This window comes from Clostridium sp. (assembly GCF_016650035.1).
Taxonomy (GTDB): Bacteria; Bacillota; Clostridia; order Clostridiales; family Clostridiaceae; genus Clostridium_AD.
In genome coordinates this window covers 1-57,671 of sequence record NZ_JAENWM010000004.1, presented here as the reverse complement: position 1 = coordinate 57,671, position 57,671 = coordinate 1, and the positions used below count along the sequence as shown (strand labels likewise).

Annotated in this window: 52 protein-coding genes, 6 pseudogenes and 1 riboswitch (1 of these 59 running past the window's edge); of the genes and pseudogenes, 51 read left to right on the top strand and 7 right to left on the bottom strand. The window is 31.0% G+C overall.

Going from position 1 to position 57,671, the window contains the following annotated elements:
* The 39 genes and pseudogenes from JJD95_RS01815 to nth all read left to right on the top strand — a co-directional run.
* On the top strand, positions 1-274 hold the 3' portion of the coding sequence (locus JJD95_RS01815) for a Fur family transcriptional regulator (RefSeq protein ID WP_291639766.1). It extends 179 nt beyond the left edge of the window; only the last 274 of its 453 coding nucleotides appear in the window; its start codon lies off the left edge, out of view; its stop codon occupies positions 272-274.
* A 206-nt stretch (positions 275-480) separates the two neighbouring features.
* A complete protein-coding gene (gene typA, locus JJD95_RS01810; protein ID WP_291639764.1) occupies positions 481-2,304 on the top strand; it encodes a translational GTPase TypA in 1,824 nt (607 codons plus the stop codon).
* Between the two features lie 21 nt (positions 2,305-2,325).
* The gene (mltG, locus tag JJD95_RS01805) at positions 2,326-3,321 is read left to right on the top strand and encodes an endolytic transglycosylase MltG (protein WP_291639762.1); all 996 of its coding nucleotides are present in this window, start codon (positions 2,326-2,328) and stop codon (positions 3,319-3,321) included.
* A gap of 103 nt (positions 3,322-3,424) precedes the next feature.
* Entirely contained in the window at positions 3,425-4,099 is a 675-nt protein-coding gene (locus tag JJD95_RS01800; protein ID WP_291639760.1) for an O-methyltransferase, read from the top strand.
* Positions 4,099-5,322: a U32 family peptidase gene (locus JJD95_RS01795; RefSeq protein ID WP_291639758.1), complete on the top strand. Its 1,224-nt coding sequence runs from the start codon at positions 4,099-4,101 to the stop codon at positions 5,320-5,322. Before JJD95_RS01800 ends, JJD95_RS01795 begins: the two co-directional genes overlap by 1 nt.
* Entirely contained in the window at positions 5,322-5,951 is a 630-nt protein-coding gene (udk, locus tag JJD95_RS01790; protein ID WP_291639757.1) for a uridine kinase, read from the top strand. The genes JJD95_RS01795 and udk overlap by 1 nt, the downstream gene beginning before the upstream one ends.
* An 82-nt stretch (positions 5,952-6,033) precedes the next feature.
* Complete coding sequence (locus JJD95_RS01785; RefSeq protein WP_291639755.1) at positions 6,034-7,707, top strand: penicillin-binding transpeptidase domain-containing protein; 1,674 nt, start codon at positions 6,034-6,036, stop codon at positions 7,705-7,707.
* Positions 7,708-7,797: 90 nt separating this feature from the next.
* Positions 7,798-8,526: an RNA polymerase sporulation sigma factor SigK gene (gene sigK / locus JJD95_RS01780; RefSeq protein ID WP_291639752.1), complete on the top strand. Its 729-nt coding sequence runs from the start codon at positions 7,798-7,800 to the stop codon at positions 8,524-8,526.
* 84 nt (positions 8,527-8,610) lie between these two features.
* Complete coding sequence (locus tag JJD95_RS01775; protein WP_291639750.1) at positions 8,611-9,666, top strand: type IV pilus twitching motility protein PilT; 1,056 nt, start codon at positions 8,611-8,613, stop codon at positions 9,664-9,666.
* Positions 9,667-10,027: 361 nt separating this feature from the next.
* Positions 10,028-11,269 carry a cell division protein FtsA gene (gene ftsA, locus JJD95_RS01770; protein WP_291639749.1) on the top strand — a complete coding sequence of 414 codons (1,242 nt, stop codon included), beginning with the start codon at positions 10,028-10,030 and terminating at the stop codon, positions 11,267-11,269.
* 15 nt (positions 11,270-11,284) lie between these two features.
* The gene (ftsZ, locus tag JJD95_RS01765) at positions 11,285-12,376 is read left to right on the top strand and encodes a cell division protein FtsZ (protein WP_291639746.1); all 1,092 of its coding nucleotides are present in this window, start codon (positions 11,285-11,287) and stop codon (positions 12,374-12,376) included.
* A gap of 308 nt (positions 12,377-12,684) precedes the next feature.
* Positions 12,685-13,488, top strand: a complete 804-nt coding sequence (gene spoIIGA / locus JJD95_RS01760) for a sigma-E processing peptidase SpoIIGA (RefSeq protein ID WP_291639744.1) — start codon at positions 12,685-12,687, stop codon at positions 13,486-13,488.
* A gap of 54 nt (positions 13,489-13,542) precedes the next feature.
* A complete protein-coding gene (gene sigE, locus JJD95_RS01755; protein WP_291639742.1) occupies positions 13,543-14,250 on the top strand; it encodes an RNA polymerase sporulation sigma factor SigE in 708 nt (235 codons plus the stop codon).
* A 75-nt stretch (positions 14,251-14,325) separates the two neighbouring features.
* The gene (locus tag JJD95_RS01750; RefSeq protein WP_291639740.1) at positions 14,326-14,871 is read left to right on the top strand and encodes a sigma factor; all 546 of its coding nucleotides are present in this window, start codon (positions 14,326-14,328) and stop codon (positions 14,869-14,871) included.
* Positions 14,872-15,095: 224 nt separating this feature from the next.
* Entirely contained in the window at positions 15,096-15,356 is a 261-nt protein-coding gene (locus tag JJD95_RS01745) for a YlmC/YmxH family sporulation protein (RefSeq protein ID WP_291639738.1), read from the top strand.
* A 79-nt stretch (positions 15,357-15,435) separates the two neighbouring features.
* Entirely contained in the window at positions 15,436-15,891 is a 456-nt protein-coding gene (nrdR, locus tag JJD95_RS01740; protein WP_291639736.1) for a transcriptional regulator NrdR, read from the top strand.
* Positions 15,892-15,967: 76 nt separating this feature from the next.
* Complete coding sequence (gene pgeF / locus JJD95_RS01735) at positions 15,968-16,684, top strand: peptidoglycan editing factor PgeF (protein WP_291639734.1); 717 nt, start codon at positions 15,968-15,970, stop codon at positions 16,682-16,684.
* A 31-nt stretch (positions 16,685-16,715) separates the two neighbouring features.
* Positions 16,716-17,411, top strand: coding sequence for a response regulator transcription factor (locus JJD95_RS01730; protein ID WP_291639732.1), 696 nt, complete (start codon positions 16,716-16,718; stop codon positions 17,409-17,411).
* 2 nt (positions 17,412-17,413) lie between these two features.
* On the top strand, positions 17,414-19,117 hold the full coding sequence (gene pnpS, locus JJD95_RS01725) for a two-component system histidine kinase PnpS (protein WP_291639730.1): 1,704 nt from the start codon (positions 17,414-17,416) through the stop codon (positions 19,115-19,117).
* Positions 19,118-19,191: 74 nt separating this feature from the next.
* Entirely contained in the window at positions 19,192-19,848 is a 657-nt protein-coding gene (gene phoU, locus JJD95_RS01720) for a phosphate signaling complex protein PhoU (protein ID WP_291639728.1), read from the top strand.
* Between the two features lie 71 nt (positions 19,849-19,919).
* Complete coding sequence (locus tag JJD95_RS01715) at positions 19,920-20,744, top strand: substrate-binding domain-containing protein (protein WP_291639726.1); 825 nt, start codon at positions 19,920-19,922, stop codon at positions 20,742-20,744.
* 292 nt (positions 20,745-21,036) lie between these two features.
* Positions 21,037-22,371 (top strand): DUF512 domain-containing protein, encoded by a 1,335-nt coding sequence (locus JJD95_RS01710; RefSeq protein ID WP_291639699.1) that lies wholly within the window; start codon positions 21,037-21,039, stop codon positions 22,369-22,371.
* Between the two features lie 2 nt (positions 22,372-22,373).
* The gene (gene der / locus JJD95_RS01705; protein ID WP_291639697.1) at positions 22,374-23,690 is read left to right on the top strand and encodes a ribosome biogenesis GTPase Der; all 1,317 of its coding nucleotides are present in this window, start codon (positions 22,374-22,376) and stop codon (positions 23,688-23,690) included.
* A 1-nt stretch (position 23,691) separates the two neighbouring features.
* On the top strand, positions 23,692-24,684 hold the full coding sequence (locus JJD95_RS01700) for an NAD(P)H-dependent glycerol-3-phosphate dehydrogenase (protein ID WP_291639695.1): 993 nt from the start codon (positions 23,692-23,694) through the stop codon (positions 24,682-24,684).
* Positions 24,685-24,840: 156 nt separating this feature from the next.
* Positions 24,841-26,319: a stage IV sporulation protein A gene (gene spoIVA, locus JJD95_RS01695; RefSeq protein WP_291639693.1), complete on the top strand. Its 1,479-nt coding sequence runs from the start codon at positions 24,841-24,843 to the stop codon at positions 26,317-26,319.
* Between the two features lie 693 nt (positions 26,320-27,012).
* Positions 27,013-27,156: a hypothetical protein gene (locus JJD95_RS01690; RefSeq protein ID WP_291639689.1), complete on the top strand. Its 144-nt coding sequence runs from the start codon at positions 27,013-27,015 to the stop codon at positions 27,154-27,156.
* A gap of 298 nt (positions 27,157-27,454) precedes the next feature.
* Complete coding sequence (locus JJD95_RS01685) at positions 27,455-28,360, top strand: EamA family transporter (RefSeq protein ID WP_291639687.1); 906 nt, start codon at positions 27,455-27,457, stop codon at positions 28,358-28,360.
* A 201-nt stretch (positions 28,361-28,561) separates the two neighbouring features.
* Positions 28,562-29,293, top strand: coding sequence for a GntR family transcriptional regulator (locus tag JJD95_RS01680; RefSeq protein WP_291639684.1), 732 nt, complete (start codon positions 28,562-28,564; stop codon positions 29,291-29,293).
* Between the two features lie 556 nt (positions 29,294-29,849).
* A complete protein-coding gene (locus tag JJD95_RS01675) occupies positions 29,850-31,628 on the top strand; it encodes a sigma 54-interacting transcriptional regulator (protein ID WP_291639682.1) in 1,779 nt (592 codons plus the stop codon).
* Positions 31,629-31,749: 121 nt separating this feature from the next.
* Positions 31,750-33,051: a serine dehydratase subunit alpha family protein gene (locus tag JJD95_RS01670; RefSeq protein WP_291639680.1), complete on the top strand. Its 1,302-nt coding sequence runs from the start codon at positions 31,750-31,752 to the stop codon at positions 33,049-33,051.
* 224 nt (positions 33,052-33,275) lie between these two features.
* Positions 33,276-34,301, top strand: coding sequence for an NAD/NADP octopine/nopaline dehydrogenase family protein (locus JJD95_RS01665; RefSeq protein WP_291639677.1), 1,026 nt, complete (start codon positions 33,276-33,278; stop codon positions 34,299-34,301).
* 34 nt (positions 34,302-34,335) lie between these two features.
* Positions 34,336-35,448: a uroporphyrinogen decarboxylase family protein gene (locus JJD95_RS01660; protein WP_291639675.1), complete on the top strand. Its 1,113-nt coding sequence runs from the start codon at positions 34,336-34,338 to the stop codon at positions 35,446-35,448.
* Between the two features lie 56 nt (positions 35,449-35,504).
* Positions 35,505-36,083 carry a hypothetical protein gene (locus tag JJD95_RS01655; protein ID WP_291639673.1) on the top strand — a complete coding sequence of 193 codons (579 nt, stop codon included), beginning with the start codon at positions 35,505-35,507 and terminating at the stop codon, positions 36,081-36,083.
* 87 nt (positions 36,084-36,170) lie between these two features.
* Positions 36,171-36,980: an energy-coupling factor transporter transmembrane protein EcfT gene (locus JJD95_RS01650; protein ID WP_291639671.1), complete on the top strand. Its 810-nt coding sequence runs from the start codon at positions 36,171-36,173 to the stop codon at positions 36,978-36,980.
* Between the two features lie 37 nt (positions 36,981-37,017).
* Positions 37,018-38,799, top strand: a complete 1,782-nt coding sequence (locus JJD95_RS01645; RefSeq protein ID WP_291639669.1) for an ABC transporter ATP-binding protein — start codon at positions 37,018-37,020, stop codon at positions 38,797-38,799.
* A 151-nt stretch (positions 38,800-38,950) separates the two neighbouring features.
* A riboswitch (NiCo riboswitch) is annotated at positions 38,951-39,044 on the top strand.
* Between the two features lie 67 nt (positions 39,045-39,111).
* Entirely contained in the window at positions 39,112-40,029 is a 918-nt protein-coding gene (locus tag JJD95_RS01640; RefSeq protein WP_291639667.1) for a cation diffusion facilitator family transporter, read from the top strand.
* A gap of 365 nt (positions 40,030-40,394) precedes the next feature.
* Complete coding sequence (locus tag JJD95_RS01635; protein ID WP_291639665.1) at positions 40,395-41,588, top strand: glycine C-acetyltransferase; 1,194 nt, start codon at positions 40,395-40,397, stop codon at positions 41,586-41,588.
* 57 nt (positions 41,589-41,645) lie between these two features.
* On the top strand, positions 41,646-42,605 hold the full coding sequence (locus tag JJD95_RS01630; protein WP_291639663.1) for an L-threonine 3-dehydrogenase: 960 nt from the start codon (positions 41,646-41,648) through the stop codon (positions 42,603-42,605).
* Positions 42,602-43,279: pseudogene (gene nth / locus JJD95_RS01625) on the top strand (endonuclease III). The gene JJD95_RS01630 and the pseudogene nth overlap by 4 nt, the downstream one beginning before the upstream one ends.
* Positions 43,280-43,355: 76 nt before the next feature.
* On the opposite strand, the pseudogene JJD95_RS01620 reads toward nth, so the two are convergent.
* A pseudogene (locus JJD95_RS01620) lies at positions 43,356-43,793 on the bottom strand (thioredoxin family protein); the annotation flags it as partial.
* A gap of 94 nt (positions 43,794-43,887) precedes the next feature.
* On the opposite strand from JJD95_RS01620, the gene JJD95_RS01615 reads away from it, so the two are divergent.
* From JJD95_RS01615 to JJD95_RS01605, 3 genes are all read left to right on the top strand, one after another.
* Positions 43,888-44,025 (top strand): hypothetical protein, encoded by a 138-nt coding sequence (locus JJD95_RS01615; RefSeq protein WP_291639660.1) that lies wholly within the window; start codon positions 43,888-43,890, stop codon positions 44,023-44,025.
* A gap of 647 nt (positions 44,026-44,672) precedes the next feature.
* Positions 44,673-45,014, top strand: coding sequence for a nitroreductase family protein (locus JJD95_RS01610; RefSeq protein ID WP_291639658.1), 342 nt, complete (start codon positions 44,673-44,675; stop codon positions 45,012-45,014).
* Positions 45,015-45,019: 5 nt separating this feature from the next.
* On the top strand, positions 45,020-45,268 hold the full coding sequence (locus JJD95_RS01605; protein ID WP_291639656.1) for a hypothetical protein: 249 nt from the start codon (positions 45,020-45,022) through the stop codon (positions 45,266-45,268).
* A gap of 140 nt (positions 45,269-45,408) precedes the next feature.
* Here the strand turns inward: JJD95_RS01605 and JJD95_RS01600 are convergent, their stop codons facing one another.
* The 3 genes and pseudogenes from JJD95_RS01600 to JJD95_RS01590 form a co-directional block, all read right to left on the bottom strand.
* Positions 45,409-46,236, bottom strand: a complete 828-nt coding sequence (locus JJD95_RS01600; protein WP_291639654.1) for an undecaprenyl-diphosphate phosphatase — start codon at positions 46,234-46,236, stop codon at positions 45,409-45,411.
* Between the two features lie 265 nt (positions 46,237-46,501).
* Positions 46,502-46,672, bottom strand: coding sequence for a hypothetical protein (locus JJD95_RS01595; protein WP_291639817.1), 171 nt, complete (start codon positions 46,670-46,672; stop codon positions 46,502-46,504).
* A gap of 139 nt (positions 46,673-46,811) precedes the next feature.
* Positions 46,812-47,210: pseudogene (locus tag JJD95_RS01590) on the bottom strand (response regulator); the annotation flags it as partial.
* 152 nt (positions 47,211-47,362) lie between these two features.
* On the opposite strand from JJD95_RS01590, the pseudogene JJD95_RS20060 reads away from it, so the two are divergent.
* From JJD95_RS20060 to JJD95_RS01570, 3 genes and pseudogenes are all read left to right on the top strand, one after another.
* Positions 47,363-48,622: pseudogene (locus JJD95_RS20060) on the top strand (ABC transporter ATP-binding protein).
* Positions 48,623-48,693: 71 nt separating this feature from the next.
* On the top strand, positions 48,694-48,990 hold the full coding sequence (locus JJD95_RS01575) for an ABC transporter transmembrane domain-containing protein (RefSeq protein ID WP_291639648.1): 297 nt from the start codon (positions 48,694-48,696) through the stop codon (positions 48,988-48,990).
* A gap of 67 nt (positions 48,991-49,057) precedes the next feature.
* Entirely contained in the window at positions 49,058-51,937 is a 2,880-nt protein-coding gene (locus JJD95_RS01570; RefSeq protein WP_291639646.1) for a cell wall-binding repeat-containing protein, read from the top strand.
* 14 nt (positions 51,938-51,951) lie between these two features.
* Here JJD95_RS01570 and JJD95_RS01565 read toward each other — a convergent pair whose 3' ends face one another.
* Positions 51,952-52,407: a DUF4163 domain-containing protein gene (locus JJD95_RS01565; RefSeq protein ID WP_291639644.1), complete on the bottom strand. Its 456-nt coding sequence runs from the start codon at positions 52,405-52,407 to the stop codon at positions 51,952-51,954.
* Between the two features lie 149 nt (positions 52,408-52,556).
* On the opposite strand from JJD95_RS01565, the gene JJD95_RS01560 reads away from it, so the two are divergent.
* The 6 genes and pseudogenes from JJD95_RS01560 to JJD95_RS01535 form a co-directional block, all read left to right on the top strand.
* Positions 52,557-52,679, top strand: a complete 123-nt coding sequence (locus tag JJD95_RS01560; RefSeq protein ID WP_291639643.1) for a hypothetical protein — start codon at positions 52,557-52,559, stop codon at positions 52,677-52,679.
* Positions 52,680-52,891: 212 nt separating this feature from the next.
* A complete protein-coding gene (locus JJD95_RS01555; RefSeq protein ID WP_291639641.1) occupies positions 52,892-53,158 on the top strand; it encodes a diguanylate cyclase in 267 nt (88 codons plus the stop codon).
* On the top strand, positions 53,133-53,552 hold the full coding sequence (locus JJD95_RS01550) for an EAL domain-containing protein (protein ID WP_291639639.1): 420 nt from the start codon (positions 53,133-53,135) through the stop codon (positions 53,550-53,552). The genes JJD95_RS01555 and JJD95_RS01550 overlap by 26 nt, the downstream gene beginning before the upstream one ends.
* Positions 53,553-53,764: 212 nt before the next feature.
* Positions 53,765-53,977, top strand: a complete 213-nt coding sequence (locus tag JJD95_RS01545; protein ID WP_291639637.1) for a hypothetical protein — start codon at positions 53,765-53,767, stop codon at positions 53,975-53,977.
* 50 nt (positions 53,978-54,027) lie between these two features.
* Positions 54,028-54,879, top strand: a complete 852-nt coding sequence (locus JJD95_RS01540) for a DUF5009 domain-containing protein (protein WP_291639635.1) — start codon at positions 54,028-54,030, stop codon at positions 54,877-54,879.
* Positions 54,880-55,005: 126 nt separating this feature from the next.
* A pseudogene (locus tag JJD95_RS01535) lies at positions 55,006-55,128 on the top strand (transposase); the annotation flags it as partial.
* A 624-nt stretch (positions 55,129-55,752) separates the two neighbouring features.
* On the opposite strand, the gene JJD95_RS01530 reads toward JJD95_RS01535, so the two are convergent.
* Complete coding sequence (locus JJD95_RS01530) at positions 55,753-56,508, bottom strand: DUF438 domain-containing protein (RefSeq protein WP_291639633.1); 756 nt, start codon at positions 56,506-56,508, stop codon at positions 55,753-55,755.
* Positions 56,509-56,814: 306 nt separating this feature from the next.
* Positions 56,815-57,524, bottom strand: a pseudogene (locus tag JJD95_RS01525) (Crp/Fnr family transcriptional regulator).
* Between the last annotated feature and the right edge of the window lie 147 nt (positions 57,525-57,671).

Genomic DNA, 57,671 nt, shown 5'->3' with positions numbered 1-57,671 from the left:
TGCTACAATTTATAGAACAGTTCAGCTTTTAGAAGAAATGGGTACAATCAGAAAGCTTGACCTAGACGATGGGTGCAGTAGGTATGAACTTAACCATAAAGAGGAAATTCATCAACATCACCACTTAATTTGCAAACGCTGTGGTAGGGTAATAGAAGTTGAGGGAGACTTACTTGACGAGCTAGAGTCAATTGTTGAAAAACAGTACAATTTTAAAATTGAGGATCATAGTTTGAAATTTTATGGGGTTTGTGATAAATGTTTAGAAAAATAATTTAGTTTAGTTAAATATTAAATAATTCAACTAGAGTAGATTTATCATTTGGTAATAATATAATGAATAATCTGACTAGTTGACTTTTTTGTTACATAATATTAGAATAAGTATAGTAATGCGGAAATTGGATGCTGCAAGACGTATCCAATTTTCGTTTGTGTAAAATTTTAAACACACGAAAAAAAATTGGAGGATTAATTAATATGAATTTATTTACAAGAAATGACGTTAGAAATATAGCAATAATTGCCCACGTAGATCACGGCAAGACAACAATAGTGGATTGCCTACTTAAGCAAAGTCATGTTTTTAGAGAAAATGAAAAAGTACAAGAAAGAGTAATGGACTCAAATGATTTAGAAAAAGAAAGAGGAATAACAATTCTTTCTAAGAATACAGCAGTAATGCATAATGGAATTAAAATAAATATAGTTGATACTCCTGGCCACGCTGACTTTGGCGGAGAGGTTGAACGAGTACTTAAGATGGTTGATTGTGTTCTTCTTGTAGTTGATGCATATGAAGGTCCAATGCCACAAACTAAATTTGTTTTGAAAAAGGCATTAGAATTAAACCTTCAACCAATAGTTGTTATAAACAAAATTGATAGAAAAGATGCTCGTCCAACAGAAGTACTTGATGAAGTCTTTGACCTATTTGTTGAACTTGGAGCAGATGATGAACAATTAGATTTTGCAGTGGTTTATGCTTCTGCTAGAGAAGGGTATGCTAAATTAGAAGTTGATGAAGTAAGTGACAACATGGAACCATTATTTGAATCTATAGTAAAAAATGTAAGAGCGCCAGAAGGTTATTTAGAAATGCCACTTCAACTGCTTATTTCAACTATTGATTATAATGAGTATGTTGGTAAAATTGGAATCGGTAAAATCGAAAGAGGAACAATCAAAAGAAATCAACAAATAGCACTTATAAGAAAAGATGGCACAATAAACAATGTTAAAGTTTCAGCTCTTTTCACTTACAATGGTCTTAAAAGAGAAGAAACTGAAGAAGCAATGCTTGGCGATATCGTAGCAGTTTCTGGTATTCCAGACATAAACATAGGAGAAACAATAGCAGATATTAATGAACCAGAGGCACTTCCATTCATTGAAATTGATGAGCCTACATTAACTATGAATTTCATGGTTAATAATTCTCCTTTTGCAGGTCAAGAAGGGACTTATGTTACATCAAGACACATAAGGGATAGACTTATGAAAGAACTTGAAACTAATGTTAGTTTAAGAGTAAAAGAAATTGATGATGGTTTTGAAGTAAGTGGAAGAGGAGAACTTCATCTTTCAGTTCTAATTGAAACTATGAGACGTGAAGGATATGAATTCCAAGTTTCAAAAGCAAATGTAATATTTAAAGAGGAAAATGGTCATAAAACAGAGCCAATAGAGCTTCTTACAATTGACGTGCCAGAAGAATTTATGGGCGTAGTAATGGAAAAAATGGGACCTAGAAAAGCAGAAATGGTTAATATGACTTCTGCTATAAATGGATACACTAGATTAGAATTTAAAATACCTTCAAGAGGGTTAATTGGGTTTAGAAGTGAACTTATGACTGATACCAAGGGTAATGGAATAATGAATCACGTTCTAGATGGTTATGATAAATATAAAGGTGAGATTCCAGATAGAAGTAGAGGATCACTAATTGTATTTGAAGGTGGCGAGTCAGTAACTTACGGATTATTTAATGCTCAAGATCGTGGTACTCTTTTCATAGTTCCAGGAGTAGCTGTATATGCTGGAATGATTGCAGGGGAATGTGCAAGAGCTGGAGATATGGAGATAAATATTTGTAGAAAGAAACAATTAACAAATACTAGATCTTCAGGAGCAGATGAATCACCAAAACTAGTTCCAGTAAGACAAATGACACTAGAACAGTGCTTAGAATTTATTTCTATAGATGAGTTAGTTGAAATTACTCCTCTAAACATTAGAATGAGAAAAAGGTTATTAGACTCAGGAGAAAGAAAAAGAGCAAGCAGTAAATCAAACAAATAGTTTAAACTATGGGGTGGTTTAATGAAAAAGATTGGTATATTAATTGTAGTTTTAGTAGTTTGCATATTATTTGGTAATTATCAATATAAAAAAATAATACAGCATCCTATTAAAACTGATAAAGATGTCCATGTTACAGTTAAAAGTGGAGATACTCTATATAGTATATTAGATGATTTAAACCAAAATGGGGTTATAAAAAATTCGAGTGTTTTAAAGTTTTATATCAAAACAAATAGTATTGTGTCAAATGTTCACGCTGGAAGGTTTTTTATTCCGAAAGATGCTACAGTTACTGAGCTAACAACTATTTTATCAACTGGAAATGATGAAGATATAGTTAAAGTAACGGTGCCAGAAGGATATGATATAAATAGTATTGCAAAGTTGCTAGAGGAAAAAGGCATAATTAGTAAAGAAAAATTTATAGACAGCTGTAAAACGTATAAGCTACCAACTTATATTGTTGAAAAAGAAAACCGAAGATATAATTTGGAGGGTTTTCTTTTTCCAGCTACCTATGATTTTAAAGTTGGTATGAGTGGAAATGAAATAATAAAATCCATGTTGGATAAATTTGATACTACAATAATTGAATTAAACAAAGAAAAAACTATAGATATGAAGAAATTAGATGATTTAATAATAATGGCATCTATCGTTGAAAATGAAACTAGAGATAAGAATGAACGAGTTAATGTAGCATCTGTTTTTTATAATAGATTAAAAATAGACATGAAGTTACAATCTTGTGCTACAGTTTTATATTCACTAGGTATACACAAGGATAAACTACTAAATAAAGATTTAGAAATAGAATCACCTTATAACACCTACATAGTAAAAGGGTTTCCCGTAGGACCAATTTGTAACCCAGGGAAAGAATCTATTAAAGCAGCCTTGTCTCCTGCTACAACAAACTATTTGTATTTTGTTTCCACTAATGATGGAAAACATTATTTTACAGATGACTATAAAAAATTCATGAAGGAAAAAGGTATAACACAAGGATTTTAATGCTGTGTTTTAGTCTCATGCAAATAAATAACAAGTCAAGAAAATTGTTTTTTGACTTGTTATTTATTTGCATGTGTTTTAATGAATTTTTGGAGGGAATTAAATGAGTGGGATAACATATGATTATATGGAACAATATTTAAGAGAATTAATTCCAAGCAGTAATGGCATTTTAGAAGAGCTTGAAAATTTTGCTATGGAAAACAGAGTTCCTATAGTTCAAAAGGAAACAGCCAAATTTTTAGAACTTATGATAACCATAAATAGACCTAAAAAGATTTTAGAACTTGGTACTGCTATAGGATATTCATCTATTTTAATGAATCTAGCTTCTGGTGGCACATGTGAAATTACGACTATTGAAAGAGACGAAAAAATGATAGAGATTGCAAAAGCTAACATAGAAAAATACAGACTGGGAAATAAAATTACTGTTCTTAAGGGAGATTGCCTTGAAATTTTAGAAAATCACAAAGGTGAATATGATATAATTTTTATAGATGCAGGTAAAGGTCACTATAATCATTTTCTGCCTCACTGTCTTAGGCTATTAAGCAAAGAAGGTGTCCTTATTGCAGATAATGTCCTTTTTAGGGGGATGGTTGCGTCTAAAGCACTTTTTGAGCGTAGAAAAATCACTATAATAAAACGTATGCAAAGTTATTTAGAATTAGTATCTAATAATGATGAACTTATAACTTCTGTAATACCAATGGGAGATGGAATCTCAGTTACTGTGAGAAAAAGTACAGCTAGCAAAGAGGAGGAATTGAGCTAATGGAACCAGAAATACTAGCACCTGCAGGTAATTTAGAAAAATTAAAAGCAGCTATAAATTTTGGCGCAGATGCAGTTTATTTAGGTGGAAGTAAATTGAATTTGAGAGCTTTTGCAGATAATTTTAGTAATGAAGACTTAAAAGAAGGTATAGATTTTGCACATTTAAGAGGAAAAAAGGTGTATGTTACTTTAAATGTATTTGCTCATAATGAGGATTTAGATGGTTTAGAGGATTACTTAAAAGAAGTATATGAATTAGGTGCGGATGCTATCATTGTATCTGATCCGGGTATTATTATGACAGCTAGAGAAGTTGTACCAAATTTAGAAATTCATTTAAGCACACAAGCTAATAATGTAAACTATAAATCTGCTATTTTTTGGCATAAGCAAGGTGTGAAAAGAATTGTCCTTGCAAGAGAATTATCGCTAAAAGAAATTAAAGAAATTAGAGAAAAGTTACCTGATACTTGTGAACTTGAAGCTTTTGTTCATGGGTCTATGTGCATGTCCTATTCCGGAAGGTGTTTGATGTCAAATTATATGACAGGAAGAGATGCAAATCGTGGACAATGTGCTCAGCCATGTAGATATAAATATTTTTTAGTGGAAGAAAAAAGGGATGGGGAATACTTTCCCATAATTGAAGATGATAAAGGTACTTATATAATGAATTCAAAGGACTTATGCATGATAGAACATATACCAGAACTTATGGAATCAGGTATAATGTCCTTTAAGATAGAAGGAAGAATGAAAAGCTCATATTATGTTGCTTCTGTATGTAAATCATATAGGGACGCTGTGGATAATTATATAGCTAATCCTATAAATTATAAATTTAAGCAAAAATGGATGGATAATCTCCTAAAACCTAGCCATAGACAATTTTATACTGGGTTCTACTTTGGAGATCCAAACAAGCAGATATATGAATCTTCTTCGTATATTAGAAACTATGACATTATTGGAATTGTAAGGGGATACAATAAAGAAAGCAATATTGCATTAATAGAGCAAAGAAATAAGGTGTTTCAGGGTGATACTGTGGAGGTATTAAGGCCTGTGGGGGATAATGTTTCAATTTCGCTTAATGATATGAGAAATTCTAAAGGAGAGAGCATAGCTTCTGCTCCAAGTGCTCAGATGTTGTTTACTGTAAATACATGTGAAAATCTTTGCGAGAATGATATACTTATAAAATCTAAGGAGGAAAAATAATGCATCGTCCGATTTTAATAGGCATAGCAGGGGGAACAGGTTCAGGAAAAAGCACTATTGCAAGAGAAATTTATAAACATTTTGATTCAACATGTATTGCTATGATTGAACAGGATTCTTATTATAAGGATCAAAGTAACCTTTCTTTTGAAGAAAGAGTCAAAACCAACTATGACCACCCAGATGCTTTTGATACTACACTTTTGGTTTCTCAGTTAAATCTTCTTTTAGAAGGACAAACTGTCGAAAAACCCATATATGATTTTGAAATTCATAATAGAATACAAGAAACACAAATTGTGCAGTCAAGAGAAATTATTATAGTTGAAGGAATTCTTATACTTCAGGAAAAAATTCTTCGTGATATGCTAGATATTAAAATATATGTAGATACTGATGCAGATGTGAGATTTATAAGAAGACTTGTGAGGGATATTAATGAGAGAGGTAGAACAACAGAATCTGTTATAAATCAATATTTAAAAGTTGTTAAACCAATGCACGAACAATTTACTGAACCTACTAAACGGCACGCTGATATTATAATACCAGAAGGTGGACAGAATAAAGTAGCTATCGATATAATTACCGCAAACATAAGTCAAATACTTCAAAAACATCAAAAATAAAAAATGAATATAAATATATTACCAAATATAAAGTATATAACATCTCATTATAGGCGAGAATTAGTCTAGGTGAGGTGTTTTTATGTATAGTGGAAATGATATCTTTGGGAATTCAAATCATAAGACTGAAATTCGAAAAAGAATTTGGATAACGATGATTATCTTTATACTTTTCTTTTGTTTATTAATCTGGAAAATTTCAAATCACATGTATTTTAAAGCCGAGCCTTTAAAGGCGATGTTTAATGCACAATATACAATAGATGAAAAATATGGCACATCCTATAAATTACTTGACCGTAATGGAAACAATCTTTTAAATTATGAAATGAACTACACTGCAGTTATTGATCCAGTGGATTATTTCAGATTTAATGAATACACTAGCAAATACGATATGGAAGCTTTAACTATTACTTTAAGAAACTATAATAAGAACTATGATTTAGACAATATTGAAGGAAATGGTAGTTTTGAAAAGGTAAGATATAAAATTGATAAAATAACTTATGATAAGATTAAAGATATCGAAGGTGTAAAAGGCTTTTATACTTATGCTGTAAATGAGTTCATTAGTGATGGATATTGGAAAATAGAAAATTTATTGACTAATCCCAAATACAATAAGAAAGACGTTGAATATCCTGTATTCAAAGATGCTGAATCTTTAGAAATGCAAATATATAATAAAACTAAAAACAATCAATTCGAAAAAATTAGGTTTGATAAAGAAGTGGATGGTGAAATATCTGAAGGCAAAATTATTTATCCAGAAAACAATGTTAATGTAAGACTTACTTTAGATAAAGAAATTCAAGACAAAGTTGAAGCTATTCTTCACGAAAAAAAATATAAACAAATTGGCGTTGTTCTAATGGAAAGTCAGACTGGGAAAATAAGAGCAATGGCACAAAAGGATGATACGCTGAATAATGTGAATTTAGGAATAGCCTATCCAGGATCTATATTTAAAACCATTGTGTCAGAAGCTGGGCTAGACCTAGATATAATAGACAAGAATGAAATATTTACAGTGGATGGTAAATCATTTGAGAAACTAGATAAGCATGGAAATGGATATGAATATACACATGGAGAGGCTTATTATGATTCTTCTAACGACATATATGCTCAAATAGGTTCGAAGGTAGGCCTTGAAAATATATATGATTATGCAGAAAAACAAGGACTATTAAGTAAGATATTAAACCTGCATTATGAGAATAGTGTTAAGGTGAATTTATCAGCGGATGATGGAAATATAAGTCAGTCTGTTATTGGCCAAACTGATAGAATAACACCCCTTCAAGCTATTAACATTCCTAATACTATTATAAACAAGGGGATATATGTTCAGCCAAGCATAATAGAAGCATATGTAAATGATACTAATGAAGTTTTAGAGGGAATTGCTTATAAAACTTCACAGGTATTAAAATCTGAAACAGCAGAAACAATGAAATATTTTATGATGGATGTAGTAACCAAGGGCACAGGGAAACAGGCATACATTGAAGGTATGGATATAGGTGGAAAAACTGGAACCACTGAGTATATTGATAATGGTGAAGAATGTTCTGATGGGTGGTTTGTTGGCTTTTTTAATTTGAATGGTAAAAATTATTCTATGGTTGTATTTGTGCCTGATATTGATATAAATATTGAAGGTAAAAATGACGAGGAGGGAGGGACAACAGCTGCCCCAATTTTTAAGGAAATAATTGAGTCGTTTAAAACACTTAAAAATATTAAATAATAAGTTGGAAAATAAAAATAAATTTTAGGTACATGCAATATTGTTAAAATAAATCATATTATATTATAAGCACTATTAGGAGGAACATCCGTGTTTTTCATGAATTGTTTATTAGATATGCTTTCCAATGTTACATTTTTAACAGCTTATATAACGGGTAGTAGTTCATTCCCACAGCCCCTATGTGAAGAAGAAGAGAAATTATATTTGACAAAGCTAAAAGAAGGCGATTTACTAGCTAAAGGAATACTTGTTGAACGAAATTTAAGACTAGTTGCACATATAGTTAAAAAATATTCCTACCCAGGAAAGGATGTAGATGACCTTATATCTATTGGAACTGTGGGGCTTATTAAGGCTATCGATTCCTTTGATACAAATAAGGGAACAAGGCTTGCTACCTATGCTGCAAGGTGTATAGAAAATGAGATACTTATGCTTATTCGTAATAATAAGAAAACTAAAGGTGAAGTTTACCTTCAGGATCCTATTGGAATTGATAAAGAGGGCAACGAAATATCCCTTATGGATGTATTAAGTAGTGATGAGGATTCTATCATTGAGATAGTAGAAAATAAGATACAAATTAAAAAACTCTATAATAAGATAAACGTAGCGTTAATGGATAGGGAAAAAATAATAATTCAAATGCGCTATGGGTTACTCGATGGTAACCCTAGAACTCAAAGAGAAATTGCATTGATTCTAGGAATTTCTAGATCCTATGTGTCTAGAATTGAAAAAAGGGCTTTGAAAAAGCTTTATAGAGAATTGAATAATACCAATAAAACTAGGATAAATAGTACTAATAAATTATAATAAGTAGTAAAAAAAGGATAATCATATAATTTTGTCGAATATATAAATTTAAGAAGTTTCATTAACTGAACAGGGGGAAAAATAATGATATCACTTAGTGAATTACTAGAAAAAACAACGGAAGAAAATGCATCGGATCTGCACCTAACAGTTGGTTCTGTTCCGGTTATTAGAGTTAATGGTCATCTAATACAAGTAGGAAAAGATAAATTAACTCCAGATGATACTGAAAATTACTCGAGAGAAATTTTAGAGGATGCCTATAAGGAATACTGTGAAATAGGAGAAATTGATACTTCTTACTCCATTTTCGGTCTTGGAAGATTTAGAGTTAATGTTTACAAGCAAAGAGGAAGCGATACTATAGCAATTAGAGTAGTTTCGTTAAAAATACCTACTTTGAAACAGCTAGATTTCCCAGAGGTTGTTAGGAACCTTACTACAAAACAAAGAGGATTAGTTTTAGTAACAGGTCCTACGGGAAGTGGTAAAAGTACTACACTAGCGGCTATGGTTAATGAAATAAATACTACTAGGGCCTGTAATATTATAACACTCGAAGATCCTATTGAATATTTGCATAAACACAATAAATCTATTATTAATCAAAGAGAAATTGGAAAAGACAGTAAGAATTACAAAAATGCACTAAAAGCTATACTTAGAGAAGATCCGGATGTTATATTAGTAGGCGAAATGAGAGATCTTGAAACTATTTCCATTGCTATTACTGCTGCTGAAACTGGGCATTTAGTTTTTTCTACGTTACATACCATAGGTGCTGCAAAAACCGTAGATAGAATAGTAGATGTTTTTCCTCCGTATCAGCAGCAACAAATTAAAGTTCAATTAGCTTCAGTAATGCAAGGAATCGTTTCTCAACAATTAATCCCTAAAATTAATGATGGAGGGAGAGCCGCAGCTCTTGAGATTATGATATCTACTCCAGCAATCCAAAACCTTATTCGAGAAGGTAAGACTCATCAACTACAGTCCTGTGTTCAGACTGGAGGAAAATATGGTATGAAAACTATGGACACGTCAGTTGCAGATTTATTTAAAAAAGGAATTATATCTAAAGATGATGCAATGACTTACTCAGTAGATACTGAAATGATGGTAAGAATGTTATCACTTTAGTGCAAAATTTAAATAAAGCTATAAGCATAGATAGACTATAGCTTTTAGCTTTATTTTCAATAATAATCATAAATTATAAAGGTTGCAAAAGTTCAATAAAATTACTGAACAAAAGATTGCATAATTTATATATTGCTACTATAATTACGTATAGGAGCAATTCAACTCTTTAATCATAAATTTAATATAATTTACTAATTACAAATTGAAATTATATATATTACTAAAAAAGCTTATAAATGTGAGAAATATTTAAATTTTTAATAAACATTTTAAATAATTGATTTAAATAAGAGGAGAATTTATTTTTTTGTTGAATATATAAACTTAAGGTTTCTCTTAGGAGAGGAGGATAGACTTAATGAATGAACATATAGTAGGAATTGATTTAGGATCTTCAAAAATATGTGGAGCCGTTGGTAAAATTAGTAGTAATGGACAACTTCAGATTATAGGCATTACATCAGTTGTATGTAGTGGTTTAAATAAATCAGTTGTAATTGATATTGATAATACAGCTGAAGCTATAAAACAATGTGTAACACAACTCGAGCGTATGACAGATACGCAAATCAGTGAAGGATATATATCATTACCTGGAGGTATTTGTGAACTAATAAGAAATACAGGAATGATTGCAATATCTTCTGAAGACAAGGAAATTAAACAGAGTGATATTGACAGAGTAATTGAAGCAGCTAAACTTATTTCAATTCCATCCGATAAAGAAGTAGTAGGTGTTGAGCCTGAACAATATATTGTTGATGGATATGACAATATTAAAGACCCTAGAGGAATGAGTGGATTAAGACTTGAAGTTGAAGCACAAGTTGTAATGGCAAAATCTACGGTAGTTAGAAATTTATTAAAAAGTGTCCAAAGGGCTGGGATTAAAATTAACGGTATAGTACTGGGGCCTTCAGCTATATCAGAGGCTGTGTTAAAAAAAGAAGAGAAAGACATGGGTTTAGCACTAGTAGATGTTGGATCAGCAACTGTTGATATATCTATTTACGAGAGTGGGAAATTAAAACATACTTCTATTGTTCCTTTAGGTGGAGATAACATAACCAATGATATCTCAGTTTGTCTTAAAGTTCCTTTTAGCGAAGGTGAAAGATTAAAACTTAAATTTGGGAGTTTAATTAAAGACAAAGAAACTGAGGAGGAGAAAATTAGAGTTAAGGATTCTTACAGTAATGTAATGGAAATTGATAACAATTTATTAGTTGATATAATTCAGGCTAGGGTAGAAGAAATATTACATTTAATTAAAAGAAACTTAATAAATAGTGGATATTATAAAGATCTTTCTGGCGCTGTTATAGTTGGTGGGGGAATATCCTTGTTTAGAGGTACTAGTGAACTAAGTAAATTCATATTGGATAAACCAGTTAGGATAGGCTCACCAGAGTATGTAGGAGCGGCTAGCCCTATATATGTTACCGCAGTGGGAATAGTTGTCCAAGCTGCAAATAATATTAAATTTAATAATAGTTTATCTGAGAAGTCAGATGAGCTCAAAATGTCAAAAAACCAAAATAAAAAGGAAAATAATAAATTTGCATCAAAAGTAAAAGATTTTTTTGCGGATTTTTTCTAAAAAGGAGGTATTGTTGTGCTAGATTTTGATGTTGATATTCAAGAATTTGCTCAAATTAAAGTAATTGGGTGTGGTGGCGGAGGAAACAATGCTATAAACAGAATGATTATCGAGGGACTTAAAAACGTGGAGTTTATAGCTATAAATACAGATAAACAGGCCCTAATTCTTTCTCAGGCTGTTCAAAAAATTCAAATTGGTGATAAATTAACTAAGGGGCTTGGAGCAGGTGCTAATCCAGAAATTGGTATGAAAGCAGCTGAAGAAAGTAGAGATGAAATTTCACAAGCAATAAAAGGAGCAGATATGGTATTTATTACCGCAGGCATGGGAGGCGGTACAGGTACTGGGGCTGCACCAGTGGTTGCAGAAATTGCTAAATCAATGGGAATACTTACTGTAGGAGTTGTAACAAAACCTTTTCCTTTTGAAGGCAGAAAAAGAATGATTAATGCTGAGATGGGAATAAAAACTCTTAAAGATACTGTAGATACATTAGTAACAATTCCTAATGAAAGATTACTAACTATGGTCGATAAGAAAACTACCTTAATGGATTCTTTCAAAATGGCGGATGATGTTTTAAGACAAGGTATCCAAGGTATATCTGATTTAATTACTATACCAGGTCTTGTAAATCTAGATTTTGCAGATGTTAGAACAATTATGTTAGCTAAAGGTCTTGCACATATGGGTGTTGGCAGGGCTTCTGGTGATAATAGAGCACAAGAAGCAGCAAAACAGGCTATTTCAAGCCCACTACTTGAAACTTCTATAGTTGGGGCTACGGGTGTACTATTAAATATAACCGGTGGTTTAGACTTAGGCCTTCTTGAAATAAATGAAGCTGCAGAGATTGTACAAGAAGCAGCAGATCCTGATGCAAATATCATATTTGGTGCAGTTATAGATGAAAGTCTAAAAGACGAAATAAGAATAACAGTTATTGCAACTGGGTTCGAAAGCGACAAAGTAATGCAAAATAAAACTGTACTTAGGTCTAAAGGAAAAGATACTATTAAGCCTATTGAAGAAGTTGCATATACTAAGGATTATGAAACTTCAGATTTAGAAATTCCTGCTTTTTTGAGAAGACAAAACAAGTAAGCCATATTTATTTTAATATGATCAATAAACAATAAAGTGCCTATATGGCACTTTATTTGCGTTTAATACAACTTTAGTTTTACAATGGACAATATTACATTTATGACAATAACAATTTAACTATAGGCATTCTATAGTGCTAGTTAGTGAAATTTAGAGAATATAGGTCGTTTTTTTTAATGATGTACTTAAAATAATATGGAAATTAGTGGCGGTTTATAAAAGAATAAAAATATATTTTTGTGGTAAAAAATGACAAAATTTTGATTATATAAGTTATATAATATATTTTAAAGGAGGAAGGACAAGTGATAATATATATAGATGTTCTTATACTAGTTAATTTTATAGTTAATCTATTCATATTGCATATCACTGTTCAAACATTAAGAAAAAGGGTAAACATTATGTGGATGTGCCTTTCAAGTTTTTTAGGCAGCTTATATGTTTTAACAGTAGTGTATCCAAAGCTTAAATACTTGTCATATATACCTTTTAAAATATTAATAGTCATTGTAATGATTTTAGTTGTTTTCAGAGAAAAAAATGTATTATTCAATATTAAGGCTTCACTAATCTTTATATTTTATTCTATTCTTTTAGCAGGAATGTGTTTTTATATTGCGATGAGTAACTCAAGTAACACATCATTTAATGTAATTGTAATTAATTTTCCTTATGAAAAATTAATGCTTTCAGTAATGATAATTTATATATTCATATATAGAATGGTTATTTTTATTGGGGATAGAAAAAAAATATCAACCCTTATATATACCATAGATATAGTGAATAAGAGTTATAAAAAAACAATTAAGGCATTTTTAGACACAGGAAATGAGCTTCGTGAGCCTGCCACTAATTTGCCAGTATTAATTGTTGAACGTGAAATGTTAAGTGAGATAATTCTAGAGAAAAATAACACCTACCACATTCCATATAATGTAGTAAATGGAATGAGCGGAAAACTTATAGGGTTTAAACCCCAGTATATCAATATTCATATTGATAAAAATATTGAAACAAGAGATGTAATTATAGCCTTTTGTGAGTATAAACTAAGCAAAGACAATGACTATAATGGTCTTATGTCTATAGGTATACTTAGTTAATACAATCAGTAAAGCTAATTAGTACCTCTTAATAATAGCGATAAGGAGGAAATTATGTTTAATTTTAATGTAGTGTTAAACAAGTTATTTGTTAAGCTCAAAATGTTTTCAAAAAATTTGTTTTATATTGGGGGGAATGATGCACTACCGCCTCCTTTAACTAAGGATGAAGAGGATGAATTAGTAGTTAGACTAGATACAGGTGACAAAAAGGTTAGAGCCACCTTAATTGAAAGAAATTTAAGGCTAGTGGTATATATAGCTAGAAAGTTTGAAAATACAGGTGTAAATGTTGAAGACTTGATTTCTGTAGGAACTATAGGGCTTATAAAAGCTGTTAATACATTTGATCCCGAAAAAAAAATCAAACTAGCTACATACGCTTCTAGATGTATTGAAAACGAAATTTTAATGTATCTTAGGCGAAATAGCAAAATCAAGACAGAAATTTCTTTTTATGAGCCGTTAAATGTTGATTGGGATGGTAATGAATTATTACTTTCAGATATTCTTGGAACGGATAGTGATGTGGTTTACAACGTTATTGAAGATGATGTAGATAAACAATTACTTTGCCTTGCTATGCAGAGATTAAATTCAAGGGAAAAGGAAATTGTTCAACTAAGATTTGGTTTAAATGGAGCCATAGAAAAAACACAAAAAGAAGTTGCAGACATTCTTGGAATATCACAATCCTATATCTCAAGACTTGAAAAAAGAATTATAAAAAGATTGAAAAAAGAAATTAATAAAATGGTATAAGGTTGTCTTTAGTATAAAAATTAAATCATAAGGCCATAATTTAAATGTAATTATTTTGAAGGGGATGATGACCTTATGATGATAAGTGAAGTAGAATTATGTAGAATCAATTCTTCAAATTTGCCAGTATTAAAAGATGAGGAAATGAATGAGTTATTATTTAAATTGCAACATGGTGATTTTGAATGTAAAGAAACATTTATAAAAGCAAATACAAAACTTATTTTAAATGCAATACAGCGCTTTGATGACGGGGGAGAAAACACAAATGATTTATTTAAGATAGCTTGTATTAGTGTGATGAATGCTGCTTATAAATTCAATTTAAGTCTAAGTGTTAGGTTTCCAACATATGCAGCTCCTATAATAATTAACGAAATAAGAAGATATTTAAGAGTTACTAACCCAATAAGAGTAAGTAGTTCATTAAAGACTATTGCATATAAAGCATTACAAGTTAGAGATATGTTAGTAGCTAAGAGTACTAAAGAACCTACTATATCTCAAATAGCAAAAGAATTAGACTTATCTAGAGAAGATATTGTATTTGCTTTAGATGCACTGCAAGAACGAAGGTATACAGTAGAAAGAATTAATCGAAACTCATTAGGAAGTGTGTAAAGGGCCCTCTAAATGGGCTTTTTTTTTCTGTAAACTTATTTTATAATACTAAATTTATAGTTTTAAGCTACACAATTTAAAAAAAAAGTTCAATTTTAAAATGATATTTTTAGATGCTATTGAATATAAATAATATATAGTATAACCAACTAAAAAATAGACTAGCCTAATGACTAGTTGTTTTAGAAAAGCAATTTTATAAAAATGTACAAGGAGGGAAAAAAATGGAAAGCTTAATGTACTCAATTAATAATTTAAGGCAGATGGAAATAATAGATATAAATTCAGGTTCTAAAATGGGATATATCAAAGATTTAAGAGTTGACTGTGAAGACTATAGAATTATTTCAATATTACTCCCAAGTATAAAGTCATCCTGGTTTAATAAGAATAATAGTATTGAGATACCTTGGGAAAAAGTGAAAAAAATTGGTGTAGACGTTATCCTTGTAGACGGTAGTGAGGTAAATATGGAAAATGAGTAATAACTATTTAATTTAATATGAAAAAGTGTATAATGATATTATACTTGCTAATTATACTAAGAAAAGAGCGTGAGGAGCATTGAAATGTCCATTTTGTAGCTGCGAAGAAAGTAAAGTAGTTGATTCTAGATCAACGGAGGATAATATTGCAATTAGAAGAAGAAGAGAGTGCCTAAGTTGTTTAAAAAGATATACTACTTATGAAAAAGTAGAAGACATACCTATTTTAGTGATTAAAAAAGATTTTAACAGAGAATATTTTGATAGAACAAAAATATTGAATGGTCTAATGAAGGCATGTCAAAAGAGACCAGTTTCTAGAATGCAAATTGAAACTATTTGTGATGAAGTGGAAAAACAGTTGAATAATGAAATGCTAACTGAAGTGAAATCTGACTATATTGGAGAAATAATCATGAGTATATTAAAAAATGTAGATGAGGTTTCTTATGTTAGGTTTGCTTCAGTATATAGACAATTTAAAGATATTAATACGTTTATGGAAGAGATAAGGAAATTAATGTGTAATGAATAAAAATGCCGTTCTGGCATTTTTTTTATAATTTTAAAAAAACAACAGTCTTAGTGAATCTATTAAATGAGGTGAAGTAGTGGAAATTGAAACTATCAATAATTATGAGTTTATAAAATTCGAATATGGTAATGCAGTGGTTTTATTTTCAACAGCAAAAGATGGCCTAAACTTTAATAAAAATACTGAGTGCGGATTACTAAATCTTAAAAGGATAAAAGAGCATTATAAGTTACAATCTGTTGGTTATCTAAATCAAATTCACAGTGACATAATTTTAGATTTTGATGTTGATATTAATACTAAGGATGGGGATGCACTAATAACAGATATAACAAAAACAGCTGTAGGTGTTTTTACAGCAGATTGTGTACCTGTTATTTTAGTAGATGTTAGTAAGGGAGTAATCGCCGCAATACATAGTGGTTGGAAAGGTACAAAGGCTTTAATTGTAACTAAAACAATTGAAAGACTGCAAGATACGTATGGCTCAATACCTAAGGATATAAGGGTTTTTATTGGACCTCATATCGGCGAATGTTGCTATGAAGTTAGTGGTGACTTAATAGAAGAGTTTACCAGTAAAGAGATTTATAACAATATTAAAATAAGTAATAATAATAAACTAGATTTGCAAAAGTGTATTTTGACAGAACTTGCACAGAAGGGTATTAAAAAAACTAATATTATCACTACCAATATTTGTACTGCTTGTAATAAACACTATGAATTGTATTCCTATAGATTTAGTGAAAATAAGTTAGGTAGAATGTTTTCTTTTGTTTATTTAAAGTAATAAACCGATAAAAAGATAAGGAGGGGTTAAATTGGCTGATGAAAAAATATTAGTTGTGGATGATGAAGAACATATACAGGAGTTAATTAAATTTAATTTAGAGAAAAATGGGTATAGGGTTATACTTGCTGATAATGGTATCGATGCTATAAATCTTGCGAAAGAACACTTGCCGCAACTTATGTTACTAGACCTTATGTTGCCAGGAATGGATGGATTGGATGTGTGCAAGGAAATTAGAAAAGATTCATCTATGTCAAATATGCCCATTATAATGATAACGGCAAAAGGAGAAGAGATAGACAAAATAATAGGACTTGAGCTAGGCGCAGATGACTATATTACAAAGCCATTTTCTGTGAGAGAATTAATTGCAAGAATTAAAGCTATACTTAGAAGAAGTACTATGCAAATAGTTGAAAAAACATTTAAAGTTGGCAATTTGGATATTGACTTTGGTAAGCATGAGGTTCTTAAAAGTGAAATAAAAATCGACTTAACATTAAAGGAATTTGAACTTCTGGAAATTCTAATAACTAATAAAGGGAGAGTTATGACTAGGGACTTCTTACTAGATAAAATATGGGGTTACGAATACGTAGGAGAGACAAGAACTGTAGATGTTCACATAAGGCATCTAAGACAAAAAATTGAAGATGATGATAAAAATCCAATATATATCCAGACTATTAGGGGTATAGGATATAGATTTAATTTTGGAGAATAATTATGAGGAAAAAATTAATGATATATTTATTAAGCACTGTGATTTTTATATTTATAGTAGTAACTACGTTATTTGTTTCTATTTTTAATTATGAATACCAACAAAACATGAAAGATAAGCTTGAAATGAATAATAATATGATAAGTAGCTTATTACGTAGTAATAATTTAATAGATCAAGAAAAATTTTTTACTGTTGATTTATCAGGTTCAGAATTTAGAGTTACATACATTAATAAGAATGGCAAAGTTATTTATGATTCAAATATAGATATGGAAACTATGGATAATCATAATAGCAGGGAAGAAATAATGGCAGCAAGAAAAAGCAGTAGTGGATATATAGTTAGATATAGTAACACTACTGAGAAGAATATGATGTATTTTGCTACGGCTTTTGATGACGGGTTTATTATTAGAAGTTCTATGCCTGTTAAAATAGTAAATAGCCTTAGCAGTAAATATTTTAAGTTTTACATCATTGCTATAATTTTTTCAGGAATGATGGCAATTTGGTTTTCTTATAAATTATCATATATTATAGTTAAACCTATTGAGGATTTAATCTTTATTACTTCAAGGATTACTAAGGGTGAATTTAGTAGAAGAGTTAAGATATTAACAAATGGCGAAATAGGAGACCTAGCCAAGAATTTCAATGAGATGGCAGATAAACTAGAGTTTACATTGAATGAAGTTACAGATAAGCAAAATAGGTTAGAGGCTATTCTTCAAAGTATGGACAGTGGTGTCATTGCAGTGGATAGAAACAATAAAGTCATAATGATTAATCCATATGCTAAAAAAATATTTGGAATAACAAAAGATATTATAGGACAAAATCTCCTTGACAATATTAGAGATTTTGAATTAGAAAGTATCTTCCATCAAAGTGATGATGATTATAGAGAAATAAAGATAGTTTGGCCACAGGAAAGAGAACTTAGGATAAAGACTGCGGATATAATTAACAGAAGCGAGCATATTGGTACTGTAGCTGTTGTCCAAGATATTACAGAAGTAAAAAAATTAGAGAATATGAGAACACAATTTGTTGCAAATGTTTCACATGAATTAAAAACTCCTCTAACATCTATTAAAGGGTTTGCAGAAACCCTAAAATATGTTGATGATGCTGATACCAAGGAAAAGTTCTTAAATATAATAAATGAAGAAGCTGAAAGATTAACTAGACTTATTACAGATATTTTAATACTTTCTCATATAGAACAACAAAAGGAGCTTAAAAAGGAAAAAATTGATGTTAATAGAATGGTAGAAGATGTTTACAATTTAATGAAGAACACGGCAGAAGTAAAAGGAATTCATTTATCAATACAGCAGGATAACCTAAAAACATTGATAGGTGATGCTGATAGGTTTAAACAAATGTTAATTAATTTAGTCGATAATGCGCTAAACTACTCAGAAACAGGAGATAGTGTTTATATTGGCACAGAGGGCAAAGCTGACGGGCTTATATTATGGGTTAAAGACACTGGTGTTGGAATAGCTGAGGAACAAACGTCACGTATCTTTGAGAGGTTCTACAGAGTAGATAAGGCTCGTTCTAGATCAAAAGGTGGTACTGGACTAGGACTTGCTATTGTTAAGCATATAGTACTTAAATTTGACGGCAAGATTTCTGTGGAAAGTCAGCTTGGAATAGGCAGCAAATTCATAATTGAAATTCCATATAGTAAATAGAAATATTAAAATAAACGAATAATATGTTATAATACAATTTAATTTGGCTAAAATATAAAAGGGAAGGTGATAATATGGCAAGGAAAGTATTTGAAATGAATCTTCAAGAGCTTCATAATGATTTAATTAAAATGGGTAGTATAGTAGAAAAACAAATTCATGACTGCATCAATGCCTTAGTACATCAAGATATTGAAAAGGCAGGGAAAATAATGAAGGATGATGACATTGTTGATTTAATGGAGAATGAAATAGAAGACAAAGCAATAAGACTCATTGCCATGCAACAACCTTTAGCCATAGATTTAAGAAATATTTTCACTACAACAAAGATAGTAACTGACCTTGAGAGAATGGCCGACCATGCTGTGGACATAGCCAAAATTACATTAAGATTAAAAGATGAAAAATATATAAAAGAGCTAATTGATATACCTAGAATGGCTGAATTAGTAATACTTATGATAAAAGATTCCTTGGATGCATATGTAGAAGGAGATGTTGAAAAGGCATACGCGGTTGGAAAACGAGATGATGAAGTAGACAATATATATTATGAAGTATTTAGTGAACTTTTGCAATTAATGGCTAAAGACCCAAGCACAATAAAACAAGCAACTCAATTTTTATTTGTATGTAAGTTCCTAGAACGGATTGCAGACCATACGACAAACATATGTGAATGGACGATTTATCTAGTTACTGGAGAAAGAGTTGATTTAAACGAATAGTTTTTAGAAAAAATACGGAAACTACAATTACAATAAATATATATTTAAAATATTGTAGTGGAGTAGTGATTATGAAAAAAATGAGTTTAAAAACGTTGGCCACAATTATCTGTATGAGTATAATAATTTTAGTCACAGGGTGTAAAAAAGATGCAAAGACTGAAGAGCAACAACCTAAAATCATTAAAATAATTTGTGAAGAAACAGTTTATCCCATGGTGAATGATTTAGCACGTGATTACAATTTAAATAATGAAACCGCAATTACTGTAGAAATTCTCGAGAGAGAAAATGCTTTTACTAAACTAAGCAATTCTGAGGTGGACATACTAATCGGATATGTTCAGCCGAATAATGAGAAAACTGAGTTTAAAATACTAGCTTCTGATGGTATAGGAATTATTGTTAATGCTAGTAATAAAGTAAATAGTGTGGGAACTCAGGAATTAAAAAAAATATATATAGGGAAAATAGTAAATTGGGTAGAGTTAAATGGCGAATCTCAAACCATAATACCTGTGTCATTTAAAGATTCTGTAAGTTCAGTGCAACAGCAATTCGATATAAAAATAATGAATACTCCTATAAAAGAACAAATGAGTAGCAGTATGAAGTATGTATCAAGTGTAGAAGAAATGAAAAATTTCATTGCTCAGAATAAAAACGCTATAGGATTTATACCGGGACAGTGGTATAATAAAGAAAGTGTATTTATAAAACTAAGTGGTATTGAACTTACTCTTTCAAATCTGAAAAATAAACTTTATCCACTGAGTTTTCCAATAAAAGCATATTACTCTAAAGATAAAAAAGATAATTTGAAAGATTTTTTTCAGTATTTAGAAAGTGAAGATGGCATTGAAATTATTAGAAAACATTGTATCGAAGCATCTTAATACCTCCTTCTTAGGAGGTATTTTTAGTCTGCAGTAAATGGTACATTTAAAGTATACTAAAAAACGAATACTGTCGATATATGCTTTTTTCTCCTTTTAAATGTTAATATCGTTGACTTAGGTAGTTAATTCATGTAATATATTTAATGGAATACTATAATTTATTATTGTATTATCTACTATTATGAATAGAATATTATATATTTAAAAGTGGAATTTAATTTTAATATAATATTACTAATTCCTCATAAAACCTTTTAAATAAAAGGTTATGGTTGAGTAGGAGGTAAAAATGAAAAACCAAATAGCTAAGATTCTCCCGGAAAGTATTGCAGAAGAAATTAAGCTTCAAGTGGGAGATCGATTAATTAGTATAAACGGCAATGCTGTAATAGACATTATAGATTATAAATTTTTGATTACAGATGAACTTATTAACATTGAAATTGAAAAGACAGATGGGGAAGTTTGGGAAATTGAAGTTGAGAAGGACTATGATGAAGATTTAGGGATTGAGTTTATTGATCCCATGTTGGATAAGCCAAAGAGCTGTCATAATAAATGTATATTCTGTTTTATTGATCAATTACCTCCTGGAATGAGAGAAACACTCTATTTTAAAGATGATGATTCTAGATTATCCTTTTTTCAAGGTAATTTTGTAACACTAACTAATATGAAGGAGGAGGACATAGATAGGATAATTAGATATAAGATAAGTCCTATTAATGTTTCAGTCCACACTACTGATGTAGAGCTTAGAAAGTTAATGTTAAACAATAAATTTGCTGGGAATGTTTATGATAGATTAAAGAGACTTTCTGAAGGCGATATAAAAATTAATTGCCAAGTGGTTTCGTGTCCTGGAATTAACAATGGAAAAGAGCTTTTAAAAACCATTGAGGATTTATATAAACTTTACCCCAATATAGAAAATTTAGCAGTAGTGCCAGTTGGGATAACCAAATATAGAGAAGGATTATTCAATTTAACATTATACGATAAAGCAACTGCGTTAAAAGAAATTCAAAGTGTAAAAGAATTACAAGAAAAATACACTAGTGAAATAGGATCGCCTTTTGTAAGGTTGTCTGATGAATTCTATGTTGTAGCAGGGGTTGATGTTCCGTGCGAAGAGTTCTATAATGGTTATGAACAATTAGAAGATGGCATTGGTATGATTAGACTACTTAGAAGTGTTATTGACGAAGATGTAGCTAACCTAAAACTAGATAATAGTGGGAGTTTTACATTTGTTACAGGTCATTCGGCTTATGCAGAAATGTTGAGTGTATCCAAAAAAATAACTTTAATTAATGATAAAATCAAAATTCAGGTAAAAAAAATACATAATAATTTTTTTGGAGAAATGATTACAGTAGCAGGACTTTTAACAGGAAAAGACATAATTCAGCAACTTGTGGATGAAAAGCTAGGGGAATATTTAATAATACCTAGTAATATGTTTAAAAGCGGATACGAACTGGGAAACAATGAGAAGCAAATATTCTTAGATAATATTACGGTAAGTGATTTAGAAAAAAGCTTAAGGACAAAAGTTTTAATATGTGATTATTCAGGAGAAGACTTAATCCATATAATAAACGAATATAGTCAGGAGGAATAATAATGGCAAAACCAATCGTAGCAATAGTAGGAAGACCCAATGTAGGGAAATCTACTTTATTCAATAAGTTAGCAGGTAAAAGAATATCCATAGTTGATGATAAACCAGGTGTAACAAGAGACAGGGTGTACGCTGATGCAGATTGGCTTAGACATAATTTCACAATAATTGATACAGGTGGTATTGAAGTTGAAAGTCAAGATATTATTTTAGCTCAAATGAGAAGACAGGCACAAATAGCTATAGAAACAGCGGATGTTATAATATTTATAGTAGATGGTAAACAAGGACTTACAGGTGCAGATACTGAAGTTGCACAAATGCTTAGGTCAAGTAAAAAACCAATAGTACTAGTTGTAAACAAAATAGATCATCTAGAACTAGAAGCTAATGCTTTTGAATTTTATAATTTAGGTATAGGGAATCCAGTAGCTATTTCAGCTACCCAAGGACTTGGACTGGGTGATATGTTAGATGAGGTAGTAGCACATTTTGAAAGCGTATATTCAAGTACAGAAAACGAAGAATATATTCAAGTTGCAGTTGTAGGTAAGCCAAATGTTGGTAAATCATCACTAATAAATAAAATGCTTGGTGAAGATAGAAATATAGTCACTGATATTGCAGGTACTACAAGAGATGCTATTGATAGTAAACTGGAAACTGCAGATGGTAAATTTGTTCTTATAGATACTGCAGGAATAAGAAGAAAAAGTAAAGTTAATGATGGGATTGAGAGATATAGTGTTATTAGATCGCTAGCTGCCGTTGAGAGAGCTGATGTAGTAATACTTATCATTGATGCTACAGATGAATTAAGTGATCAAGATGAGAAAATTATAGGGTATGCTCATGAAATGAAAAAAGCAATATTAATTATAGTGAATAAGTGGGATCTTATTGAAAAAGATGATAAAACTATGCTTGAGTATAAGAGAAAATTACAAGCTGGATTAAACTTTATGGCATATGCACCTTATTTATTTATATCTGCAAAAACAGGTCAAAGAGTACATAAGGTATTATCTACAGTTAAAGAATGTTTTGATAATTATTCAAAAAGAATTTCTACAGGGATACTTAACGAGGTTGTTAATAAAGCGGTTCTTATGCAAGAACCTCCAACAGTGGCGAATAAGAGACTTAAAATATTCTATGTTACTCAAGTAGACTCTAAACCGCCAACATTCGTGTTCTTTGTAAATAATTCGAATTTATTGCATTTCTCATATCAAAGATATTTAGAAAATCAATTGAGAAGTAGCTTTGAATTTAACGGAACAGGAATAAGGCTTATATTTAGGGAAAGGAAGGAATAGAATGCTAAAAGTTGCTTTTTTAGGTGGTGGGAGTTTTGGTACTGCATTATCCATTATGCTTGCCAAAAAAGGAACAAAAGTTAATATATGGGATAGAAAACTTGCTGTTATTAATGACATTAATATTAAACGAGAAAATATCAAATATTTACCGAGTGTTATCATACCAGCAGGAGTAACAGCATTCACTGATTTAGAATTGGTTATAAGTGAGAGTGATATAATAGTTCTGGCGGTGCCTTCACATGTAATAAGAGAGCTAAGTAAGAAGATAGCACCTTATTTAAAACAGAATCAAATTGTGGTTAGTATTGCAAAAGGAATCGAAGAGCATTCATTAAAAAGAATATCACAGGTAATAGAAGAAGAAATTCCAAATAATCCTATAGTAATACTATCAGGCCCTAGTCATGCCGAAGAGGTTGCTTTAGATATTCCTACAACAGTAGTAGTTTCATCTAAAAAAATGGAGTATGCAAAGATTGTTCAAGATGTATTCATGACCAATAAATTTAGAGTCTACACTAATGAAGACATTATTGGTGTGGAGATAGGCGGCGCTGTTAAAAACATTATTGCACTAGCTGCAGGAGTGTCAGATGGTATAGGCTACGGGGACAATTCAAAGGCTGCACTTATGACAAGAGGAATGAGTGAAATTATAAGGATAGGCACTGTACTTGGAGGTAAAACTGAAACCTTCTATGGCTTAACGGGTATGGGAGATCTTATTGTAACTTGTACTAGTATGCATAGTAGAAATAGAAGGGCAGGGATTCTAATTGGCAAGGGTATTCCTATGGATAAGGCTTGCGAGGACATCGGAATGGTAGTCGAGGGTATAAAAGCTACAAGAGCCTTCTATGAACTTAAAGAAAAACAGCAGGTGTCTATGCCAATAACAGATGCACTGTACAAAGTATTATTTGAAGGTAAAGAATGTAAATATGCGGTATATGAATTGATGTCAAGAAATAAAAAAAATGAATTCTAAAGATTATAAATAAGAATTTTAATATAAAAAACCAATTTTTCACTAAGTAATTAATGAAAAATTGGTTTTTTTTATATTTTTTTAATCAGTAGTAATAATTCATTGTTATCTAAAATATAATTATAATGTTAATAATAAGAATTGGGAGGGTATATCTTGGATAATTTTGATATATACAAGGATATAGCAGAGAGAACTCAAGGGGATATTTACGTAGGTGTTGTAGGTCCCGTAAGAACTGGAAAATCGACATTTATAAAGAGATTTATGGAGCTTTTGGTAATTCCTAAAATAGACAATCCCCATAAAAAAGAAAGAGCCATAGATGAACTACCTCAAAGTGGTTCAGGGAAATCAATTCATACTACTGAACCTAAATTTGTACCCAACGAAGCAGTAGAAATTGAATTTGAGGGTGGCACTAAATTCAAAGTAAGAATGGTTGATTGTGTTGGGTACATTGTTAAAGGAGCGCTAGGATATGCTGAAGGAGAAACACCTAAAATGGTTACAACTCCTTGGTACGACTATGAAATTCCATTTGAAGAAGCGGCAGAACTTGGAACAAAGAAGGTAATAAATGAACATTCAACTATTGGACTTTTGATCACTACAGATGGTTCTATCACAGGCATAGAACGAATGGAATATGTAGAAGCTGAAGAAAGGGTGGTTAATGAGCTTAAGGCCATTAATAAACCTTTTATAATGGTGTTAAATTCCAAAAATGCATCTACACCTGAAACAGCAGCCTTAGCAACGGAATTAGAAGAAAAATATGATGTGCCAGTTCAAGTTATGGATGTACTAAATATGAATGAGGGAGATATAGCCAATATATTCCAAAGGGTTCTTAAAGAATTCCCAGTTAAAGAAATTAACATAGATATGCCAGAGTGGATTGAAAATTTAAGTTCTAAGCATTGGGTAAAAATTAGCTTTATGAAATTCTTAAAAGATATGTGTAAGGATATATTTAAAGTTAGAGATATAAATAAATCTTTACTAAGCTTTAAAGAAGTTGATTTTTTAGATTCTGCAAGACTTGATGAAATGAATATGGGAGAAGGTACTGCCAGAGTTAATTTAATTCCTAGGCAAGAATTATTTTACAAAATACTAGGTGAAACTTGTGCTTGTGAAATAAAGGGAGAAAATGATCTGTTAACATTAATGGGAGAGTTCTCTAGAGCTAAAACCGAATATGATAAAATTGCAGATGCTTTAAGAGATGTTAAAGAAAAAGGATATGGACTTGTAGCACCACAACTTTCAGAAATGACTTTAGAAGAACCTGAAATAGTACAACATGGTGGCAGATATGGAGTTAAATTAAGGGCCTCGGCACCTTCACTTCATTTTATAAGGGCAGATATACAGACTGAAGTGTCCCCTATTATGGGTACGGAAAAGCAAAGTGAAGAGTTCTATAAATCCATCTTAGATCAGTTTGAAAATGATAAATCTCAAATTTGGCAGAGTAATATGTTTGGTAAATCTTTGGAAGTATTAGTTAAAGAGGGCCTTCAAAATAAATTATTTAAGATGCCTGATGATGTGCAAGTAAAAATTCAGAAGACTCTTCAAAGAATTATTAATGAGGGTAATGGCAGTTTAATCTGCATTATACTATAATTATATTTTTATAAGATTCAAAAGGCACGGAGAAAAACAAATAAAAAGTACGGGAATCATTTTAGAATGAAAAACCGTGCTTTTTTTATCTATAAACTAAGTTACTATTCAAGCTAATGGTCAATAGGGGGAATAATGCCTTATATAATAGTTGTAAGACATAGTTAGGTAGATAGGTAATACGACATAAGAATAAATATTATATGTGGTTAGAATGAGAATTTGCATATGTCATGCTTATTTTATATGTGTCTTATGTGAAGAAATGAGTTATTAGCATTAACTTCCTACTTTAGAATTGCACTATGTTTCTTGTTTCTTTTCCTTATATAACTACTTGCCATGAGCATCGTCCTCCTGAATTTCTATATAAGTATAGTTTATATCATTAACACTAGACTCTGAGTCAGTGTGGTATTTATGAACTTACTAAACAAATCATAGTTATTGAGACTGGATATAATAGAGAAACTATAGACAAGCTTCTTAATAGGTTCTGTGAGTACAATAAGATAGTTTATTGTGATGAAACAAAAGAAATTATGATTTTAAACTAGATAAAATTTAATCTGACAAATAACAGCAATGCAATTAAATGCGTAAATAAAGAATTAAGTAAAGTGAAAAACTTCAAGTTTATAGAGATACTTTACCGAAAGTGGGAGGTACAGGATTTAAAGGTAGAGAAAATATTTGGTTTTAAAAGAAACTTTAAAATACTATATAGAAAGCTATGAGTTTGAGGACATGGTTCAGCAAGGATATTTTTCTGTTATAAAAGCAATTGGTATGCACAAACTAGGCAGAATGATTGATGATAAACTTCTTTTTCAATAGATATTTTGGATTAGCCTATTTATAGGTATTAGTTAGCTTTAGGTTGTTTTTTACCCTATTGGTGTGATTCAGAGAAATGTTGGCGAGTCCCCTATTAGTGATTTAAGCATATGTTAATTGAATTAGAGATATAAATATAAATATGATATAATATTATGTAATTAAATTAAAAAATAAATTACATACTAATAGGATGAAATGGAAGGTAAAAATGCAAAGGCAATTGATATTAGATATAAATGAAATAGATGTTACATTAGTAGCAATTGAACAATAATTATGAAAAGGAGAAAATAATATGATATTTCTTATTTTTGCAATACTTTTCTCTTCAAGTTTAAATGTCTTATTTAAGTTTACTGAAAAAAGCAATTCTAACCGTTTAGCAGTCTGTTTTTTCAGTTTTCTAGGAGCAACTATCTTCAGCCTGATGCTTGCTTTTACACAAATGATATCTGACCCTCAATGGGTTACTTTATTCATATCTGAATTAGGACAAAGAACAGCTCAAGGCAGTAATTTAATTCGGATTACGCCATCTATATTCACATTGCTTCTTGCTTTATTTAATGGTTTTATCTATTTTGGTGCATTTTATTTATTACAAATAAGTACTGCACATAATGGCAGTGCAATGACGGCTACATTCAATAAGATTGGCGTCATGGTGCCGGCTATTTTATCTGTTATCTTCTTTCATGAAATCCCTAAGTTATTGCAGATTGTGGGTGTATTAGTTGCAATGTCAGCAATATTGGTTATTTACTTTAAAAAAGAGGAAAATAATATTGTAACCTTAAAATTCGCACTATTTGGTACATTCTTTCTTGGAGGGTTTTGTGACTTTACTTCTAAGATATACCAGATATATGGAACAGAAGAATTTCAAAGTTTGTTTATCTTTTTCACATTTCTGTTCTCATTTATAGTTACAGGAATATTCATGTTGGTTAAGGATCGTAGGATAAAGCGTACGGATATTATCTTTGGTCTTATAGCAGGAATCCCTTCTCAATTTATATCCCAGTTCTTACTGCGCGCTCTTACATCAATTCCTGCATTCGTTGTATTCCCCTTATTTTCAGTAGGTGTAATCCTAGTAGTTAATATTATTAACTTGCTATTCTTCAAAGAAAAACTGACTACACGTCAATTTATATCTATAGGCTTTATAGTTGTAGCAGTTGTTTTGCTAAATATGTGATGGCACTTGGTAAGTTAAGAACGAAAATAAAAAGTGGCTAGTAGGCTATATATACTGATCCTCATAAAATCTTATATTATCTAAATTAGTGGGAAATCAATTCTCATGAGAATAAATATATTTGTATATGTATTATTGTCTTTATTTTAGTAATAGCTTATGATAATAATAATATAATAAGTAATTAAGGAGAGATATAAAGTGAATGATTTTACACCGAAATATGTAATAATTCAAAACTATATTATTGATAAGATAAGCCAGGGTGATTTTGTCATAGGAGATAAATTACCATCAGAAAATGAGCTTTCTGTTATGTTTAATGTAAGCAGAGTTACCTCAAATAAGGCTGTTTCGGAATTAAATATACTTGGCATAGTAGAAAGGATCAGAGGAAAGGGTACATTTGTGAAATTTACAAATGAGGATTTTCTAGGTATGAAACATACACTTTCTAAATCATCTAAAATTTCATCTGAAATTTCTGAATTTAGAAACCATAAAGTAGTAAGTATTGAATTTATGAATGCAAATGAAAGTATAATTAAAAAACTTAATCTTAAAGAGGGGGAAGAGGTATGTAAAATCACAAGGGAAATGGTTGATTTAAAGGAGACTATAGCTATTGACTACTCTTATATCCCAGCATCAATAATTAATGGTAGTATACATAATGAAGAGAATTTGTCGAATTATTATCTACATGAATATCTTAAAAATATTTTAAATTTGAATCCGAAGTACCTTCACATACACATTGATGCCAAGTTTCCTAGCAAATTTGAAATGAATATGTTAAATGTTCCAAAAGATAGACCACTTATATCCTGGGAATCGAACATAATAGGTGAAAAAAATGAAATCATAGCCTATACCGTAACCATAGCAAAAGCAGATAAATATAAACCATTTATTAATTTTGAGTTAACGTAATACACAGTACTGCTGAAGGGGTATGTGTAGTAACATAACAGAAATTTACAACTTAATATAATTTATTTTCATATGTATAGAAACCATAGTGAAACAAGGATGTTTTACCTGTATTGTAAAATAAATAGAGATAGGCAAAAGCATCAAAAATTAAGGAGGCTAATTTGAACATAGCATTATTACAAGCGGAAAGCAATGGTGGGATATCACCATCTTATGAAAATAGGCAAATTTATATAATTATATACCCGTGGTACAGTTTAATGTTCTCCGGGTCTTTTTATGCCCAATTATAGAACATTTATTAAGAATTGAATGATACAGAGTTATACTAATATGATTTATATAAGAAAAAATGGGAGTAATTAGTTATGACAAATCAACAAAATATATTTTATAATATTTTACTAAAATAACAAATATTGGTTGACTTTTGGTTAAAAAAATTATAAACTAGAATTAAGAAGTTGTAAAGACAACAATACAGTTAATAATTCATAGATACAATAGTACTAGTGAACTAAAAATAATTACAATTACACTAGGGGGGGGTAATATGTCTTATTTGAGGTTAATACAGGATAAAATTCAACAGTTTGCAGATGATGTATGTTTAAGATTAAATGTTGACGTTACCGTTGTAGATCAAAATCTTGTAAGGATAGTTGGTACAGGAGACTATTATGAGCAGGTAAATAAAGATAGCCCTAAGAATTCCATTTTCTCTAAGATATTAAATTCCGGTAAATCTGAAATTAACGTTAGTAAGCTGGATAGTAACATATGCAGAGATTGTTATGCATACGTTGAATGCAAGGAAATTTGTAGCATGGCTTATCCCATTATTATAGGAAACAGCATTCTGGGAGTAATAGGATTTATCGCATTTAAGTCTGAACAAAAGAATCTAATGATTAATAAACAGAATGAATACTTCTATATTTTATCTCAGATTGTTGAACAAATTCAAAAGGAAATAGAAAACATCAGAATTTTAAATAGTCTCAATGTTGAAATTGCAGAAGTTGACGTAATTATTAACTCAATAGACAAGGGAATTATTATTTTAAATTCCGAAAAGGAAATAACCCATGTTAATGCAAAATCTATAAATATATTAGGTTTAAATCTTAGTTATGAGAAAGTACTTTATAAATCTGTGGAAAACGTAATAAAAAATATTATAACAAAAGGGACAAATGACATTGAAACTATGGGAGAATGGGAAGTAAATGGGAAAAAGCTAAAAGTATTATATAAAATAAGTAATATGGTATTGAATGATAAAAGAATATCAATTCTGATAAGCTTTGATGAAATAGAAGAAATATTGGATAGAGCACTGAATGCAAAGGGTGACTCCCAAATAAATTTTAATAATATAGTAGGCAAAAGTAAAAAATTAGTGAATGTTATTGAGAAAGCTAAGGTTTCAGCCCAAACTTCTGCGACAATTTTAATTCAAGGGGATAGTGGAACAGGAAAAGAATTAGTTGCCATGTCTATTCATAATTCAAGTCCTAGAAAAAACAGGCCATTTATTGCATTAAATTGTTCAACCATACCTGAAAATCTTTTAGAATCCGAGCTTTTTGGCTATGAGAAGGGTGCTTTCACAGGAGCAAACCCTCAGGGGAAAATAGGGAAATTTGAGTTAGCAAACAAGGGTACATTATTTTTAGACGAAATTGGAGATTTTCCATTGCATCTTCAACCCAAATTATTAAGAGTTCTTCAACAAAGAGAAATAGTAAGGGTAGGTGGTAACTATCCAATAAAAGTTGATGTAAGAATAATTACGGCAACTCACAAAGACCTTTTAGAGCTCGTGAAAGATCAAAAGTTTAGGCAAGATTTATATTATAGATTGAACGTTATACCATTGTGTATTCCTACGCTTGCTGAAAGAGAAGAGGATGTTCTGTTATGCTGTGGGTATATTCTCAATAATATATGTGAAAAAATGGGGATAACCCATAAAATAATATCAACAGAAGTTGAAAGAAAATTTTTATTATATAATTGGCCGGGAAATATTCGTGAACTTGAAAATGTTCTGGAATATGCAGTAATTTTTTCCGAAAATGAAGTAATTGAAATTAATGATATGCCTGATTATTTTATGTTAGATGAACCAAAAACAAATAAATTTTACTGTGAAGAATCAATTATAAAGGGAAATCTTGAAGAAATCACAAATATATTTCAGAGAAATATTATAGAACAGTATCTCAAACGATATGGAAGAACTATTGAAGGGAAAAAGGAAACTTCAAAAAAACTTGGTATAAGTTTAACCACATTATATAGAAGAATGAACGAATATGATTCATAGTTTTCAATTTTGATTATATATTTTCAAAATTGAAAACTTTAGAAACAAAAAATGAGCAATACGCTAATTTATAGTTGGCATTATAATTGCTATATGAATATATAAGCAAAGGAGTGATAATGTGGATTTCAATAAAATTGTAGATGTCTTAAGGAATCAGGTAAAACCAGCACTTGGTTGTACGGAACCAGTGGCAGTAGCTATAGCAGTTTCTAAAGCTTATAAGCAAATAGGAGGTGAAGTTAAAAGTATTGAAGTTAAGATAAGCCCGAATATTTACAAAAATGGTATGCGGGTTGGAATCCCAGGGACAACGGAAAAAGGGATAACTTTTGTGGCTGCATTGGCTGTTGTCTGTGGAGAACCGGAATCGGAATTTGAAGTTTTAAAAAATGTAAACGATATTTTTATAGCGACTGCCAAGAGAATTGTAGGTGATAATAAAGTAAAAATTAAAATTGAAGAAAATAAGGGGAAATTTTTCATAGAAGCTGTAGTAATCAGTGACCGTGGGGAAGCGAAATGTATTATTAAAGATTCACATACAAATATTGTATATGTTGAAAAAAACAGCTTAGTGGTATTTGAAAAAAATGAAACAATACAAAATGTAGATTTAGGTAAAATAGGAAATTTAACTATTAAAGAACTTAGAAATTTTATAGAAACAGTCCCTTTTGAAAATATTGAGTTCCTACTTGAAGGTGTAAAACTTAATATGAAGATGGCTGAAATAGGTCTTAAAAATAAGTCAGGCGCAGGTTTAGGTTCAGGAATTAAGGATCTTATGGATAGTGGGATTTTAGATAAGGGAATACTCAATGAAGTACGTTCAGCCACAGCAGCTGCAGCAGATGCAAGAATGGCAGGTGTAAATAGGCCGGTAATGAGTAGTGCGGGAAGCGGAAATCATGGAATTACAGCAATTATCCCGCCATGCATAATATGCAGGCATTTGGGATACGATGATGAAAAACTTGCAAGAGCTTTGGCATTTAGTCATCTAATAACTATTTATATCAAAGAATATACAGGTAAATTATCACCAATCTGTGGGTGTAGTGTTGCAGCAGGAATTGGAGCCTGTGTATCAGTGGCCTGGCTTATTGGATGCAATGATATACAAATTGTAGGAGCTATTAAAAATATGGTTGGCAATATTACCGGAATGGTTTGTGATGGTGCTAAAGGCGGATGTGCATTTAAGCTATCAACTGCATCTTCCGAAGCTATCTTACAGGCAGAACTGGCAAAAAATAATACAATCATATCTGATTTTGATGGAATAGTTGGAAATGATGCAGAAACCTCAATAAAGAACTTAGGTGAATTATGTATGAAAGGCATGGGGGACATAGATGGACAAATCATAGAAATAATGGTTGAGGAGCAACCAAGTGTAGTGGATTATTATATAATTTGATAATTATATTTTAACTTAATTACAAAAATAATTTATATTTATACCATTTTGATATATTAGTCATAAAAAATGCATAAGTTGTAAAGACAACAGTACAAATTTGTTAATGTTCTTAATAATTTTTAATGAAAACGATTGTAATTTATTAATTACAATCAGTAGTTTTGTATAATTTATTTTTTTAATATGAATAAATAAAAATATTGGAGCTGGGGAGGTAAAAAATGAAGGCTACGGTCATAGGAGCAGGTAATATTGGTATGGCAACAGGTGCATATCTTTCAGAGCTTGGATGTGATATAACAGTATATACAAGAGATGAGAGAAAAGCTGTGAAATTAAGATCTGAGGGCCTATATTCCGAGGGGAAAATTGAAGGACATTTTAACTTAAATGCCTATAGCAATTATAAGGATGCGCTTGCAGATGCAGAATATATTTTAATTACTACTCTTGCAAACAATCATCTGGATGTTTTTAAAGCAATAAAGCCTTATTTGGAAAAGGGACAAAAAATAATTATTTTTAATGGTAATTGGGGTGCTTTTGAAGCTAAGGAATATTACAAGAATTTTTTAAAGGATAATGAAATAATAGTAGCTGAAACAGGTGCTATGCTTTTTATGGCAAAGGCATATGAGATTGGAAAGGTTAATATTCTTGGAATTAAGAAACAGATTACAATAAGTACAATTAATTCTAATGATGTGGATATTGTATTAAATGATTTAAAGAATATATTCCCACAATTTAAAAAGGTAAGCAGCATATATGAAACTTCAATTAGCACCACAAATCCAGTAATTCATGTTCCTTTAACGATATTTAATCTTGCAAGAATAGAGGAGGGGCAGGACTTTTCTTTTTATGGTGAGGGGGTATCCAAATCTGAAATAGCGTATATTGAGGGCATAGACAAAGAGAGAATATCAATTGCAGAAAGAATTGGATTTACTTGTCCATCAATTCTTGAATCAATTAACAGTTTTTTCGATATTAAATATGACAATTTATATGATGCCCTTAACAAAAATGAAATTTATATAAAAGGCAAGGCTCCAACAAGTTTGTCACATAGGTATATAACAGAGGATATACCATATGGAATTGTACCAATAGTGAAACTTGGTAAAGTTCTTGGAATAGACACCAAGTATTCAGAAGCACTAGTTAAGCTTGCTGGATTGGTATTGAATATTAACTTTTTAGAAGCTGGAGTCAGCATTTTTAAAGAAAATATTATTTCATAAAAATAAAAATTAGTATAGAAGGAGGATATATATCATGAACAGAGAAGAACGAATAAGAGCTGCTTTAAATTCTGAGGAAGTTGACAGAATTCCAGCCAGTGTATGGATGCATTTTTCTGAAGTTGATCAAGATACCACGGCTTTAGCAGAAGCTCAGGTGGCATTTAATGAAAGGTACGATTTTGATTTTATAAAGTTAATGCCATTCGGAACCTATTCAATTCAGGATTGGGGTGCAAAAATAAAGATATATTGTGACAAGTACAAGGAACCAATAGTTGAGGATAGGCCTATTAAATCAATAAATGATTGGAATAATTTAGAAGTATTGCCTGCTGTGTATGGAACATGGGGGAAACAGCTTCAGTTGGCTCAAAAGGTGTCCAAACTAAGAAAAAAACATACCCCTATAATACAGACTATATTCAGTCCCTTTAGCACAGCAAGAAAGCTTGCAGGAGATAGAATATTTAATGATATGAAAGAAAATCCGAAAATATTAAGTTCTGCTTTGGAAGTAATAGCTCAGACAACTAAAAACTTCATTAAAGAAAATATAAATGCAGGTGTGGACGGATTTTTCTTAGCCACACAGACTGCGAGTTATGATTTAATGGATGATATTTCATATAAAAACTTTTGTGAGTATTATGACCTTAAGGTAATTGATTCCTATAAGGATAGGACATACTTTAATACAATGCATATACATGGTGATAATATTATGTTTAATACAATAAAAAATTATCCCGGTACTTGTCTTAATTGGCATGACAGATATGCAAAACCTGACTTTGCACAAGCAAGACAGCTGACCGGTAAATGCTTTTTAGGTGGAATCAAGGAAGTTCCTTATTTTGTTGACGGAGTACTTCATTACAACAGCATACTGTTGGACAGTAATCCAGAGCAGATTGAAAAACACGTTACTGAAGCAATTAAGATGGTAGATGGAAAAGGCCTAATAATAGGACCGGGCTGTGTATGTGACCCAAAGACAGCAGATGAAAACCTTTACGCTGTAAGAAGGGCTGCAGATAATTACTCGAAATCGGATTATGTAATTGCTTCAAAAGAAATAGATGGGAATTGCTATGATGCCTTAACAGTAGGGGATAGTCACTCTGAATCAACAATAAATATCTAATAAATGAAAAAGTAAATAATAAGGTGAGTTAAAATAAATAAATGGAGGGATTTAAAATGCAACAAACAAATAAAAATCAAACCAGAGTTAAAATGGGGAAAGCATTTAGTGCTGTTGACTTAATAACAGTCGTTGTTTTTGCTGCATTAATTAGAATTCTATTTTTAGTATTTAAGACATTTGGGGTTGTATTCCCATTTAACCACTCGTTTATGATGTTATTTAGTTCATTCTGTTTGGTTTCTTGTCTAGTGGTTACTAGAAAAAAATATGCAGGTGTGTTTTTTACAATAGGCTGGGTCTGCATTAACTTCTTCCTGCAGGGTGAAGTACCTCATTACTTTGCATGTATAGTATTGCTTCCGCTATTACCCGAAATTTATTTAGCTATTAGATGCAAGGCATTCAGCAATCCCGATGATATATTTACCAGCACTATTGATATGATTGTCTATTCAGTTATATATAACGTTTTATACTTTGTATTTAATTTTGTTATGATAATATACGTATTTATGATTCCTGTTGTAATGCCATTAGTTATGGCTGCATTTGCAGTAGGAGTAGTATGTATGGTAATTGGAACTATGATGGGGTTGGGTATAGGTAAAAAGATTAGCACACTTATTAATTAAATCTAAGTAAAAAATAAATATTAAAAACTCACCTTAGTATTTATTTGATATATAAAATAATTGTTTAAATATATTTGGAGGTAACTTATGAATACAATGAATTTTGCATCAAATTATGAGAAAGATAAATGGATTCATAGAATGGACCCAAGGGTTAAATTGATATTTATAATATCTTTTGTTATGATCCCACTTTTATTTACTGATATTAGGTACTTGCTTGCAATTGCTTTAATACTTACTCCTATTTGGATAAGTGCCAGTATAGACATAAAGTCTATACTGCCCTTATTAATTGCAATTTTAGTTTTTAGTATCACAGCAGTTGTTTTTGCTACCTTCTATAACTATAATATTCCTGGTCAAAAAATACTTTTTAAGTTAGGTCCACTGATAGCCACTGATATTGGATTTATTTCAGGCTTAACTCTTGGTTTTAGATCTGCATTACCATCTCTGGTTGTTTTGATATTAATATGTACTACTGACCCCGCTGAGCTTGCAAAGGCTATGATGAAAATGAAAATGCCTCTTACAGTGGCTTTTATGATGCTTGCAGCTTTAAGAATGTTCCCGATGATTGCTGAGGAAATGTCTAATATCTCAACCGCCCAAACAATCAGAGGAATAGATAAAAAGGGATTCAAAGGGAGCTTCAGAGCCTTTAAGATGGCAGCATTTCCTCTAATGATAAACTCCCTCAGAAGGAGCAGAACTATGGGACTTGCAATTGAAAGCAAAGGATTTGGTAAAAGAGCATGGAAAGATTATTACCAGGTTTTCAAATTAGATAAAATAGATTATACAGTTTTGGTAGTAACAATTATTCTAATTGTTGCATCAATCTATATAAGATACGGTCTAGGTTTAGGTATAAACACATTAGTAGTACCATAAGATAATGATTAATCGTTTCAAATTGGGGGGATATTACATGGAAGTTAAAAAAGTATTAGATATTAAAAATCTTAGTTTTACCTATCCGTTAGCGAAGAAAAAAGCTATAAATAATCTGAATTTTGAAATAAACAAAGGTGAATTTGTATTGATGTGTGGTTCGAGTGGAAGTGGGAAAACTACTCTTGCAAAGTGCCTAAATGGAATTATACCTCATCTTGCGAATGGCAATATAGAAGGCGATGTAATAGTTAACGGAAAAAACACTCAGGATGTAAAAATGCATGAGATTTCATCGGAAATAGGCATGGTATTTCAAAATCCGGAGGATCAGATATTCTCCATTAGAGTGGATGATGAAGTTGCATTTGGAGTTGAATGTCAGGGCTATAAACGAGATGAGATTGTTAAAAGGGTTAAATATGCGTTAAAGAAGCTTAGAATAGAGGATATCAGCAGACATCTAACATTTTCTCTTTCAGGAGGACAAAAACAAAAGGTGTCCATAGCCAGTAATCTGGCTATGCTTCCTTCAATTATAATTCTAGATGACCCTACAACGGATTTGGATCCTATAAGTAAGCAAGAGGTAATGGATATACTCCAGGAACTTAAAAATGAAGTCGATGTTACATTTATAGTAATTGAACATGATTTAACGGATTTATTGGAATTTGCAGACAGAGTCATTGTAATGCATGACGGAGAAATAATACTAAATGGCAAGCCAGACCAGATATTCTATGAGCAATTTTTACTTCTTGATAAAATTGGTGTCAGAATTCCGGATCATATAAGACTTGGTAAATATCTCATAGAACAAGGAATTATATCTGCAAAGGATGGTTATCCGATAAAAAAGGAAACTCTAAAGAAACTTACAAGGAAAGCTATTCTTAATAGATCGTTGATAATACCTGATATAAAGTATAAGGATTATACAATTAAAAGCACTGAAAAGGTTGCAGAAATTAAACATGTAAACTTTACTTATCCTGAAGCAAAAAAACAAACATTATTTGATGTCAATTTTGATATTTATAAGGGTGAATTCTTCGGAATAGTTGGACATAACGGCTCCGGAAAATCCACTATAATGAAAAACATACTTGGGCTGTTAAAACCAACCTCTGGCGATGTATTTATAAATGGGAAAAATACAAAAGATATTGATATTTCAAAATTAATATTAGATATTGGATATGTATTCCAAAACCCAGATAATCAGCTGTTTTGTAATACTGTCAGAGAAGAAATTGAGTTTGGGTTAAGAGATAAAAATTTACCAGAGGATGTAATTAGAAAGGAAGCAGATAAGGCCCTTGATATTGTAGAACTTAAAGCAAAAGAAAATGATCATCCATTCTCCCTAAGCCGTGGTCAAAGGCAAAGATTGGCTGTAGCAACAATGTTAGTTGCAAATCCGAAAATAATAATGCTCGATGAACCCACTACAGGTTTGGATGAAAAAAATCTTGCTAGTTTGTTGAAGTTGATGCAGGAGATTATTTATAATTTTGGAGGAACTCTTATTATGGTAACCCATGATATGGAAGTTGTAGCCAAGTATGCTACAAGAGTAATAGTTGTAAATCATGGAAATGTAGTTCTTAATGGGAATCCTGATGAAATATTTGGAAATCATTACAACGAATTAGATGACCTAAAGCTAAAGCCTACAATAATTGCTTCAATGAGTTCAGAGTTAAAGGATGTCTCTATGCCATTTATTCCAAATTGGGATATTTTTGAAAAACAGGTAGTTAATAATAACAACTCTAATGAGGACAATGCAAAATATATTAGCTCAGTGATATAAGACGATTACTTTACTGCAATATTAAAAAAGAAATATTATCAAATTAGTTGTCAAAAAAATAATAGTTTAGCGTTGAAAAAGAAAAACAACATTAAAATATAATACTATATATGTTAATATGTCGCCATATTCTTTGAGCGCATTGATACCTACAGTACAAACTAAGCAGTTGGTGAACTTATAAAAAGGTGCATGATGCTGGACCTTAATTGCAACAGGGTGAATTATATACCTGTGGGACAGTTTAATGTTCTACGGGTTTTCTTTGTATAAAAATAAATTAAATATCAATTTAAAGCAGAGGTGTGTTAATTGAATAGTGAAGAAAGATGTAAGATTGGTATCAAAATATCTAAGGTATCAATAGTTTTAAATGTTTTATTATCCACATTTAAATTATTTGCAGGTATTGTAGGTAGAAGTGGAGCTATGATTGCTGATGGAATACACTCACTTTCTGATGTGCTAGCTTCAATAGTTGTAATATTGGGGTTGAATTTAGCTAAAAAACCTGCCGATGAAGATCATCCATATGGTCATGAAAAAATGGAGCCTGTTGTAGCTAAGATAGTGGCAACAATATTGTTAATTACAGCACTACTAATTGGATTCAATGGTATTAAGAGCATTGTAAATGGAACAACCATAATTCCGGAAAAAATTGCGTTGTATGCAGCTATACTTTCTATAATAGTTAAAGAGTGGATGTATAGATATACTGTTAAAGGTGCTAAAAAAATTGAAAGTTCAGCTCTTATGGCAGAAGCTTGGCATCATAGATCCGATGCATTATCATCTATTGGAACAGTAGTTGGAATTGCAGGAGCTAGAATGGGTTATCCGATATTAGATCCAATTGCAGCATTACTAATATGTGTTTTAATAACCAAAGTAGCCATAGATATTTATAAACAAGCTGTTAATCAATTAGTTGATCATAGCGCTGATACAAATATCATTATTGACATAAAAAAATCAATTGAAAATACAAATGGTGTTATAACTTTAGATGAGCTAAAGACTAGAGTAAGTGCTAATAGATTATATGTAGATGTAGAAATAAGTGTTAATAGAGATATATCGGTTTATGAAGGTCATGATATTGCGGAGAGTGTTCATAATAATATAGAAGGTCTGAACAATAGGGTTAAACATTGTATGGTCCATGTTAATCCTTTGAAGATAACACAGTTAGACTGTGAAAATAATGAAATTAATTTAAACGGCTAAAGCTCTAAATTCCATTGGGCTAAGGCTGTTTAGCCATATCTTATAAATAAACTGTGTAAAAATTAATCCAACTACTATAATAAATATGAAAAATAGAAAGTAAAAACTTCCGATTTTTACTATGATCTCTGAGGACCTAACATAAACTGGAAGTTTATGTTAGCTACTTTATCTTGCAAACCCTATACACATTTTCAAAACCACTTCCTGTAGCATTACTGCTATATCCTGGTCCGTATAAAGTGTTTTTGGCTTGGAAGCTGAAATCTTGTTTTTTTATTAGAATTTAAGAATCTGAAATTGTTAAAAAAACGAAGGTGAAAATTTATTATTTTAACAAAATAAAAGGTTGGAGGTATGTTACCATGGGAAGTAAAATGCTAGGAAAATACTTGAAAGAAAATTTAGAAGATTTAAAAAGTAAAGGTTTGTATAATGAAATAAATGTTTTAAAAAGTTCAAATGGGCCTGTTATTACAATAGGAGATAAAAAATTAATAAACCTTTCTTCAAATAATTATTTAGGTCTTGCAACTAATTCTAGACTTATTGAAGCTACCACTTCCGCAACTAAGAAATATGGTGCAGGTGCAGGTGCTGTTAGAACAATTAATGGTACTTTGGAAATTCACACAGACTTAGAACAAAAACTTGCCAAATTTAAACACACTGAAGCAGCTATTGCATTCCAGTCAGGATTCAATTGTAATATGGGTGCTATCTCAGCAGTAATGAGCAAAAAAGACGCAATTCTCTCGGATTCACTAAATCATGCATCAATAATAGATGGATGTAGATTATCAGGTGCGAAAATTATAAGAGTGGAGCACTCTGATATGGTAGATTTAAGAAATAAGGCAAAAGAAGCAGTAGAATCAGGTTTATATGAAAAAATCATGGTAATTACTGATGGTGTATTTTCTATGGACGGTGACATAGCAAAACTTCCGGAAATTGTTAAGATAGCAGAAGAATTTGACTTAATAACATATGTAGATGATGCGCATGGTTCAGGAGTACTCGGGGGTGGGGTAGGTACAGTACATCACTTTAATTTATCAGATAAAATAGATTTCCAAATTGGAACATTATCAAAGGCAATTGGAGCTGTAGGCGGATATGTAGCTGGAACAAAGGATTTAATTGATTGGCTTATGGTTCGGGCAAGACCGTTCCTATTCTCAACATCATTAACTCCTGGAGCTGCAGGTGCAGCTATTGAAGCTATTAACATCCTTACAGAAAGTACTGAGCTTAATGATAAACTTTGGGATAATGCTAATTATTTGAAGAAGGGCCTAAAAGAACTTGGGTTTGATATTGGAAACAGTGAAACTCCGATTACTCCATGTATAATAGGAGACGAAGTTAAAACTCAAGAGTTTAGTAAAAGACTTTTTGAAGAAGGCGTTTATGCAAAATCAATAGTATTCCCAACTGTTAGAAAAGGAACTGGAAGAGTAAGAAATATGCCTACGGCAGCTCATACAAAGGAAATGTTAGATGAATCATTATCTATTTATGCAAAAGTTGGTAGAGAAATGCAAATAATAAAATAAAAACGTTATTGGGCTATTCAAAATTATAAGACATTTATTATATATGGAGGGAATAGGATGAAAAAAATATTGGTAACAGGAGCCTTGGGACAAATAGGTTCAGAACTAGTAATGAAGATGAGAGAGGTTTATGGTAGTGACAATGTAATAGCTACAGATTTAAGGAAACTAGAGGAGAGCCCAGTAGTTACAAGTGGGCCTTTTGAGCTACTAGATGTAACTGATCATAAAACTATGCTCTTTCTTTGTAAAAAACATAAAGTAGACACTCTCATACATTTAGCAGCTTTATTATCAGCAACAGCTGAAACAAAGCCACTACTTGCTTGGACTATAAATATGGGTGGGCTTGTAAATGCTCTAGAAGTTGCTAGAGAACTTAAGCTTTCGTTCTTTACACCAAGTTCCATAGGTGCATTTGGACCAACCACTCCTAAAGATAATACTCCTCAGGATACAATACAAAGGCCTACAACTATGTATGGTGTAAACAAAGTTGCGGGAGAATTATTATGTGATTATTACTTTAAGAAGTTTGGAGTTGACACAAGAGGAGTACGTTTTCCAGGGTTAATTTCTTATGAAGTTCTTCCAGGTGGAGGAACTACTGATTATGCTGTGGATATATATTATGAAGCATTAAAGTCAGGTAATTACACTTCCTTTATTGATAAAGGAACTAAGATGGATATGATGTATATGCCAGATGCAATAAACGCAATAATTGATTTAATGGAAGATGATGGATCAAAATTAATCCATAGAAATGCATTTAATATAGCAGCTATGAGTTTTGAACCAGAAGAAATAGCCGCTGAAATAAAAAAACATATACCAGAATTTAAAATGGAATATGATGTGGATCTAGCTAGACAAGGAATTGCTGATTCATGGCCAAATTCAATTGATCCAACGTGTGCTAAGGATGAGTGGGGCTTTGATGCTAAATATGATTTAGCAAAAATGACTACTGATATGCTCCAAAAATTAAGGGCTAAAGGAATAGGTACTAAATGAATAAAAAAAACATCAAAGCAGTGCTAGAAATTCTTAATGAGACATATGCTGGAGCGAAGTGCGGACTTGATTTTACAAATCATTACGAACTTTTAGTTTCTACCATACTATCAGCACAATGCACAGATGAGCGAGTAAATATTGTTACAAAAGAGCTATACACGAAGTACAATACGCCAGGAACTATGATTATATTATCCCAGGTGGAACTAGGAGAAAAAATTAAAAGTTGTGGTTTTTATAATAATAAGAGTAAAAATATCTTAGCTGCTACAAAACTTATATTAGAAAAGCATAATGGAGAAGTACCTAGCACTATGGAAGAATTAACAGAGCTTAACGGTGTAGAGAGAAAAACCGCTAATGTTGTACTATCTAATGCTTTCTGAATACCTGCAATAGCTGTAGATACCCACGTTTTTAGAGTTTCAAAAAGAATTGGGTTTGCCGCAGGGAAAAACGTAGAAGAGGTAGAATAGGAGCTTATGAAAAATATTCCTAAAAAAATATGGAGTGATGCTAATCATTATATTATATGGTATGGGCGAAAAATATGTAAAGCTAGGAAACCTAATTGCCAGGAGTGTCCTATAGCCCCTTATTGTGAATTTTTAAATGGTAAAAGCAATTTTAATAAAACCCCGAAGATTAAGCCTAGACCCGCTAGTGTTTAGTTCAAAGTTTGGGGATTAATAAATAAACACCCTTAATATTTTAAAATATTAGGGGTGTTTATTTTTTGAAGATGATTTAAAGTAGTATATCTAAGAGTTCTTCTTCAATCATGCAGTTATATTTTTCTTGCCTATAATCATTAATTAAGTTTTTCTTTTCTTCAATTTTCAATGGAGCCATTTTATCTAACATATTCTTCGGGAACTCTACGTAAGCGCCCTTTGGATTCATTTCACTATCGAAGGTTAAAATAGTCGGAATTCTGGCATCGCCAGTGCATTCCTCTAAAAAAAATTCATTTTCAGCTTTGGGGAAACAAAATAAGTTTATGTTATTGTTTTCAGCTGCCATTATCTTAATGAAGGGTAGGGTAACAATGCAATCAGGATAGTATCCTTCAGAAAAGACTGCTACATTAACAGTACAATTTAAAATTTTTAGAGATTGTTTAGTGACTAAAGATAGATTAGTAGAATTATAAGCAGTAAATTGAACATCACCATATTTAAGCTTTGATAGTTCTAAATAAGCTAATAATTATTGCAAATCAGTTAAAGTATACTACATATTTGAAGATAAGTATAAAATTACGTAAACTTCAAGTATAATGGTATTGTACCAATTTGAAGCAGCTAGAGAAAATTTAATTAGAAGTATTAACCCTACTACTGATAAAAAGGCACCAACTAAATGTAGCGAATATGCTATTCATGCTCACAGTATTTGGAGCAGTTGCACAACTTGAACGTGACTACTTAAAGGACAGACAAATGAAAGGTATAACTTTGCGGTAACAGAAGGAAGTACAAAGAACGTAAGCCTATAGGGTATCCTAAGCTATGGGAAGGATATTATAAAATGATGCAAGATGGTGATATAAGTGGTGTTGATGTTATGAAAATATTAGATTTAAAGAAAACTACATTCTATAAATTTATTAATCAATAATAGGGTGGTAAATAATACCTTGTTTTCTTATTATGGATTGCCAATTAGGGTTTTTGCTTACTCCGTTTTTCGGGGGATAGGAAAAAACACCCCAAATAAAATTCCATATTATATCACACAAGAGTGTATTATAATATGGAAGTCGAAAACCTTATGGTGGTTGGAGAATACGTGTGAGTCGTAATCAGCTAAGAATTGAAAAAAAAGAATATAGAGAAAACCGTAAGCGTAAAATAGACCACACCTTAAACTAAGGCCTGAGCTATTTTACGCTTACAAATAGAAATGTGCGTACTTGTGTTTTAAATACAATATGCTAAACTCATGCATAGACAAGGATAAGAACGTTAGAAATAATAAATTTTAGCAAGGGGATTAAAAAAAACGGATTTTATAACAGTAACTGAAGAAAAATGTATTAAGTCATATCCAGCATTTGTTCTAATGATGGGAGAAAATGTTCCAGAAGAGGTATCAAACACCAATTGCATTGCCTGTGGACATTGCATTGCTATATGCTCTACTGGAGCTATAGATAATAAAAAAACACCGATTTCAAAGCAAGTTGATGGGAAAGAGTTTCCAAAATTAAATGCAGGGCAGGCAGAGCATTTTCTAAGGTTACGTCGTTCTATAAGAAATTATCAAGATAAGTCTGTTTCACGAGAAAAATCAACTAAATCAGTTGATATTGCAAGGTTAGCACCTACTGGAAGTAATAGTCAAGGTGTATCATATGTGGTAGTTGAGGATACTCAATTAGTTAAAAAACTGTTGAACTTATAATTGAAATGCTTGAAAAATCGCCAAATAACGCATTCAAAGGGTTAATTAGTGTGTATAGAGAAACCGGAATTGACCCGATTTTACGTGGTGCCCCAAACTTAATTATGACTACTCGGGACAAAGATTTTTTAGGTGGAAGGGGTAATTCTATTTCTTCTTTAACTTATCTAGAATTATTTGCGCCTTCACTAGGACTTGGAACTTGTTGGGCTGGATATTTTGAGTGTTGTGCATCACTAAGGATTCACCACTGATTAAATTGTTTAATATTCCAGACGGAAAAACCATAACAGCTGCTGTTATGGTTGGATATCCTAAGTATAGCAATAAGAAGTTAGTGAATAGAAATCCATTAGAGGTAACTTACCTATAATATTAGATGTTTTTTTATTATTTATAATGAAATAGTACCTATTTGAATTAATAATAGCAAGGTTAAACCTACTATTATTCTATAAATAGCGAAAATTTTCATAGGCTTTTTCTTTAAATAAGTAACAAATTTTTCTACTACTACCAATGCAACTAAAAAAGCTACAATGAATCCAATAACTAAAGTAATAATTTCTCCCCCAGTAAAACTCATACCCGTTTTTAATAAAGTTAATGTTGTAGCTCCAAGCATAGTTGGTATAGCGAGGAAAAATGAAAACTCAGTTGCAGCAACTGTAGAAACACCACAAATCCAACCTCCCATTATTGTTGAAGCGGACCTAGACATACCTGGCCATAATGCAAGGCATTGGAAAAAACCAATTTTAAATGATTGTTTAATATTTATTTTTTCTATACTATCAGTTGTGTACTTATTCCTAAATTTATTTTCTACAATAATCATTAGAATTCCACCAACTATTAACCCTACTGCAACAGTTCCTGAATTAAAAAGGTATTCATCTATTTTATCATTTAGAAGAAAACCGAAAAATGCCGCTGGTATAAATGCAACGATAATATTAGTCCAGAATTTAACTCCTGATGGTTTCGTCTGAAAGAACTCCACAACTGAGGACCATATCGTATTCCAATATAAAACTATAATTGCAAGAATAGCACCTAACTGAATGACTACCTCAAAACTAGTTGCAAACCCCCCTTTAAAATTGATAATATCTCCTACAATAATCATATGACCAGTAGAGGAAATGGGAATAAATTCTGTTATCCCTTCTACTATAGATATTATTATAGCTTTTAATACAAATATAATGTTTAAATCCATGTAATATACACCCCTTATACGATATTCAATGAATTGAAAATTTCAAAAAAACTTTTTATATACTTTCCAATAATCATATTATATATTTGTAATATTAAAAATAGATTAAAATAGTCTTAGGATTCGCTTAAAAATTAGATGATTTTATAAAAAAACACCTAGAAAACAGACAATTCTGAGATCTAGGTGTTCAATATAACAATTATTTTTGTGCCAATACCTTCTTGACTTTCTACATTTATGCTTACTTTATGTATATCCACAATTAATTTAGCGATAGATAATCCAAGTCCTGATCACCTTTTGCTATAAACAATAAATTTTCAACTAATTTTACCATATTACTAGTTTCGAGCTTAATAGCATAAATAGATTTTTCAAGGGCTTCTCTATCATCTTTTCCCCATCTATCAAGTAGGTTTGCATACCCTTGTATAACTGCAATAGGAGTTCTAAGTTCATGTGAAGCATCGGATACAAACTGAATTTGTCTGTCAAAAGCCCCCTGAAGTCTATCTATTCTATTGTTAAAAGTATTACCTAATCTTTTGAGCTCATCATCAGGACCAGTAACTTCAATTTTTTTTCTTTAAATTATTAATACTAATATTGTCGACGGCCTTAATTATTGTATCAAAAGGTTCTTCAATTTTAATTCGCAAATGCCTTATAAATACATCGACTATATTGGTATCCCCAGTATAGTCATAACACCATACTATTTCAATTAAATGCTCCCTTGAAAGCACAATATCCTTTACCTTAATTTCATCTGACTTATTACTTATGGATTTATTTCTTTCATACACCCTTATCATTGCTAAGAGTTCCTCTATTGCAAATGGTTTCGTAAGATAATCATTTGCACCTACATCTAGTCCTAAAACTTTGTCCGATATATCACTTTTGGCAGTAAGCGTAATAATAGGTACTCCAGATGATTGTCGTATTCTTCTACAAACTTCTATTCCATTATTGGCGGTTATAAACTATCCTCGGTAGTAATACTGGTCTCTACTTTTGTTGCTCTTATAGCAATAATTCAATTGATGCGCTACTTTAAGCGTTTCTACATAAGGCGCTTTGCTAATAGTACAAGCGCTACCATGAGGCTTATTTTATATCAATGCTGTTTTATGATGTTAAAATAACTATTCTCTCCTGTGCTTTTATTCCTGTTGCCATGGTGCTTGCTGAAAAATTAAAAAGTATTATTTACAAGTACACCATTGCCTATCGCATAAAAAGTAGTTATGTGACGGATATTACCTATGATGCTATTGAAAATGCCATGATCTATAGATCAACTGGGATGGAAGATCAAAATATAGCAAGTTATAATTTTGAATTAGAAGACTTACAAAACAAAGTAATTAAAGCGAACATTCTAGAAAATTCAATGCAACCAATTTATAATGTTATTGCAATGCTTGGAATAATTATAGTAATTTACCTTGGAGGGACAAAGGTTATTAATGGTGATTGGACTGTAGGTAATCTTTCTACCTATCTAATTATGTTTGCTGCTATGGCAACTAAGGCAGCAAAGTTATTTAATTCTATGCAAAAATCACAGATATCCTGGAAACGTATTAAACCTTATTTTACGGAATACCAAAGCAAAGTTACCACTTCCCTGGACATTAAGGATAGTGCAATACTTTCAGTAGAGAATCTTAGCTTTTCCTACCCTAACGGCAAAGAGAATATAATTGAAAATATAAGTTTTAAGGGAAGGCAAGAGGAAATAATAGGGGTAACCGGTTCTATTGCCTCTGGAAAATCTACACTTGGATTATGTTTTCTTGGATTTTATCCTTATATAGGTAGTATTAAGATAGATGGTAAGGAGATTAAGGACTACTCTGAATATGACAGAAGCTAGATGATTTCTTACCTAGGTCATAAGCCTCAATTGCTTTCTGATAGCATTTATAAAAATATTACACTTGGGAGTGATGAGGACATTACTTCTGTTTTAAAGGATGTTTGTTTCTATACTGATTTAGAAGCAATGCCTCTTGGCGAAAATACACTTGTCGGTAACAACGGAATGAAATTGAGTGAGGGTCAACAGGCAAGGATATCTCTGGCAAGAACCCTTTTAAAGAAAAATAAAATTATGGTTTTAGATGATCCATTCTCTGCAGTTGATATGAAAACAGAAGAAGAAATCATTAAAAATCTTAAAAATAATTATAAAGATAGCTTGATTATATTAATTTCACACCGCTTAACTATTTTTAAGGAAGTGGACCACATTGTGTGTCTGAACAATGATAAAACAGTAGATTATGGTACACATGATGAGCCGCTGAAAAGTTCTGAAGTTTATAGAACAATAATAAATCTACAATCTACGGGGGGAGATAGTTATGAGCAGTAGTCTAGTAAAAAACTCAATTACTCGCGTGATTAAAAAAAATATAAGAATTGATGTAATACTAGTTTTGCTGTTTGTGGTGTTGTTATAGCAAGCTTAATTCCTCCTCAAATGATACAGGCACAATTGTTTCAAGGTTTACTAATGATGTGGATGCAATAAGTTCCATGTTTACAGGTGGTATTATCGGAATGATGATAGACTGCTTAAAAGTTATAGGAATTGTTGTTTCTATCTGGATATTCAGTGCAAGGCTTGGAATTATTACTTTCCTACTACTGCCTATTATTTATGCCATTACTCGAATTTTTCAAAAGAGAATGCTGAAGGCACAAATAGGAAATTTTATATGTATAAAATTTATACCATAATTTGATTGTTGATAGTTTGTTTACAAAAAGTTAAAATTATAGTACATAAAAACAAGGGGGGATAATAATGAAAAAACCAATATTTAAGTCATTATTATGTATTATAGCTATTTCATTTATATTGCTAGTAATACCAATAATACAACCACAAATAGCATCTGCTGCTGTTACATCTGATGGTTATGAATATAGTGTTTCAGGTATCACAGCATCGATTACTGATTATACAGGTTCAGGAAGTAACTTAACAGTTCCCAATATAATTAACAATGGCGTGTTTGATTATACCGTTACTAGTATTGGTGACGGTGCTTTTTCTGGTTCCACCAGTCTGATGAGCATAACCATACCAAATAGTGTAACCAGCATCGGCAATTATGTATTTGCAGGTAGTAGTTTAAAGAGCGTAACTATCCCAAGTAGTGTAATCAACATTGGTAATAGTGCGTTTAATGGCTGTGGAAATTTGGTTGAAGTTCAATTCTTAGGAAATGCTCCAACTATAGGTGAATTTGTGTTTTACGGTTGCTCTTCCAATTTGAAATTCTACTACCTTTGTGGAAATACAGGGTTTAAAAATCCTTGGTATGGGCAGATAACATTGAAAATTGGCATAGAAGTTACAACTCCGCCAACAAAGACAGATTATGTAGTAGGAGAGAGCTTAGATCTTAATGGACTTGTTGTTACGGGATATTACAATGATGGAACAACAGGAATAATAGCTAATTCTATGCTTTCCATAAGTGGGTTTGATAGCAGTGATCCAGTTATCGGACAAGTAGTAACGATGAGGATTAATGATAAGACAACTACATTTAATGTAAAAATTATCTCAAAAAAATATATAGTAAATTTTATTCCAAACGGGGGACAAATAGTAGTAAATCAATCTGTTAATTACAATGAAAAAGTATCTAAACCTGCAGGACCAACAAAGACAGGTTATACATTTGGAGGCTGGTATAAAGAAGCGGGGTGTATAAATGCCTGGAACTTTACAGCAGATAGAGTAACTGTAGACACAACACTTTACGCAAAGTGGACAACTCAAATACCAGTAACAACCGTACAAAGATTAGCTGGAGTTAATAGAATAGAAACTTCTATAGCTATAGCGAAAGAACAATATACTGATAAAGCACCAGATGCAATTGTACTAGCTACAGCAAATAATTTTGCGGATGCCTTAGCTGGTTCAGGGCTTGCTTATAAGTATAATGCACCACTTTTATTAGTTAATAAGACTGTTAGTAACAGCAAAACGGTATTAGAATATATTACAACAAACTTAAGCAAAGAAAAAGACATCTATATATTAGGTGGTACTGGTGCAGTTAGTAGTGAGATTTCAGATTATCTAACTATAAATGGTTATAATATAATTAGACTTGGTGGTAAGGATCGTTATGAAACAAACCAAAGAATAGTCGATTATCTAAAGGTACCTAAAGGTACAAGTATTGTTATCACAACAGGAAGTAGCTTTGCAGATGCACTTAGTATATCAAGTATAGCTGATATAAAGGGGTATCCAATATTATTAAATGGTAAAGAAAATTTATTAGCTAGCGTTAGTAGTGATATAACTAATATACAACCAACAACTGTCTATATAATTGGTGGAACAGGAGTGCTTAGCACTAATATTGAAGCACAAATTAAGCTCCTAAATGCTAACATAACTATAGTTAGGTTAGGTGGAAAAGATAGATATGAAACCTCAATGAAGATAATAGAGTATTTTAATCTAACTACAGATACTATAACTGTAGCTACCGGAATAGATTTCCCAGATGCTTTAAGTGGATCAGTACTCGCTGCAAGAAAGAATTGTAGTGTGCTACTCGTGGACAATAAGAATATAACGGAGCAGAAAGAGTTGCTATATACACAAAATATAACAACTATAATTGTATTCGGTGGAGAAGGTGTAATAAGTAATGATATAGTAACTTCACTAAAACAACCAATTAGTTATACTTATGGAAACACTTCTGGAAATCTGACAAATGGGGGAAATGTAGTTAGCGACGGACAATACAATTATTACCTGAATTCAAGTGACGGGTACAAGCTATACAAGAGCAAGCCGGATGGATCATCAAAGTCAAAGATTAGTGAATCAGTATGCAGTTCCCTCAATACAATTGGAGATTGGATTTACTATTCGGATTTCATGGTGGGTAAAGGCATATACAAAATAAAAAAAGATGGTTCCTCTAAAACCCTTATAGTTAATTCTCAAACCATGGGTATCGCTGTGGTTAATGATTGGATTTATTATTTGGAAAAAGGCGCTTCTGAATCACAAGAGAATTTTTTATATAAAATAAAAACCGATGGAACAAGTAAGAAAAAAATTGATTTTGAAACTAAAAATTCTCTTGTTTGTATCGAGCCTCAAGCTATAGTTGTAATTGAAAATTGGGTATATTTATCTTTACTCAACAAAGCAGACAATAACATTGGGCTTTATCGTATAAAGACAGATGGAAGCACCGCCCAAAGGGTATCAACTAGCAGCCCAAGGTTCTTTTCTATTGAAGATGGATGGATATACTATAGTGATGATACTTACCAAAAGATAAAGAAAGCTAAAGTTGACGGCAGCAGTGAGGAAGTACTTTATACAATTCCAGATTCCAATTACGCTTTATACGGCTTAAATGCTTCAAATGGCTATGTCTACTTTAGCAATTACACATACTCACAGCCGGATGACAAGCTTGGGATTTATAGAATGAAAACTGATGGCTCAGATCTTGTAAAATTGGTAAGTGGATCTGCAAAATTTCTTAATATTGTATCTGAGTGGATTTATTATGAATCACCCGGAAGCTCCACACTAACCTACGCCAATGGAGTATATACGGTTACTATTGGTGGTTCTTCACAAATTCTTAAGTTAAAAACTGATGGAAGCGAGCTGTTTCAGGCTAACTAAAATAATCATTCATCTTATAATGTACGTGTCGTAGATAATGAACCGACAGTATTTAACATATGAACATCAATCGCAAGAATGCTTTCATTATCTGTTTTTACGATATATCCAGTATCAATGCCTAAATTAACTTTTTCTCCTGAGAACTGATTTTTAAGTTCCTTCATATCGCTTTCAAAAGCTAAAATAATGGCATTTGCATTATCTCTAAAATCTTTATTTAGTTTATTTTGAAGTTCTTGGTCTAATAGACCTTCGATCTTCGGTATTTTTACATCAGCTTGACACCCACCGTCATTTATTACGTGTCTCCCGAATGTTAATACCTTTACAATTCGGCTCATTCCTGGTATATGAGCTACTGTAGCTGCAATGACGGGATTAACATTAAGTAAAACAACACAGATAATAACAAGACAAGCAGTTAAGCCTGTGATTTTCCCCCATGAATTTTTATGTGTGTTTACCACAATATTAAACCCAGTAACTGTAATAGTTACTGGGTTTAATAAAAGTTCAGGTTATCTTCTTTAGTTATATCATTATTACCACGAATTTATTTGCTTTTCCTAATTTATTTTTATAATAAAGTATAAGTAAACAAAAAAGTGATTGCGAAATGAAAGAGACTAGATCATTTATTAAAAATGTTTATGATGGATTATTTCAGCTTATGGTAATTAATTTTATTAAGAATGATATTGATTTTTATATAATGATGAGGAAATATAAGTATATATAGGAATATTTTAAAGAATAAAGAGGAAGATTTATGATTTTGTAGAATAGTTACAACAATATTCTATTTTAAGACTATGACTTCCAGTATATATTTGTTTACAGATAAAATTATTTGCGGCATCTGTGGTGTAAATTCAGAGGCGAAAATAGGTTTAATGTTAAAAATATAAAAAATATTAGAGGTGAAGCACATGGATTATACTAAAAATAGTTGTGAGCAGTCAATATGTTTTTATCATGATGGATATTGACAACTTTAAATTAATTAATGATATTTTTGGGTATGAGCAAGGGGATTTACTTTTAATACATATAGCAAATGTATTATCGCTACATTTAAACAAGGATGAAGTTTTCGCACGTATTACAGGAGATAAATTTAATATAGTCCTTGAATATGAGAATAAAGATAAGATTGAAAGTCGGATAGAGAAAATCACAAAGGCAGCACCCTATGAAAGGAATTATAGTGCCAGATAAATTTATTCCTATTTTTGAAAAGAATGGATTTGTAACTAAAATTGATATGTATGTTTTTGAGGAAATATGTAAAATGCAGAAGAAGCGGGTAGCAGAGGGAAAAAGTCCACTTATTGTATCTGTAAACCAGTCAAGACTTCATTTGCATAACCCAGAATATATAGAAACTTTAAAATCTATCATTGAAAAATATGGCATAAATCCCGGACTCATAGAATTGGAACTAACCGAAAGTGCATTTGCTTGCAATATAGATATTATTTTTGATATTACCAGAAGGCTTCACAAAATAGGCTTTAGACTATCCATAGATGATTTTGGATCTGGGTACTCATCCTTGAATATGCTAAAGGATACTTTCATAGATGTAGTTAAATTGATTACAATTTTCTGAAAGTGTGATTGCAAGTATATTATGTCTAAAAAATTGTATTATTATTAGCTTTTGTATGGTATGATTTGTTAAGAATTAGGTGTAAAAGTGAATGTGAATTCGAAGATTGGTAGGGGGATTATCTTGCGCATTAGTAGAATATGACTTGGAGCTATAAATGAAGAAATATTTTATTGTATATAGTGCAATGGATATAGGAAGGTGAATATGTTATGGAAGCAAATAAAAGAATAAAATCTATAGATATTTTAAGAGGATTCGCAGTAGCGTTAATGGTTATTGTAGATAATCCTGGAAACAGTAATAGAATATATACGCAATTAAGGCACCCTGTATGGAACGGTCTTGCAGTGGCTGATTTTGCATTTCCCATCTTTATTTTAACAATGTGTATGACGATTCCAATTGTTATGGAAAAAAAATAATTTCAAAAAAAATATTGGATATAGTGCTTAATGTAATCAAAAAGAGTTTTGTGTTAGTGGTTTTGGGAATATTTTTAAATGGATTTCCATTGTTTAACTTTAAAACTATTAGAATACTTGGTGTTTTACAAAGACTAGGTATAGTATATCTAATAGTTTCTTTAATTTATTTAGCGATAAGATGCAACCTAAAGAAGAAAGCTTCAATAATTAGTTTGATGACAATTATTGGTTTTTTAATAACGATAGGATATTATTTTCTACTAAAACCATTTGGATTTGGTATAGAAAGTAATTTAGTGAAAAGTGTTGATTTACATTTATTAAATGTTCATATGTATAATAAATATTTTGAGCCAGAAGGTATAATCAGCACCATAGGTGCAGTTGCTACAGGTATATTTGGATGTTTAATGGGTTATGTAATTAATTTAACAACTAAACATGATTATATTAAGCCAATATATATGAGCTTATTTGGATTAATATGTATGATTATTGCATTCCAGTTTAATAAAATATTCCCTTTCAACAAACATCTATGGTCTAGCTCATATATACTAGTAGTAGTTGGATATACGTCATTAGGACTAGCTTTATTATATATAATTTGTGATATTTATAAGAAAGACAGGATTCTTACTCCATTTAGAGGATTAGGAACTAATGCAATATTTGTTTATATTATTACAGAATTAATCAGAAAAAGTTTTTGGAAAATAAAGGTGATTGATGACAGCTTGAAATTGAACTTGAATTTGACAGCATGGCTAACCACAAAGTTCGTAACACCTTGGGCCGGTGTTAGGTTAGATTCTCTTTACTTTTCATTAATATACTTAATTATTTGGATATGTATTGCAAATAAAATGTATTCTAACAATAAATTTATTAAAATATGATCAATCTATATTTTTTTTGCAAATTTCAAGGTAGTAATTGCTATTATATGTTAGCAAGTGAGTCCAGCATGTCCTCACTAGGAACCCAGGGTAGAAAAAAATTACAAATGTAAGTGATAAGAGATTAATAAAAAGTATAATTATATAGGACATTTATTTCAAGATAGGTATTTTAGCGAATTAATTAAGAGCGATGAACAAATGTTAGAAACAAGCAGATATGCACTTTTAAATCCTGTTAGAGCCAATAGTTCACCACAGAATTAAGTGGCGATGACCTTATGTTAAAGGTGAAATTCAGTCTTGTTCTTGCAAAAATAAATGTTCACCAAGGGCCTACGGCAGAACCATGTATACAAAGCCCAAATGGGATGTTCGTCTTTTTACTTCCATTCCTCGTGGTAGCGAACAGTGGAAGAAAGCGATGAATAAACGAACTGCTTCTGAACGCATTAATAAAAGAATCCTTAATGATTACAATATGGAAGAATCTCATTCTCGTAGTAAAAAACGTTGGTCTTGGTGGATTACCGTCCATTATACTAATGTGCACTTGGATGCAATGATTAAAGTTTTAAAGTTTAACTTTCTTTCTATTTTAGAAAAATCGTTTCTACATATAGCCTAATTAAATTATCCAGTGCCTGTTTCCTATATAATTACATTTTATGAATTAGCTTTGCTATGCACATTTTTAAGGTTTTCATATTCTAAATAGTAGTTTATGAACAATTTAGAGCAAATTCACGATGATCTTTGTTTTGTTTGAAAATATTTACATTATCAATTAGTTTCCGAATTCACTTAATTATCTTATTGTTCTACTTTTTCAAAATCTGATTTTGGAACTCAATATAACGGACAAATATTAAATTATGATTTAAGTGTAAATCCACAATAACCTATCTCATCGCATCTTCTCTTCATATCATTCCATATTTCTTTTCCTTGAATAGATTCTATTGCTGTAGGATATAGTATATAGTTTTCTTTAAATATGTGGTCTCTCATGTTAAATATAATATATTTTGCTGATTCATCTACTTTTTCTTTGAATTCATTGAAGTTTAATTCAGATGCTTCTTCTGCTGCCGCTTTTAAAAATTCTTTCCTAGTTTTTAAATCTTCATGCTCCATTCTCATAATTCGGGTTGGTCCAGTAATTTCTCTGCTTTCCATCTCAGTAAACAACACCTTTTCTTCTCTTTGGTGATGATTTTCTGCATCTAATATATTAAATATAATAGTCTTTAATTCTTTAATTTCTTCTAAATTGTCAATATATTTTTCGGCCTTTTGAATTTTAGAATTAACTTCTTCAAGTTGTGTCAAGAATTCAAGAATTTTATCGTGTTCAGCAATAAGGGTATACACAACATGACCCGGTTCAATCTTTGTTTTTATTTTATCAAGTTCGTCTTTTAAGACTTCCATGTGTATATCACAAAGATGCCTTAAATCTTGAGGCTTCATTCCTTTTTCTATTAAATTTTGCTCTGCAATTGAAAGTTCAACAGGACTTATATTTGAAACAATGTCTAAAGCTTCTTTTCTTAGAGCCTCAGTTACACCATCCTGATTTAGTTTTTGCAAAACTTGGGTTAATTTTTCTATTTTTTTGTTATCCATCTTTAAAATCTCCTTTTTAAATCTATTTTTAGTTATTTTGTTTCCATGACATAATTTTAATAAATTTGGATATATAAGAATGTGATTTTCAGTTGCTATGGATTCAAGTTTTTAACAACTTACATTTATGTCGACCATGTCAGCCTTACTTAATGCTCTTCTAGCAAAGGTATATATTAATCTATATTATTAACTTCTTTAACAATAGAATACTAGTTTTTATACTATAAGACGGTAACTTACGTTACAGTTTTAAAAAAAAACAACCTAAAAGCTTATATAAGCCCTTAGGTTGATTTGAAAGTATTATTCTACATATGATCTTAACATATCTATTGTTTTATAATCAGTACTTTGTTACCCTTAAGATTAATAATACCAAGTTCTTCAAATATGCTGAGTTTTCTACTTATGGTTTCTCTTGTGACTCCAACATAATTCGCCATCTCTTCTCTATTTATAGGTAAGTTGATTTGCAAGCCCTGACTTACGGTTACGCTATACTTTTCACCAAATTCTAAAAGCATAAATGCAATTCTTATTTCTGCATCATTAGTAGCAAGATTTTGTGCAAGATTTTCAGTTTGAGTTAGACGTTTTGAAATAACTTGTAATAACTTTAAGGATATTTCTGGGTTGCTCATGATAATTTTATCCATGTCATGCTTAGTTAATGTACATATCTTAACATTTTATATAGCATAAGCATCAAAATTATACAGTTCATCACTACTAAACAAGCTTAATTCTCCAAAAAAATCACCACCAGTAAAGATATGAACTATTTGTTCCTTACCTTCTTTTGTTAATTTAGATATTTTAACTTGACCTTCATTAATAATGAATAGGGTATCTGATTTTTCACCTTGACTACATAACAGATCACCTTTTTTATAGACTTTATGTCCTGTCATATCAATAATTTTTATAAGCTCATCATCAGATAGAAATGAAAATATCGGTACTTTCTTAGCGCATAGGCTATGATTACAATTTTCACAATTACACTTTTCCATATATATATCACCTACCATCTAATATCATAGTGGTGCTAGAATAGAAATAGTACAATAGAAATTGAGAAAGTTCCTGATAAGTATTACAATAAAGATAATAGATGGAGGGACTTAATCATGAGAAAACAACACGATAAACAATTTAAA

Excerpts from the sequence above, each read along its gene's own strand:
- JJD95_RS01600 (WP_291639654.1), bottom strand. The coding sequence starts at position 46,236 with ATGGATTTAAACATTATATTTGTATTAAAAGCTATAATAATATCTATA.
- JJD95_RS01665 (WP_291639677.1), top strand. The coding sequence starts at position 33,276 with ATGAAGGCTACGGTCATAGGAGCAGGTAATATTGGTATGGCAACAGGT.
- JJD95_RS01685 (WP_291639687.1), top strand. The coding sequence starts at position 27,455 with ATGATATTTCTTATTTTTGCAATACTTTTCTCTTCAAGTTTAAATGTC.
- JJD95_RS01645 (WP_291639669.1), top strand. The coding sequence starts at position 37,018 with ATGGAAGTTAAAAAAGTATTAGATATTAAAAATCTTAGTTTTACCTAT.
- JJD95_RS01635 (WP_291639665.1), top strand. The coding sequence starts at position 40,395 with ATGGGAAGTAAAATGCTAGGAAAATACTTGAAAGAAAATTTAGAAGAT.
- typA (WP_291639764.1), top strand. The coding sequence starts at position 481 with ATGAATTTATTTACAAGAAATGACGTTAGAAATATAGCAATAATTGCC.
- JJD95_RS01530 (WP_291639633.1), bottom strand. The coding sequence starts at position 56,508 with ATGGATAACAAAAAAATAGAAAAATTAACCCAAGTTTTGCAAAAACTA.
- JJD95_RS01605 (WP_291639656.1), top strand. The coding sequence starts at position 45,020 with ATGCTTGAAAAATCGCCAAATAACGCATTCAAAGGGTTAATTAGTGTG.
- JJD95_RS01550 (WP_291639639.1), top strand. The coding sequence starts at position 53,133 with ATGAAAGGAATTATAGTGCCAGATAAATTTATTCCTATTTTTGAAAAG.
- JJD95_RS01545 (WP_291639637.1), top strand. The coding sequence starts at position 53,765 with ATGGAAGCAAATAAAAGAATAAAATCTATAGATATTTTAAGAGGATTC.
- ftsA (WP_291639749.1), top strand. The coding sequence starts at position 10,028 with ATGAATGAACATATAGTAGGAATTGATTTAGGATCTTCAAAAATATGT.
- der (WP_291639697.1), top strand. The coding sequence starts at position 22,374 with ATGGCAAAACCAATCGTAGCAATAGTAGGAAGACCCAATGTAGGGAAA.
- JJD95_RS01750 (WP_291639740.1), top strand. The coding sequence starts at position 14,326 with ATGATGATAAGTGAAGTAGAATTATGTAGAATCAATTCTTCAAATTTG.
- JJD95_RS01610 (WP_291639658.1), top strand. The coding sequence starts at position 44,673 with ATGATGGGAGAAAATGTTCCAGAAGAGGTATCAAACACCAATTGCATT.
- JJD95_RS01715 (WP_291639726.1), top strand. The coding sequence starts at position 19,920 with ATGAAAAAAATGAGTTTAAAAACGTTGGCCACAATTATCTGTATGAGT.
- JJD95_RS01615 (WP_291639660.1), top strand. The coding sequence starts at position 43,888 with ATGGTATTGTACCAATTTGAAGCAGCTAGAGAAAATTTAATTAGAAGT.
- JJD95_RS01785 (WP_291639755.1), top strand. The coding sequence starts at position 6,034 with ATGTATAGTGGAAATGATATCTTTGGGAATTCAAATCATAAGACTGAA.
- mltG (WP_291639762.1), top strand. The coding sequence starts at position 2,326 with ATGAAAAAGATTGGTATATTAATTGTAGTTTTAGTAGTTTGCATATTA.
- phoU (WP_291639728.1), top strand. The coding sequence starts at position 19,192 with ATGGCAAGGAAAGTATTTGAAATGAATCTTCAAGAGCTTCATAATGAT.
- udk (WP_291639757.1), top strand. The coding sequence starts at position 5,322 with ATGCATCGTCCGATTTTAATAGGCATAGCAGGGGGAACAGGTTCAGGA.
- JJD95_RS01660 (WP_291639675.1), top strand. The coding sequence starts at position 34,336 with ATGAACAGAGAAGAACGAATAAGAGCTGCTTTAAATTCTGAGGAAGTT.
- sigE (WP_291639742.1), top strand. The coding sequence starts at position 13,543 with ATGTTTAATTTTAATGTAGTGTTAAACAAGTTATTTGTTAAGCTCAAA.
- JJD95_RS01700 (WP_291639695.1), top strand. The coding sequence starts at position 23,692 with ATGCTAAAAGTTGCTTTTTTAGGTGGTGGGAGTTTTGGTACTGCATTA.
- JJD95_RS01795 (WP_291639758.1), top strand. The coding sequence starts at position 4,099 with ATGGAACCAGAAATACTAGCACCTGCAGGTAATTTAGAAAAATTAAAA.
- JJD95_RS01775 (WP_291639750.1), top strand. The coding sequence starts at position 8,611 with ATGATATCACTTAGTGAATTACTAGAAAAAACAACGGAAGAAAATGCA.
- JJD95_RS01650 (WP_291639671.1), top strand. The coding sequence starts at position 36,171 with ATGAATACAATGAATTTTGCATCAAATTATGAGAAAGATAAATGGATT.
- JJD95_RS01800 (WP_291639760.1), top strand. The coding sequence starts at position 3,425 with ATGAGTGGGATAACATATGATTATATGGAACAATATTTAAGAGAATTA.
- JJD95_RS01655 (WP_291639673.1), top strand. The coding sequence starts at position 35,505 with ATGCAACAAACAAATAAAAATCAAACCAGAGTTAAAATGGGGAAAGCA.
- JJD95_RS01570 (WP_291639646.1), top strand. The coding sequence starts at position 49,058 with ATGAAAAAACCAATATTTAAGTCATTATTATGTATTATAGCTATTTCA.
- JJD95_RS01745 (WP_291639738.1), top strand. The coding sequence starts at position 15,096 with ATGGAAAGCTTAATGTACTCAATTAATAATTTAAGGCAGATGGAAATA.
- JJD95_RS01675 (WP_291639682.1), top strand. The coding sequence starts at position 29,850 with ATGTCTTATTTGAGGTTAATACAGGATAAAATTCAACAGTTTGCAGAT.
- JJD95_RS01560 (WP_291639643.1), top strand. The coding sequence starts at position 52,557 with ATGAAAGAGACTAGATCATTTATTAAAAATGTTTATGATGGATTATTT.
- JJD95_RS01710 (WP_291639699.1), top strand. The coding sequence starts at position 21,037 with ATGAAAAACCAAATAGCTAAGATTCTCCCGGAAAGTATTGCAGAAGAA.
- pnpS (WP_291639730.1), top strand. The coding sequence starts at position 17,414 with ATGAGGAAAAAATTAATGATATATTTATTAAGCACTGTGATTTTTATA.
- JJD95_RS01630 (WP_291639663.1), top strand. The coding sequence starts at position 41,646 with ATGAAAAAAATATTGGTAACAGGAGCCTTGGGACAAATAGGTTCAGAA.